A 45,821-nucleotide genomic window follows, 5' to 3' on the forward strand; every position below is an offset into this window, starting at 1 on the left:
GACGCTATCATTTTTCAGTAGAATTTATGGATGAAACATCTGGTCTAATTGGCGTAGCACGCGATGAGAAGCAGTATGTCTATGACGATGAGACCTTTCATCTGAGTGATCTGTTGGTCGGCAGCGATATTCAAGTGAAGAAAGCATTGCCAGAAACCCGTGACGACCTGATCATCACACCCAATCCTGTTCGCACATTTTCACAGTCTGAATCGGTCTTTATCTATCTGGAACTGTATGATCTCCAGCGCGATGACTATGGCAATACCCAGTATGAGATCTCCTACACTATCGGCAAACCAGAGGTAGATGCGCTATCGCCCACATTATTCGCGTCTCACAGTCTGATTTCTACGATGGGTAAAACAGAGATAAATCTGGAGAGTGGACAAACAGATTATATGGCTGCTCAAGGGTTGCAGACCGGACTATCAGAGGATAGTGAGGAGGGCAGTAGCGCATTTTCCGATAGCGATATATGGGGCGAGACGAAGGTTTATACGAGCGGAGGTCAAGTCCATCACATCGCTGCTGAGGACTTGAAAATCAAGCGATCAAAAGATGGGGATTTAACGCGCACAGTAACAGCGAATTACGAAGGCAATCGAGAAGATGATTTCACGTATTTGCAGATTGATGTGAACCAGGTGCCTGAAGGAATTTATCAATTGACGGTATTGGCGAGGGACAAACAGACTGATCAGACGGATAGGAAATACGTTTATTTTCGCATCATAGAATAAATGGTCTTTCAAATAAGTTTTGTGTCTAAATCCACTGGCCTCCAGCCTACGCCGGAGTGACGAATGGCGGTTGTCATTATTCTTACTGACGCGATTGCGTGAAAAACTCAAGCAACGCAAAGGAAACACATCATGATCGACACAGCTATACTGGACCCGATTGCCATATTTCTCCTCGATACGACTATCAAGACCACCCTATTTATGGGTCTTGTTCTACTTGCCGTGTGGCTCCTGGACACGCGACAGGCAGCAAAGCGCAGTCTGCTTTTGAACTGGTGTCTTATCGGCGTGCTGGTCATTCCCATCGCATCTTTGTGTATGCCTTCAATGCGTTTTCAATTTGATTCGCCAGCACCGTTTTCAGAACCGGTAATTCCATTCGTCCAACCTGTTGCTGCGTCCGAGACCACTCTGACAAAATCCACACCTGAATTGCAGCAACAACGTGTGTATTCTGTATCAGGTGTGGTATCCCTAAATGAAGATTCTGTAGAAGGACTGGAAATCAGGGCTTTTCCAGTTGAAAGATCAAATGATCTTACTTATCCAAAAACAGACCACACAGATGCCAATAGTGTATATCGTTTAGACGATCTGGAGCCGGGGGAATATCACATTCTCGTGAGTTTACTCAAAAAAAAGGAAATAGACGGACGCGCGAAGACAATCCATTACCCCGTTCAATCTCAGACGCTGATAATCGAAGACCGCGATATAACGCGGAACTTTGACATCTCGAACGATATGTATTCTGTTTCAGGCGTGGTATCCCTGAATGACGGTTCTGTTGAAGGGTTAAAAATCATGGCCTTTTCAGCTAAAAGATCAAGCGGTCATATTTTTCCGAAAACAGACCGTACAGATACTAATGGTGCATATCGTTTGGACTACCTGGACCCGGGGGAATATCGCATTCTCATGAGCGGGCCCGAGCCCGAAGAATTGGAAATAGATGGTCACACGATGGCAATACATCACTCTGGTCAATCTCGAACAGTGGTAATCGAAGACCGCGATGTGACGCTGAATTTTGAGCCCCTCGGCGATGCGCGAATTACAGGTGTTGCAACTCACAATGGACAGCCTGTTTCAGGTGTTTATGTAAGCATCCATATTTTATCAGAGGATCCTGAGAATTTTGTCTCACTAAGCGGTACTGAAACAGATAAAGAGGGACGGTTTGGATTGCGCGATCTGCCTTCTGCGCGGATTGCCATCAGGTTTCGCAAAACTGACCACCTCGGTTCAGGTAGAAAACACTAGAGCAAAGTCGATACGATTGATCTGACGGATAAAAAAGAATTGAATTATATGGCGGAATTGGAAATGGAGGAACGCACGACATTGAGCCTGGGAGATATGGCACCCGAATTTGAGGTCAAACGGGTGGATGGATCAACATTTCGGCTCGCAGATTATCGGGGTAAAAAAGCCGTGTTGATCGATTTTTGGGCAACGTGGTGTGGCCCGTGCATCGATGAAATTCCTACAATTAAAAGAATTGCTGAAACATATCGAGATCAGGGTCTGGAAGTCGTAGGCGTGAGTTTGGATCGCGATGAGCAAACACTACGAAATTTTGTCCAAAAAGAAAAGCTGAGCTATGTGCAGGTATTTGACAAAGAAAAGGCGCGAGCAATTTCAAAATCCTACGGCGTATGGGGCATCCCATCGGCATTTCTGGTAAACCAAAATGGCGTCATCAACGCGCCGAATCTGCGCGGAGACCGCGTTGAAACTGCCGTGAAGGCATTATTGACCAATGGGCCTATTCCAGCTAAAAACTGAACCGACGAAAACTATTCACAGTATTCGCAAAAAAAGAGGATGAGAATGCGATTCACAGTTCATATTGGAATGATTGCGTTGGCCTGCCTATTTGTTTCTGGCTTATCCAGAGGTGAAACAACGATAGACACGCTGTTTCAGAACGCAATAGAGCAAGTCGGTGTGGTGAGCCATAGAGAAAGCATAAAATCTCTTGAAGAGATTATTTCCAAAGACAAAAAGTATGCACCTGCATACAACGAATTGGCCAAACTACATCTATTGGACCATAGTGTAAATAGCCGACAACGCGCAATGCGGATGGTAAAGCAGGCAATCGCAAGTGATCCCGACAATATTGAGTATCAGCTAACGCGCGGAAAGATTTTGTGGCATCAAGGCTTTCGGTCACGCGCATTCCACCAATTCAAGGACGTGACCGAAAAGCATCCCAACAATACAGATGTCCTCAACGGGCTGGGGATGTTCTGGGTATATGAGTTTCTCAGAGTAAAAGATAATGCCCAAACCCGGGATTTCAGGGGATTCGCTCAGGAAGCCAAACAAGAAGCTATTCAGGTCCTGCGAAAAAGCATCCAATTGGATGAGACCAACCAGCAACCCTATTATTTGTTGGGCATACTCTACTTTGAAGATAAATACTGGGATGCCTTTCATGCCCTGATGCAAACCCTGCGTGCGCAATATCCAGATGACAAAAATGCGCTCTTGTTCTGTGGCCTTGCCGCCTATCAGATTGGCGAATTCGATGAATCGCATGAATACTATCAACGCGCCCTTGACTTGATGAGTGTTGAAGAGCGCGAGTTACTGGACTCTATCGACCTGCTCGTGTCCGAAGAAAATCATGCATCCCGCGCGACACAGACGATTGACGCGCTCTTGAAACGCGAGATGTTTTGGAAGCGCCAGGATCCGCTCTATTTGTCAGAATTTAACGAAAGAAAGATGGCGCACTTTGGTCGTATGGCGTATGCGAATTTGCGATTCAGGCGGTTTTCTGATGATGTCGAGGGCTGGCAGACGGATATGGGGAAGACTTATATCAAATTTGGAAGATATAGAAAAAGAAAAACCTTTTTCTTTTCTGTAGGAAATGACCCGTATAGGGCATTTCATAGAATGATGGAAACATGGTATTACGAAACATTTAAGATCGAATATTGCGGGAATGGCAGTGATCGCTGGAGCTTCTGTGGTGGTTTTGAGATAGGACAACGTGGTTCTCGTTATTACCCGGGCTACTTCGACGAAGCCTCGCATCATACCTTCCGAAAAACAGCCCAACGCTTTGTCGATCCTTACCTCAATCGCAAATACACCCTCCCCTATCAGATCGCCACCTTTGAAGAACAAAACAGGATGCGCGTCGAACTCAGCTATATGATTCCCAAAAACCAATTAACAAAAAACCCAGAAACGGGCAAAGTGAGTTTTTGGGATGGCGTCTTCTTCTTTGATGAGCAGTGGAGCGATATGTATAACTATCGCAAGTTCAAGACCCTTACTTTTCCGAAGCCGCAACCAGCACAAAGCGCCGCAGCACGGCATCGCAACGATCACCTGTTAATCTCCCGCACGGTACCTGTACGCCAGAGCAGCTATCATTTTTCAATAGAATTTATGGATCAAACATCCGGTCTCATTGGTGTGGCACGCGACGAGAAACCCTTCGTATATAACCAGGAGACCTTCCACCTGAGTGATCTGCTCGTCGGCAGCGATATTCAAGCTAAGAAAGCATTGCCAGAAAGCCGCGACGACCTGCTCATCACACCCAATCCAGTCCGCACATTTTCAAAGTCTGAATCAGTGTTTATCTATCTGGAATTGTATGATCTCCAGCGCGACGATTTTGGCAGTACGCAATATGAGATCTCCTACACCATCGGCAAGCCAGAGGTAGATACGCTGTCGCCCACATTATTCGCGTCTCACAGTCTGATTTCTACGATGGGCAAAACAGAGATTGATCTACGCAGTGGACAAATAGCAGAAGCTCAGGGGTTGCAGACCGGACGGACAGAGGATGGCGAGGAGGGCAGTAGCGCATTTTCCGATAGCGATATATGGGGCGAGACGAAGGTTTATACGAGTGGCGGGCAGATCCATTACATAGCCGCTGAGGACTTGAAGATCAAAAGATCAAAAGATGGCAATTTAACTCGAACCGTGACAGCCTCTTACGAGGGCAATAGAGAAAATGATTTCACGTATTTGCAGATTGATGTGAATCAGGTGCCCGAGGGTATTTATCAATTGACGGTATTGGCGAGGGATAAGCGGACAGAGCAGACGGATAGGAAATACGTTTATTTTCGCATTGTAGAGTAAAGAGCGGATACTACTCTCGAACTTATATACTGCTCTTTACCCCACCCGCTCTGCGCCATTGACCGCTGAACAAACGTAAATCTCAGGCGTCAAACCAGTTGTCCTGGGATACCGCTCATTTATCGCATCTGTCAGGGCTGGCACAGCATCCCGGTCAACAATATTTACAGTACACCCCCCAAACCCAGCGCCAGTCATCCGTGCGCCGAGCACTCCTGGCACATTCAGGGCAATTTCCACCAGCAGATCAAGTTCATCTCCACTCACCTCGTAATCATCTCGCAAACTCTCGTGGGATGCGACCATCAACTGTCCAAATCCCGACAAATCCCCTTTCTTGAGCAATGCAACCGCCCGCTGCGTGCGTTCATTTTCCGTTATCACATGGCGGCACCGTTTCAAGACCATCTCCGACAACACACCACCGTAAACATCCAGCATCTCCATCGACACATCACGCAATGCTTGTATATCCGTCCCCATCGCCCGTGCGAGAAGCGAAACCCCACTTTCACACGCAGATCGCCGATTATTATACGCCGAATCCGTCAGCCCGCGCGTCACGCCCGAGTTGCAAATCACAATCTGCACATCATCGCCAAAAAGAGGGACAAGTTCAAACGAGAGATCGCGGCAATCGAGAAACAGCGCGTGACCTGCCCGGCCATTTGCCGAGATAAACTGATCCATGATCCCGCAATTAACACCCACAAAATGATTCTCTGCACGCTGTCCCAAAAGAGCCAGATCAGATCCACTTATTTCAATGCGGTTTAACACAACCATCCCCTTCCCCACCGCCATCTCCACAGCAGCCGAACTGCTCAGTCCGGCTCCCATAGGCACGTTGCCCACAATCGCCGCATCAAAACCACACAGCGAATGCCCGAGCTTTTGAAACTCGCGCACCACTCCCTTTGGATAATCCGCCCAATTGCCCTGTGCCTCCAATACATCATCGACCCGGAACTCAGTCACCTCTTCGTGCATTGCCGAGTAAATCCGCACCCGCGAATCAATTCTCGACCGTGCAGCAACAACCACCCAACGGTCAATCGCGGCGGGAAACACAAAGCCCTCATTGTAATCCGTGTGTTCCCCAATCAAATTGACGCGCCCCGGTGCCTGCACGACGACATCCGCTTTTCCCTCAAAAACCGATACAAAAACGTCTCGCGCCTGTGTGATAATAGGATGCACCATTGAAATTACCCCTTCTCAACTTTTCGCATCGCCCACCGGATCTCCTCTGCCGTCATATCCGGATCTGAGGGATTGATGAGATTCCCAAAAATATCTGCCCCCACCACATGCTTCCGCAAACCAGGTCCCCGCAAAAGCGACGTAATGTGAATTTGCATGTGATAACCGCGATCCACGCCATCTGTCGGAGCTTGCATCAATGCCAGAGTGTAGTGATACGGCGCGGCAAACAAACCGTCTAACCCGCCGAGAACATCGCGCAATCCCGCAGCCAGGCTGCGCCGTTCTTCCCCATCCAAATCCAACAAACTCGCAGCGTGTGCCTTCGGCACAATGATCACATCGTAGGGGAATTGTGCGGCAAACGGAACATAAGCCAACACATGAGGACGATCAATGAGAATTCGCCGTCCATCTCCGACTTCGACTCGATTGGCATCGCACACAAAACAACGCCCCGTTTTCTCGCGATGGGATTCAAACATAGCCAATTGCGGTTTCACCATCAGATCGGGAACCTCGCAATACGCATAAACCTGTCCATGCGGATGCGGTTGAGAATTGCCCATCACCGTGCCCGAATTCTCAAAAATTAGCGGATACACAATCTCTGGCACCTTCCCCAACCGGTCGTAAATCTCTGCCCATGCGTCAACCACCTGAACGAACGCGTCCAAAGACAGCGTTGACAAACGCTGGGCGTGATTGGGCGTATAGACCACCACCTCGCACACGCCCCGAGAGGTGCGCGAGAGGTAGGGTCCCAATTGCGCCTGCGTTTGATAGGCATCCAATACCAGCGTGGGAAAATCGTTCTCAAATGTCCACACACCCTTGTAATCTGGATTCACATCACCCGACGTTCGCGTATTTCCGGGGCAGAGATAGCATTCGGGATCATAAACCATATCATCTGATCCCTCCATAGACTGCGTTTCTCCGCGCCAGGGCCTGTCTGCGCGATGGGCAGCGATATTGACCCACCGATTCCAAAAAGGATTGAATCGTTCTTCCTGCACAACTCGATAGCCGCATGGATGGAGCCTATGCCAGTGCCAGGCGGACTCCAGCAACTCGTGCAGCGTTTCTCTCGCAGCCCACCCCATATCGCGCTGAATGCGACTCACATCGGCAATAAGCGTTGCGGGATCGCCACTTCGCCGCGGTCCAATCGCTTCGGGAATCTCATGACCGGTTACTTCGCGTGCAGCCTCCAAAATCTCCCGCACACTCACGCCCTGCCCCCTGCCGAGATTGTACGTCGCAGAACGACCCCCTGCCAACAACATATCCAGGCTCTTAATATGTGCATCGGCCAATTCCACCACAGAAATATAATCTCGTACAGCCGTGCCATCGGGGGTTGCATAATCATCTCCAAATACAGTTATCTTCTCGCGCTGCCCCAAAGCCACTTGCAAAACAATGGGGATCAAATGCGTCTCGGGATCGTGATCTTCACCAATCAACCGCGAAGGATCGGCACCTGCGGCATTAAAATAGCGGAGAACAACATATCTTCCACCAGCCTCTCGCTCGGCATAGAGCAGCATGCGTTCATCCATCATTTTAGTAACGCCATAAACATTCGTGGGAATTTTTAGCAGAGCAATATCTTCTTCGGAGAGTTTGAAAGCGATGTGTTTTTTATACCACCCCAAAAGTGTCTCAAAATCCACCGCAGCGGGCATTAACTGGCTTTTCTCAAAGCCGCCATCAGTGATCCAGTTCTGCTGATAATTTTCCTTCAGCGGAATGTGTTCTGCGCGGGGTTCGCCATACGTCGCCGCCGTAGATGATTTCACAATGGGAACGCCCTTGCCCACATCCAACAAATTCTGAAAAGCAATCACATTATTCTCAAAATACCTGTACGGCTCATCCTGGGATTCTCCCACCAGCGTCCTGGCGGCAAAATCGATAATGCCACAAAAATTGTGTCTCTCAAAAACAGAGACCAGAGCACGACTATCGAGCAAATTGACATGCTCGAAACAAAATTGCTCTGGCCCATACACCCTTTCAAACAAGGTGACAACTTCCCGATGTCCTGTTGACAGGTCATCCAGCACCACAACCCGGCGATGATCTTCCAACAGACGCCGAACCGCGTGACTGCCAACATATCCCGCTCCCCCCGTCACCAAAACAGCATCCATCATGCCTGCTCCTCTACAGAATGGTGTACAACGGGCTGTTTTCCAAGCCCCTTCATCTGAGAAAACATCACTTTGTACAATTCAATATACACATTGAACAAGCAGAGATTGAACTATTTTCAAAACGCAATATATACCTCGCATTTGTTTTGAACTTGACATCTCGCCATAAAGGTCTTATTTTTTTACATATAGACAACATACAGCTTTTTAGCGTATTATGCCGTGTGTCAAAAAAGTCTATCTCGAAACCCGACAGTGGATTCCGAGATAGATTTTTCATTTCATGGGATATTATTATGAATCGCGTTTATCTGACCAAAAATGGGTATGAGAAAATTCGAACTGAGTTGATCCGTCTGCAAACCAAAGAGCGGCCAATTGTCATTGCAGCGATTAAAAAAGCGCGCGAGTTTGGCGACCTGAGCGAAAACGCCGAATACCATGCAGCCAAAGAGCGGCAGGCATTTCTCGAAAAGAAAATTGCCGAATTGCAAGAAAAACTCACGAACTCAGAAATTATCGACGAAAGCCAAATCCCCAAAGACAAAGCCTATCTGGGCGCAACGGTCAAATTGCAAGATAAAAAAAATGGCAGAGAAATGCAGTACACACTGGTCACCGTGGATGAAGCTGATTTTGACCAGAATAAAATATCGACAGCATCTCCCATTGGCAAAGCTCTGTTGGGCAAACGCGTTGGCGAGGTCGTCGATGTTCAAGTGCCCGTCGGCATACTCACTTATGAGATTCTCGATATCTCAAGAGACTGAATTTTTCATACAAACCAAAAGGTGACATTGTCAATGTCGCCTTTTTTATAAATAAAAAAGGGCAAATCGACATCTGTCGGTTTGCCCTTTAAACAATGCATAGACAAGGTCAAGCGTCTTTCTTTTCCTCTACAACTTCCTCTTCTTCAGCAGAAGCGTCAGACTCGGTTTCCTCAACATCGGATTCGGTTATTGCGTCATCGGACACCAGCTCAATCAAACACAATTCACTGCTATCACCTCGCCTGGGACCCAGCTTGAGAATACGCGTATATCCGCCACCTCGGTCGGCAAATGAGGGACCAATTTCTTCAAATAACTTTGTGAGCACCACCTTATTCTGAATACGCCGCAAAACTTGACGCCGCGCGTGCAAGTCGCCACGCTTGGCAAAAGAGATCAATCGTTCGGCGACACTGCGCAATTCTTTCGCCTTTGGCAGTGTAGTACGCACCTTGCCGTTGTCAAATAGAGACGTGGCCATATTGTTGAGCATGGCTTTTTTGTGGCTCGCCGTGCGACCCAGCTTTCTGCCCCTTTTCCCGTGCCTCATTGGTTTCCTCGTTAAAAATCGTCGTCCAAAATCGAGATGTGGTCAGATTTGGAAGCGACATCTTGATATTTGCTTACATCAATGCCAAATGCGATACCCAAATTTTCGAGAATAGCTGTCAATTCATTGAGCGATTTGCGGCCAAAATTGCGGAATTTGAGCATTTCGTTTTCCGTTTTTTGAACGAGATCTTCAAGTGTTATAATATTGGCAGCCTTTAAGCAATTTGCCGACCGCACCGACAATTCCAACTCATCTACAGGCATCTTGAGCAGTGTTGCAATGCGGCGCGTTTCCTCATCGACAACTTCTTCCAATTCTTCTTCTGGCTCTTCTTCAAAATTGATAAACAACTCGAGATGATTTTTCAATATTCTCGCAGCATGAGCCACCGCATCGTCGGGTCGCACAACGCTGTTTGTCCAAACAGCCAGTGAAAGTTTATCGTAATCGGTCTGCTGCCCTACGCGCGCATTATCGATTTCATAATGCACTTTTCGGATTGGGGAAAAAGCAGCATCCAACACAATGGTCCCCATGGGCTGGTCTGCCTGCTTGTTTGCTTCTGCCAGCACATAGCCTCGGCCTTTCCCAACGGTGACTTCCATGTCGAGCACACCGTCTTTGTCGAGTGTTGCAATATGTAAATCGGGATTCATGACTTCGACATCGGCATCGACTTGCAAATCGCCAGCCTTGAGTTCTCCCGGACCCTCTTTTTTTACATATAGCAATTTGTCTGCATCTGTATGCATGCGCAGGCAAATTTCCTTGAGATTTAGAACGACTTCCGTCACATCTTCCACGACGCCCTCAATCACGGTAAACTCGTGCTGAATTCCTTCAATTTTCACGGCCTTAACAGCAGCCCCCTCAATGGAAGAAAGCAAGACACGGCGCAGTGCATTCCCAATCGTAGCACCAAACCCGCGCTCAAGAGGCTGAACACTAAACAGGCCGTAATCATCACTCAGGCTTTCTTCATCGATCTGTACAAATCGAGGCATTTGAAAATTTTTCGCGTTCATAAACAAAAGCTCCCGGTGCGCGTCCATTACTTGGAGTAAAGCTCAACAATGAGCTGCTCTTCAACAGGCGTTGGTATATCATCTCGCTTTGGATATTCTACAAGCGTACCGCTCAAATTCACTTTATCTACCGAAAGCCAAGACGATTGACCAGCATCACCAGTGCGCGTGAGTGCATCGTGAATGAGTTGCATCTGGCGACTTTTTTCTCGTACCTGCACAGTATCTCCCGGCGAAACCTGAAATGAAGGAATATCTACGGTTCGTCCATTGACAGCGATGTGGCGATGTCTCACGAGTTGTCGCGCTGATTTTCGAGATGGTGCAAAACCCAAGCGATATATCATGTTGTCCAGACGACATTCGAGCATCTGCAAAAGCAACTCACCCGTCACACCCTTTCTACGAGCGGCTTTTGAATAATACGTGCGAAACTGATTTTCCAGTACGCCGTAGATACGCTTTGTTTTTTGTTTTTCACGAAGCTGAAGTGCGTATTCCGACGGCTTTCGACGCATATTTTGTCCATGCATGCCGGGCGCATAACTTCGTCGGTCAAATGAACATTTGTCCATGTGACATCGCGCACCTTTGAGAAACAACTTCATGCCTTCTCGGCGACACAATTTACAACTTGGGCCAGTGTATCTCGCCATTCAATATCTCCCTGTTTTCTGTGTTAAACGCGGCGGCGCTTAGGAGGACGGCACCCATTGTGTGGAATTGGGGTAACATCTTTGATCGCTGAAATTTCCAATCCAGCTCCCTGCAGCGACCGCACGGCGGCTTCTCGCCCAACGCCAGGTCCTTTGACCCAGACTTCCACCCGGCGCAAACCCATTGCCATGGCTTCTCGCGCCGCATCAGTGGCAGCCAACTGAGCAGCATAAGGCGTACTTTTTCTCGACCCTTTAAACCCGACTTTCCCCGTTGATGACCAGGAAATAACTCTACCTTCACGGTCACTTAGAGTGACAATAGTATTGTTAAAACTGGCATTGACATGTGCGACGCCATGGGCTTCAACGCGTCTATTCCGTCGTCTTCCTCTTCTGACCGCCAAACGACTCCTCCTTTGATTGTCCTGCGTCCATCTATACGGTTCGTCTGCGACTGCCAATACCGGGTTTCTTTCCCTTGCGCGTCCTGGCATTGGTGCGCGTCCGCTGCCCTCTCACCGGCAAACCGCGACGCCATCGCAAACCTCGATAGCATCCAATATCCATCAATCGCTTGATGTTCATTGCAACTTCGCTTCGCAGGTTTCCTTCAACCTTGTACTCGCCTTCGACAACTGAGCGCAATTTGGTGACTTCCTCGTCAGTCAAAGCATCTACGCGCGTATCAGGCGAAATCTGCGTCTGTGTCAAAATTTTTTGTGAAGTGCTCAAACCAATACCCAAAATATATGTCAACGCAACTTCCACGCGCTTTTCTCTTGGAATATCTACACCTGCAATTCGGGCCATGCGATTGCGTCTCCTATAAGGTTATCCTTGTCGCTGTTTGTGTCGCGGGTTGACTTTGCAAATCACGCGCACGACACCGCGGCGGCGAATGATCTTGCAGTGATTGCAACGACGGCGAACTGATGATTGAACTTTCATAAATAAATCTCCAGCATTCTGAGTAGATCAAGCTCGGCGTCCTCGAATGCGGCCTTTTTTCATAAACCCATCGTAGTGACGCATCAGCAAATGCGATTCAACCTGCTGTAAAGTGTCGAGTGCCACACCGACCATAATCAACAAACCCGTACCGCCAAACACTTGTTCGAGACCAGGATGAACCCCCATAGAATTGATAATAAAGTATGGGCCAACGGCTATTGCAGCTAAGAAAATCGCACCTGGCATGTTGATTCGCGTAAGCACCCGATCGATAAAGTCCGACGTGCGTTTGCCCGGTCTGACGCCGGGAATAAATCCGCCTTGCCGTTTCATATTATCCGCTAGATCAATCGGATTAAACACAATGGCGGTATAAAAATAAGCAAAGAAAATGACCAGCAAGGAGTAAATTGACCAGTAAGGCAATGACACCCAGGACATACTCGGCGTAAAAGCAGCCGCGAGATTTTGCATAAATACATTATTAGGGGCAAAGCCAGCCATTGTCGCAGGTAAAAACATAATGGCCTGAGCAAAAATAATAGGCATCACGCCAGAAGTATTGACTTTGAGCGGTATATGTGTGCTTTGCCCACCATATACCCGTCGTCCAACGACGCGTTTGGCGTATTGTACCGGAATTCTACGCGTGCCCTGTGTGATGAGCACAACCAGAGCAGTTAAGGCAACAACGATTACTAAAACAGCTATTTCGATCAAAATTGCTTTGTCATTGGTCACAAAATCGCGATATTCCTGCCGCACGACAAAGGGCAATGCCGCAATAATGCCAATAAAAATGAGTAGCGACATTCCGTTGCCAATACCGTGTGCGTCAATTTGTTCCCCCAACCACATAATCAACACGGTTCCGGCAGTAATTGTCAATACAGTCAACAGTCGGAAGCCCCACCCGGGATAGAGGACGACCGAAAGTCCAGTCGCTGGCGACTGAAGGCTCTCCAGGAAAAAACTCACCCCCAAGGATTGCGCCGCAGCCAGTGCAACTGTGCCATACCGCGTATATTGTATAATCTTTTTTCGCCCCGCTTCCCCTTCTTTTTGCAACTTTTGAAGAGATGGCACGACAGCACCCATCAATTGAAAAATAATGGACGCGCTGATATAAGGCATAATACCCAGTGCAAATACCGTCGCACGGGTAAATGCCCCACCTACAAACATGTCGTAGAGACCAAAGATCGTTTGGCTGGTGCCTGCAAAAAATTCTCCCAGGGCAACCCGATCTATTCCGGGTATGGGAATCTGCCCTCCCAGGCGATAAATCGCCAGAATACCCAGCGTAAATAACACCTTATATCGCAGTTCCGGAATTTTAAAAACGCTCTTGACGCTCTCGAGCAACACCGCCTCCTCTCAGCCGAGCTCAGTCGGTTTTGGCCTCAACATCTCCGCCAGCTGCAAGAACTTTTTTTTCTGCCGCAGCTGATATTGCCTGAACCCGAATCTGCAATGGTACAGAAATTTCGCCTCGCCCCAAAATTTTCACAGGGCGTTTTGTAGAGGCAATCAAACCCGCATCTTTGAGCACTTCGGGGGTAATCTCACCCGAAAACTCCCTACTTGCCAAATCGTCGAGGTTTACGACCTGATAGGTCACCCGAAAAGGATTGTTAAACCCAACTTTCGGCAAGCGCCGGTGCAGGGGTGTTTGTCCCCCTTCAAACCCAACTTTGCGTTTGGATCCCGAACGCGCCCGCTGCCCTTTGTGCCCTTTACCCGCAGTCTTGCCTGTTCCAGAGCCAGGGCCAATGCCCAAACGTTTCTTTTTAGAAGTTGCCCCCTGAGGCGGAGAGAGATTCCCAAGTTTCATTATCGCATCCCGTGTTTCAAGTTTCTTCAACTTTGACCAGATGTGCAACAGTCGCCAGCATGCCGCGCAATTGGGGAGAATCAGCGTGTTCTACAGTATGCCGAATGCGGCGAATTCCCAACGCATCCAGCGTCTGTTGTTGTTTTTTTTGCCGCTTAATTGCACTGCGAATTTGTGTAACCCGCAGTGTTTTTTGATCGCCCATCACTACCCCCGTACAGAAACCAATTCGGATTCTTCTACGCCTCGCAATAGTGCAAACATTCTCGCATCTTTCAACCGCGTTAATCCTTCCATCGCGGCTTTAACAGCATTCTGAGGATTTTGAGATCCCAATGACTTCGTCAGCACATTTTGAACGCCAGCCAGTTCCAAAACCGCACGCACACCGCCTCCTGCAATAATACCCGTACCGGGCGCAGCGGGTTTGAGCAAAACGCGAGAAGCACCAAACCGTCCAATAATCTCGTGGGGCAATGTTCCATCAACGACTGGCACGCGCACCAGATTTTTATTTGCATCGTCGGCAGCTTTGCGAATGGCTTCAGAGACTTCGCCCGCTTTCCCCATTCCAATCCCAACAATACCTTTTTTGTCACCAATTACACAAAGCGCATTAAAAGCAAAACGTCGTCCACCTTTGCGAACGTGAGATACCCGTTTGATGCTATTGTTGATAACGATTTCCGTCAGATCTAAACCCGTGGCTTCAATTTTGCTCAAAATCGGCTCCTTAACATTAAAAATTCAACCCGCCTTCGCGTGCTCCTTCAGCCAATGCTTTGACACGACCGTGATAGAGATAACCTGCGCGATCAAAAACGACCTGTGAGATACCAGCTTCCTGCGCTCGCACGGCCAATGCTTTCCCCACTTCACGGCTTTTATGGCATTTGCCTTCAATAGTTCGCAACTGATCTTTGAGCTGCGGAGCATTTGAGGATATACCCATTAGAGAGCGTCCATTCACATCATCAATCAATTGCGCCTGAATGTGTTTTAGACTCCTGAAAATCGTCAGACGCGGGCGATCAGCCGTTCCCAAAAGCCTCTTTCTAATGCGCATTTGACGACGCCTGCGCATCCTGGTCTTTTTAATTTGCTTGTCTGCCATTGAACAACCTCAAAATTTAAGCTACTGCTGCCTTGCCGGCCTTGCGCCGTACGTATTCGCCGCTATATCGGATACCTTTCCCCTTATAGGGTTCGGGAGGCCGAATATTTCGGATGTTCGCCGCTGTGCGTCCCACGAGTTCTTTATCGGCTCCACTAATCTTAACCAGCGCCTGGGAATTCTCGATCTCAGAGGGAGGCGCATCGACACTAAATTCAATTCCCTGAGGGGCTTCAACCGTTACCGGGTGACTGAACCCCACGTTGATATCCAAATTTTTTCCTTTCATATCTGCGCGATATCCCACTCCAACAACGACCAGGTACTTCTCAAAACCAGCCGTTACGCCCTGAACAGCATTTGCCAATAAAGCACGCGTGAGGCCCCAAATAGATTTGTGATGCCGGTCTTCGGGATCTTCCACGGTGACAGAAAGGGATTCACCCTCTTGCACGACCTGTGTGAGCGGATGTAAAGGTACCTGTAAAGTCCCTTTAGGGCCTTTTATTTCCGCCTGTGTGGCCCCAATTTGCACATTGACGCCCCCTGGAACGTCAATCGGCTGTTGACCTATTCTCGACACAATATACTCCTTCCAGACCTCTACCAGACGCTACAAACAACTTCGCCGCCAACACCTTCTCGACGCGCAGTCCGATCTGTCAAAATACCTTTTGATGTCGATAAAATAGCGACACCCAATCCATTGAGTATTCGAGGAATTTCGTCTTTACCCACATATTTTCTCAGACCGGGGCGACTTTCGCGCTTCAACCCTTGAATCGCGCTTTCCTCGTCGGGACTGTATTTAAGATAAAGGCGCAAATACCCCTGTCGGTTGTCATCGATATACGCATAATTGTGAACAAAGCCGCTTTCTTTTAAGATGCGGGCAATCTCGCGCTTCATCTTGGAACTCGGAATATCCACCTTGCGATGTCCGGCGCGACATGCATTTCGCACGCGCGTCAACATATCGGCAATCGGATCCGTCATCATGTGGGCTTCTCCCTCAATTACCAACTGGCCTTTGTCACGCCGGGAATCTCACCAGCGAGGGCCAACTCGCGAAAACATATACGGCAAATACCAAATTTGCGCAAATAACCGCGTGGCCTACCGCATCTGTGACACCGATTATAACGGCGGACTGCAAATTTCTGTTTGCGCTTTGCTTTGGCAATCATAGATTTTTTAGCCATATTGGACCTGACCTCGTGTTAATTCTTTTATTTAATCTTGATTTTGAAACGGCATGCCCATTTCGTTGAGCAGTTCAAAAGCCTCTTCATCCGTAGAGGCCGTAGTGACCAGGGTTACATCGAGGCCGCGAATTTTGTCGATTTGATCATAGTCAATCTCAGGAAAAATAATTTGTTCCTGAATACCGATCGTATAGTTGCCCCGACCATCAAATGAGCGCATTGAAAGGCCGCGAAAGTCGCGAATACGCGGCACAGAAAAATTGAAAAAACGATCGAGAAATTCGTACATACGAGACCTGCGAAGCGTGACAGCACAGCCAATGGGTACACCCTGTCGCAGCTTAAAATTTGAAACGGCTTTTCGCGCCCTGCGAATTGAGGGCCGCTGTCCAGCAATGCGGGTCAAGTCTTCAACAGCATTTTCAATGACTTTGGCATTGAGAACAGCTTCACCAACACCCATATTTAAGACAACCTTTTCCAATTTGGGCACCTGCATGCGATTTTTATACCCAAATTTTTGGATGAGCACCGATACAACTTCGTTCTCATAGTATTCTTGTAATCGCGTTACCATGTCGTCCTCGTTATTCAACTTCGGGAATTTGCTCACCACTTTTTTGAGCAATCCGCACACGCGACCCATCTTCGAGGCGCTGAATGCGAATCCTTGTCCGCTCATCGGTTTGCGAATCGACGATCATGAGATTGGACACATGCAAGGGCGCTTCCTTTTCCACGATGCCGCCTTGCTGATTATTGGGATTGGGTCGCGTGTGGCGCTTGACGTTATTGATCCCTTCCACCAGCACGCGTTTTTTCCTGGGCCACACATGCAAAACGCGCCCACGTTGACCCGTATAAACCCCGCTTATCACCTCAACTTGATCACCCTTGCGAATCCTCATCTCAACACACTTACCTTTCTTTATATCACTTCGGGCGCCAAAGATACAATGCGCATAAATCGCCTCTCGCGCAACTCGCGGGCGACGGGTCCAAATATGCGCGTCCCTCGAGGTTCGCCTTCCGCGCTGATCAAAACAGCGGCATTGTCATCAAATCGAATATAGGACCCATCTGCCCTTCGCGTCTCTTTCTTTGTACGGACGATCACGGCACGCGCAACCTCACCGCGCTTTACACCACTGTTGGGCTGTGCATCTTTAACTGAAACCACAACAGTATCACCGAGTTTGGCATACTTGCGCTTCGTGCCTCCTAAAATGCGAAAACACATCACCTTTCGGGCACCTGTGTTATCCGCACAATTTAATACCGAATATTCCTGGACCATGTTCTCTCCGCCTAATGCGCCTTTTTTATAATTTCTACCAACCGCCAGCGCTTGGTCTTGCTCAAAGGCCGCGTTTCCACAACCATCACCTCATCGCCGGCTCTGGCTTCATTATTCTCATCGTGCGCTGCCAATTTTGAACGTCTTTGCATAACTTTTCCATAAAGGGGGTGTGGCACCTGTCGCCGTACCTCAACGACTATTGTTTTATTAGACTTGTCGCTGACCACCAGCCCTACACGTGTTTTGCGGTGCCTGCGAGTTTCCACCATACACCGATTCTCCTTAAAAATTACGCATTGGGTAGTTCTCGAATGCCTAACTCGTGTTCGCGCAACACGGTTTTAAGCCGAGCGAGATCCTTGCAGGCATCTCGAAATGCAATTGGATTATCGAGCTGGCGCGTAGCCAACTGAATGCGGAGATTCACGAGTTCATCCTCTTGTTCAGCAATTCTTTCCCTTACATCGTTTGCTGTTAGATCTCGAATTTCACTCGGTTTCATTCGTCGTGTCCCCCGCGTTCAACAAAACGGACTTTAATGGGCAATTTCCGACTGGCCAATCTGATTGCGCGTTGCGCGCTTTCGCGTGGCACGCCCTCAATTTCAAACAGGATCCGCCCGGGTTTGATGACTGCCACCCAGTATTCGGGATTGCCTTTGCCTTTGCCCATACGGGTTTCTGCTGGCTTAACCGTAAGGGGTTTATCTGGAAAAACGCGAATCCAAACTTTCCCACCGCGCCCCAAAGACTTATTAATCGCCACGCGGGCAGCTTCAATCTGTCTGTTGGTAATCCATCCCGGTTCAATGGCCTGCAAACCGTATTCGCCAAAAGAAATATTGGCTCCTCGATAGGCCATACCTTTGCGACGCCCCCTCTGCTGCTTTCTCCATTTAACCCGTTTTGGCATTAACATAATAGCCACTCCTATCCCGACTTACGTCGGCAGATGGACGTCCTGACCCATTTTTTCTCCGTGACAGATCCAGACTTTTACCCCTACAGTACCCGAGGTCGTATAAGCAGTAGATCTGGCATAGTCTATATCAGCGCGAAGCGTGTGGAGTGGAACGCGTCCTGCAGGCTCTGATTTTTCAACGCGAGACATTTCCGCCCCACCAAGGCGCCCTCCACACACGACTTTAATCCCTTCAGCCCCCATGCGCACCGCTGATGCAACGGCTTTTTTCATTGCACGGCGAAATGAGACGCGCTGCTCGAGTTGTCGGGAGATATTATCGGCGACGAGTTGGGCGTTGAGTTCTGGTCGCTTAATTTCATTGATGTTAATATAAATTTCTTTGCCTGTCAGGTGCTTTAATTCATCCCGCAATTTATCGACCTCTGCGCCTTTGCGTCCAATTACAATGCCAGGACGAGCGGTGTGAATCGAAATTGTCACCCGCTTAGGGGCACGTTCAATGTCTATTTGTGCAACGCTTGCCCGCTGCAGACGGCTGGTAATATATCGCCTGAGCATGAGATCTTCTTGAAGCAGGCTGGCAAAATCGCGATTGGCAAACCAGCGGGAACGCCAGTCTTTGACAATTCCCAACCTCACTCCGATTGGATGCGTTTTCTGGCCCAAAGTGACTCTCCTATTCCTCGTCTGAAATAACCAGCGTGATGTGGCTATATCGCTTGCGAATCATGCCGGCAGCACCACGCGGCTGAGGACGCAACCGCTTTAATGCGATGCCGCCATCGACAAACGCCTCTTTCACAAAGAGCGCGTCTTCGACTGCGGATTCTTCTTCGCGGTTGACCGCATTTGCAACCGCGGATTGCAAAGTGCGCGCTACAATACGCGCGGCCTTTTTAGGTGTAAATTGCAGAATGTGGAAAGCTTCCTCCACATCTTTACCCCGCACCAGATCAACCACCTGTCGCACCTTGCGCGGTGAAATTCTTGAATAGCGCAATACCGCCCGAGCTTCCATTTAAAATTCCCGTCTCAAAATATCACTGTAAAGAAGTGGCGCGTTCAGTAGATCGCCCCGCGCGCGCTCCCCGGTGCGTACGCGTGGGAGCAAATTCACCGAGTTTGTGTCCAACCATGTTTTCTGTAATATAAACGGGGATAAATTTATTCCCATTGTGTACAGCAAGCGTATGCCCCACAAACTCTGGCGCGATTGTCGATCGTCGCGCCCACGTCTGAATAACCCGCTTATTACCAGCCTTATTCATTTGTTCAATCTTTTTTATGAGACTCGGCTCAATAAAAGGCCCTTTTTTAATTGACCGTGCCATAAAATAATACTCCTGATTACTTGCGTCTCTGAATGATCATTTGGTCAGTTTTATTTTTCTTTTTGCGCGTTTTATATCCTTTTGTGGGTTGTCCCCAGGGCGTCACCGGATGCCTGCCGCCTGTTGCTCGACCTTCTCCACCACCGTGAGGATGATCAACAGGGTTCATAGCAACACCACGCACTTTTGGACGTTTGCCCAACCAGCGAGTCCGTCCTGCTTTTCCGACAACGACATTTTCATGCTCTAAATTGCCAACCTGCCCAATAGTCGCATAACACGATACCAGGACCAACCGACGCTCGCCTGAAGGCAGGCGGAGAGTTGCAAAATTGCCTTCTTTGGCCATCACCTGAATCTCAGCACCTGCCGAGCGACCAATCTGTCCGCCTTTTCCGGGCTTGAGTTCAACATTGTGTACATTGCTCCCCAAAGGGATATTTGCCAGAGGGAGCGCATTACCTGGTCTGATCTCTGCATCTGCACCTGAGGCAACCTCATCTCCAACTCTTAAACCAATCGGTGCCAGAATATAGCGTTTTTCGCCATCGACATAATGCAGGAGTGCAATGCGCGCCGATCGATTTGGATCGTACTCAATGCTATGCACAATTGCAGGCACACCTACTTTATCGCGCTTGAAATCAATTCGGCGATACTGACGCCGATGTCCGCCACCGCGACGACGGCTCGTGATACGCCCTCGATTATTGCGTCCCCCAGATTTTTTATTGGGTTCAACAAGGGATTTTTCTGGCTTATCTTTTGTAATCTCTTCAAAAGAAGAGACTGTCTTAAATCGCAACGAAGGCGTTATTGGGCGAAACTTCTTAACAGGCATGAGTTATCCTTCAAAAAAGTCGATAATATGTCCATCGGCAAGAGTGACAACAGCCTTTTTCCAGTTGGAACGGCGGCCTTGAAACCGGCCAAGTCGCTTGATCTTGCCGTGCATAGTGCTCGTATTGACCTTTACGACTTCGACATCGAACATGGCTTCAACCGCACGCTGAATATCGACTTTGTTTGCACCACTGAGAACTTCAAATACATATTTATTGTGATTTTCCTGCAAATTAGAAGCCCGCTCGGTAATAACGGGACGCCGGATAATCTGCTTAGAATTCTTCACGAGGCCCCCCACAGATCACGAATGCGAGAAACTGCACTGCGTGTGAGAACCAGGACATCTGCATTGATCACGTCATAAGTGGAAACTTGCGAAACGGGTAATACGGAAAGCCTGGGGATATTCCGACAGGATTTGACGGTATTTTCAGCGATACCATCCGTCAAAAGCAATATTTTTTGTCCCCTGATTTCAAGCATTTGTGTCATTTGTGCCATTCTCTTTGTTTTGGGCACCTCAAGCTCAAAATCTTCCAGGACAGATATGGATTCGCCGAGTGCTTTTTGCGAAAATGCCGAGCGTATGGCCAGTTTTTTGACCTTCTTGGGCACCCGTTCCCGAAAATGTCTCGGTCTGGGGCCATGAGCCACCCCACCACCGATCAATATAGGCGACCCAGCTGTTCCCTTACGGGCACGACCCGTACCTTTTTGTCGGTACATCTTCCGTTTTGACCGGTTGACTTCTGAGCGGGTTTTCGTCGAGGCATTGCCTTGCCGCTGATTGGCCAAATACGCTTTAACGACATAATAGATCGCGTCAGCCGATGGTTCAATTCCAAAAACTGTTTCGGGTAGCTCCATCGATCCGATTTCTTCACCATCAAGATTGCAAACCTCAACAGATGCCATAATCGCCTTACCTCAAATCAGTTGCGTTTCTCAATAACAACCGTAGCCCCTTTACCTCCAGGCACGGCACCTTTTAAGAGGAGCAAATTTTGCTCGGTATCTACACCCACGACCTTTAATCCCCGAACAGTTACCTGCTGATTCCCCATATGACCTGCCATACGCATTCCCTTAAACACCCGCGAAGGATTCGAACTTTGGCCTATAGAACCAGGCGCGCGATGTCTATCGGATTGTCCATGGGTTTTGGGGCCACCTCTGAATCCGTGGCGCTTGACACCACCCTGGAATCCACGACCTTTTGATCGAGCCGCAACATCGACAACCTCGCCTACCTCAAACATGCTGACATTGAGTGTCTCGCCTATAGCATATTCGGAGACATCATCAACTCGAAATTCCACAAGACCTCGATGGGGATTAACACCTGCCTTCTTGAAAATTCCTTGATCCGCGCGGTTCAGCCGATTGGGCCGAATCTCATCGTGCCCAACCCTCAATGCCATATACCCATCCGAATCCCAATTTTTGATCTGCACAATGGGACACGGAACAACTTCGAGAACCGTGACAGGCGTCAACATTTCTGCGTCATCAAATGCCTGTGTCATACCGATTTTTTTTCCAATCAATCCCAACACGACTACACCTTGATTTCAATATCTATACCCGCAGGCAGGTCCAGCTTCATCAGAGCATCTACCGTTTGGGGCGTTGAGTTGTGAATGTCGATCAACCTTTTGTGTACGCGCATCTCAAATTGCTCGCGCGATTTTTTATCGACATGTGGAGATCGCAATACCGTATAGAGCGAGCGCCTCGTCGGCAGAGGAATGGGGCCAGAAATAAGCGCCCCAGTCCGTTTTGCTGTCCGAACGATTTCTTCAGCAGAACGATCCAGCGCATTGTGGTTGTATGCTTTTAGTCTAATTCTAATTTTTTGTGCAGGCACGAGCCACCCCTTCGCGGTTCTTATTCAACAATTTCAGTAATCACACCCGAGCCAATAGTTCGACCACCTTCCCGCACGGCAAATCGCAGTTCGGTCTCCATAGCGATTGGCGTAAGCAGTTCTACAGACATGGTCACATTATCGCCGGGCATCACCATTTCTACGCCCTCGGGCAACTCGACTTTACCAGTCACATCCGTTGTGCGAAAATAAAACTGAGGTTGATAGCCAGTAAAGAAGGGTTTGCTGCGACCACCTTCTTTATCTGTCAGCACATAAACTTCGCCTTTAAACTTTTTATGGGGGGTCACTGAACCCGGTTTGGCAACCACCATGCCGCGTTCAATTTCATCTTTGTCAACACCGCGAAGCAACAAACCGACATTGTCACCAGCCCTGCCCTCATCCAGCAGTTTGCGGAACATTTCCACGCCCGTAACCGTTGTATTGCGACTCTCGCGAATGCCCACAATCTCAACTTCCTCACCGACATTGACCACGCCGCGTTCAATGCGCCCAGTACCTACTGTACCGCGCCCCGTAATCGTAAATACGTCCTCAACCGGCATCAAAAAATCTTTGTCAATCTCGCGCACAGGCTCCGGAATATTTTCATCTACGGCTTCCATTAACTCCCAGATACAGGCACAATCTTCGGAATCGGGATCGTCAGACTCCAAAGCTTTGAGGGCAGAACCCTGGATCACTGGTACATCATCGCCGGGGAAATCATATTGGTCCAACAACTCGCGGACTTCCAGATCAACAAGTTCGAGCAATTCTTCATCATCGACCATATCGACCTTATTCATAAATACCACGATAGAAGGCACATTGACCTGGCGTGAAAGCAGAATATGCTCGCGGGTCTGAATCATGGGACCATCTGCGGCACTAACGACCAGAATCGCACCATCCATCTGCGCGGCACCCGTGATCATGTTTTTCACATAGTCAGCATGTCCGGGACAATCTACGTGGGCATAGTGCCGATTTTCCGTCTGATACTCCACGTGAGCCGTATTAATGGTGATTCCACGCTCTTTTTCTTCGGGTGCTTTGTCAATGTCGTCAAAGGGCATAAAATCGGCAAGCCCCTTGGCTGCCAGCGTCTTGGTAATAGCAGCAGTCAGCGTGGTTTTGCCGTGATCGACATGCCCGATTGTGCCGATGTTGACATGGGGTTTGTCCCGTTCAAATTTTTCCTTCGCCATATTTTCCTCCTAAAAAGATCGAACAAAAATAAAAAACGCGTTCGCTTAAGTTGCAAATACATTGACTGAAGAGAGAATGTCTTCAGCGATGCTCTGCGGCATTTCCTCAAATTTGGAAAATTCCATTGAATAAATCGCGCGGCCCTGTGTTATAGACCGCAGCTTTGTTGCATAACCAAACATTTCACTCAGCGGCACAGTGGCCGAGATGACCTGTGCATCGGGGCGATTGACAATACCTACAATATGCCCTCGACGCGCATTCAAATCACCTATAACATCGCCCATATAGTCTTCGGGCACAACGACTTCCACATCAAAAACAGGTTCCATAAGATAAGTTTTAGCCCTTTTGGCTGCCTCTTGAAAAGCTATTGAACCAGCAATCTTGAAGGCTATTTCAGAAGAATCAACATCGTGATAGGAACCGTCAAACAGTTCGACTTTGACATCATCTATTGGATACCCCGCCAGAACGCCACCCGTCATTGCCTCCTGAATTCCCGCACGCACGGCAGGGATATATTCAGACGGAATTGCACCACCTGTAATTTTATTCTCGAAAACAAGTCCTGTACCGGGTTTACCAGGTTCCAGATTGATAACCACATGACCGTATTGACCCCGACCGCCACTTTGGCGGACAAAGCGCCCGTGAATATTTTGAACAGCATTGCGGAGGGCCTCTTTATAAGTGACCTGTGGTTTGCCAACATTGGCCTCAACCCTGAATTCGCGTTTGAGGCGATCCACAATAATCTCCAGGTGCAATTCACCCATCCCCGAAATAATGGTCTGTCCGGTATCTGGATCAATTGCTACGTGAAAAGTCGGATCTTCTTCAGTCAGCTTGTTCAGCGCGATACCAAGTTGATCCTGATCAGCTTTGGTTCTCGGTTCAATTGCCACAGAAATCACGGGCTTGGCAAAATCCATTGATTCCAATATCACAGGCTCTTTTTCATCGCAAAGTGTCTCTCCTGTCGCCGTGTCTTTCAGCCCAACAACAGCAGCAATATCACCTGCGGACACCGCATTGATCTCTTCCCGCTTATTCGCGTGCATTTGCAACACACGGCCGATGCGCTCGCGTTTGCCCTTGTTGGCGTTGAGAACATAAGAACCCGTATTTAACTGACCTGAATATACGCGAAAATAAGTCAACCGCCCGACATAAGGGTCAGTCATCACCTTAAAAGCCAAAGCAGCAAAAGGCACTTCGTCGGAAACTGGACGAGAAACGCCAATGTCGAAATTTTTGAGATCGTGTCCCACAATTTCAGGCACATCGCGGGGCGAGGGCAAATATGCGACAATGGCGTCTAACAAGCGCTGCACGCCTTTGTTCTTAAATGCCGACCCACAAAGCACAGGCACAGCAGCGCTGTTGATTACAGCCTGGCGCAAAGCAACTCTAATCTCATCTTCGCTGATATCTTCGCCTTCGAGAAATTTTTCCATCAAGGTGTCGTCAAAATCGGAGACTGCTTCCAGCAATTGCTCGCGGCCTTCATAGGCGCGTTCTTCCAGATCATTTGGAATACTATCTTCCGTAAACATGGTGCCTAAAGAATCGTCTTCGTAGGTTACGAGTTTCATCTTGATCAAGTCAATCAACCCCGTAAACATCTCACCGGACCCAACCGGCAACTGAACGGGAACAAAATTGGACGCCAACCTTTCACGCATCATCTCTACTACGCGGTCGAAATCGGCACCCGTGCGATCCATTTTGTTGACAAATGCAATCCGGGGCACTGAATATTTGTCTGCCTGACGCCAGACAGTTTCAGTTTGGGGTTCAACACCACCAACTGCACAAAATAGCCCTACAGCACCGTCTAAAACGCGCAACGACCGCTCGACTTCGGCGGTAAAATCAACGTGTCCTGGCGTATCGATAATATTGATGCGATGGTCATCCCAAAAACACGTTGTAGCTGCCGACGTAATGGTAATGCCACGCTCGCGCTCTTGAGCCATCCAATCCATCGTGGCTGCACCATCGTGCACCTCACCCATCCTGCGCAAAATACCCGTATAATAGAGAATGCGCTCGGTCGTCGTGGTCTTACCTGCGTCAATATGCGCCATAATCCCGATATTTCGGGTGCGCTCTAAGTCGTATTTTCTCGGCATCTTAGTCACTTACCAGCGATAATGCGCAAATGCGCGATTGGCCTCTGCCATGCGGTGCGTTTCTTCACGTCGCTGCATGGCACGTCCTTGCCCATTTGCTGCATCCATAAATTCACCAGCCAAACGCTGAGCCATTGTCTTTTCGCCTCGTTCCCTGGCAAATAAAATCAACCAGCGAATAGACAGCGCAAGACGTTCATCGGGACGGACTTCTTCGGGCACCTGGTAAGTCGCACCACCGACGCGACGCGATCTCACCTTGACAACTGGTTTGACATTATCAAGTGCTTTTTCAAAAATCTCTAAGCCGGTATTCCCACTGCGCTCTTCAACCAGATCAAGCGCCTCATAAAAAATTCGTTCACCCACACTCTTTTTGCCCTTGCGAAACAAGCAGTTGACAAAACGCGTCACCAACAGGCTACTGTATTTGGGATCTGGAGCCAGGTATCGTTTTTCCGCTCGCCGCTTTCGCATATCGAGATCTACCTCTTTTTAAAATAAGGGGGATACGCCACCAAGGTGGTATCCCCCATGTTTTATCGAATAATAGGCACTTGAGATTAACCCGCTTTTTTAGTGCCGTATTTGGAACGACCTTGTTTGCGGTCTTCCACGCCAGTTGTGTCGAGTACGCCCCGAAGAATGTGATACCGAACAGAAGGTAGATCCTTGACGCGACCACCCCGGATGAGTACCACAGAGTGCTCCATGAGATTGTGCCCTTCACCCGGAATATACGCTGTTACTTCAAGGCCATTGGTCAACCTGACACGCGCTACCTTGCGCAGAGCTGAATTGGGCTTTTTGGGCGTTGTAGTATAAACGCGTGTACAAACACCGCGTTTTTGAGGACATGCTCTCAGAGCAGGTGCAGAAGAACGCTTGCGCTTGGCTTTTCGCCCTTTCCGAACCAGTTGATTAATTGTGGGCAAACTCAACCTCCTTAATTATGGGAGACTTGCAATATACCTGGTGTAATGATGGCTGTCAAGCATTAATTGGAGGTAAACCAATGCTTTCCGTGCTCTCTTCTGCGAGAGCTTCAAAAACCTGCGATTCTTCCACCACATCTGTATCCAAATCGCGGTACTTCAAAGCACCTGTACCGGCGGGAATGAGGTGTCCGATGATCACATTTTCCTTTAGTCCCAATAGCGTGTCAACCTTGCCCTGTACTGCTGCTTCGGTAAGCACTCGGGTAGTTTCCTGGAAAGACGCTGCTGAAATGAAACTCTCGGTCAAAAGAGAGGCTCGGGTAATCCCCAACAAGACGGGATTGTGAGTTGCGGGATCGCCTCCTTCAACAAGAACCTTATCATTTTCATCGAGGAAACGGAATCGGTCAACGAGTTCGTCTTCGAGAAAATTGGTATCTCCAGGATCTGTCACCTGTACTTTCTGCAACATCTGCCGGACGATGGTTTCAATATGCTTGTCATTGATTTTCACACCCTGGAGCCGATAAACCTGCTGAATTTCATCGACGAGATACTCCTGAACTTTTCGATCTCCCAAAATAGCCAGAATGTCGTGTGGATTTACCGACCCCTCAGACAGGCGGTCACCCGCGGTTACGCGATCACCTTCTTGTACGCGCAGATGCCGTCCGTAGGGAATGGTATATTTTTTTTCTTCACCCTCATCAGCCGTAACCAGGACAACTCGAGAGCCTCTCACCATGCGACCAAAGCTCACCGAGCCGTTGATTTCGGTAACCACTGAAGCCTCTTTGGGGCGACGCGCCTCAAAAAGCTCAGCTACACGCGGCAAACCACCTGTAATATCTCGTGTTTTGCTGCGCTCACGCGAAATTTTAGCCAGCGTATCACCATCTGCTACTTGGTCGCCATCGCGCACCACCAGTCGCGCTCCCAGAGGAATGATATAATGGCCCAGTTCTTCGCCATCTGCATCGATAACCTTAATGTGGGGCGATAAGGTGCGGTCTCGGTGCTCAATCACGACCAGTCCGGCAATGCTGGTGGTTTCATCAATTTCTTCGCGATATGTCACTCCTTCTACGAGGTCCCCAAACTGAACTTTACCAGCTTTGGGCGATACGATCACATTATTATACGGGTCCCATTCGTAGAGTGCCTGGTCCTCTTCCACATCTTGTCCTTCCTCCACTCGCAACACAGCTCCATGCGGCACGTGGTAGTGCCCTCCCCTTACACGACCCTGATCATCTTGCACTTCGATCTCGCCATTCCGACCGACCACAACCCATGAATCTTCATCGCGCTGCACAAACTCGAGATGTTTAAAGATGACTTTTCCCGCACGTTTTGCACCAATCTCGGCCTGCTCGGCAATGCGACTGGAAGTGCCTCCAATATGAAAGGTGCGCAATGTCAACTGTGTTCCGGGTTCGCCCACACTCTGCGCAGCAATAACACCCACGGCCTCTCCAATATCAACGGGTAGTCCGGTGGCGGGGTTGCGGCCATAACAGGCCATACAGACCCCTCGTCGAGTTTCACACGTCAACACGGACCGCACCCAGACGCCTTCAATACCCGCATCGGCAATTTTGTCGGCCAATTCTTCATTTAATAAAACGCCTGCGGCAACAATGCGTTCACCCGTAATGGGATCTTCGACATCTTCCAGTACTGTGCGTCCTACAATGCGATCAGATAGCGATTCAACAACTTCTTCGCCTTCCTTCAGGGCTTCCATTTCAATGCCCAATATCGTTCCGCAATCGGCTTCAGAAATAACCACATCTTGCGATACATCCACCATGCGACGCGTCAAGTAGCCCGCTTCAGCGGTCTTCAAGGCCGTATCGGCCAGCCCCTTGCGACTGCCGTGCGTCGAAATAAAATACTCAAGCACGGTCAGACCTTCTTTAAGTGACGAAATAATAGGTGTTTCAATAATTTCGCCAATCGCTCCCGTCAATTTCTTTTGCGGTTTATTCATCAGCCCGCGCATACCACCGAGTTGCTTGATCTGATCGTCGTTTCCTCGTGCGCCCGAATCCTTCATAATCCAGATTGAATTGAAGCCTTCTTCGGCTTTTTCAAATGCACCAATCATGGCCTGGGCAATGTGATTGGTCGTATGCTGCCATACATCAATCACTTTGTTGTAGCGTTCGCCCTCGGTAATAGCCCCGATCGCGTGTTGTTCAATAATTTTTTCGACTTCGCCCATAGCATCGGTAATCAATTCTTCCTTTTCGGGGGGTACGACCACATCGCTCACCGCAATCGAAATACCCGACTGCGTCGCATAATCGTATCCCAACTGCTTCAATCCATCGAGAAAATCTGTCGTAATGCGGTTGCCATTCCGACTGTGGACTTCAGAAGAAACTTTGCGGATACCTTTGTCATCGATCAATTCATTGATAAAGGGCATTGTTTCGGGCATAATTTCGTTAAAAATGACGCGCCCAACCGTAGTCGTCAAAAGCTTACCATCTATGCGAACGCGCACGGCTTCATGCAGGTCAATGCGTTCAAAATCATACGCCATGCGAGCTTCATTGGTACTGCTAAAGGTTTTGAGATTCTCTTCCTTGCCGTGAACAATTTTTGTCAGATAATAAAGGCCTAAAGCTATTTCCTGGGGTTTATCGACCACAACAGGCGATCCATCGGCGGGTTTGAGCAAATTGTTTGACGACAGCATCAACACCCGCGCTTCAATCTGGGCCTCAAAAGAAAGCGGCAGGTGTACGGCCATCTGATCACCGTCGAAATCGGCATTAAATGCCGCACAGACCAGCGGATGAATGCGAATGGCTTTGCCTTCTACGAGCACGGGTAAAAACGCCTGAATGCCCAGGCGATGCAATGTTGGGGCGCGATTGAGCAAAACGCAGTGATCCTGGATAATTTCTTCGAGAATATCCCATACTTCAACGCGCTCGCGTTCGACTAATTTCTTCGCACTTTTAACGGTTTGGACGAGGCCCTTTTCTTCGAGCCGTCGAATAATAAATGGCTTGAATAATTCCAGAGCCATATGTTTGGGTAGCCCGCATTGATAAAGCCTCAAATGAGGATCTACCACAATCACAGAACGACCCGAATAATCGACGCGTTTACCCAAAAGATTCTGGCGGAATCGCCCCTGTTTACCCTTGAGTAGATCGGAAAGCGACTTGAGGGATCGGTTGCCATCACCGCGAACAGCACGAGACCGACGGCCATTGTCAAACAGAGCGTCTACAGCCTCTTGGAGCATGCGTTTTTCATTGCGTAAAATGACTTCGGGTGCTTTGATTTCAATCAGTTTTTTGAGCCGATTATTTCTATTGATCACGCGGCGATACAAATCATTGAGATCCGAAGTTGCAAACCGCCCGCCCTCTAAGGGTACAAGAGGACGCAAGTCGGGCGGGATGACGGGAATTACATCGAGAATCATCCAATCGGGCTGATTATCCGATTGGCGGAACGCCTCGACGACCTTGAGGCGTTTGAGTGCCTCCTGTTTGCGCTGCACCGAAGTCTCGAAACGAGCTTGCGTTCGCAGTTCAGCAGACAAGTCCTCAATATCGATTGCAGACAGCAGTTTTTTGATAGCGCCAGCCCCCATATCGACATCAAATGAATACCCCTCGTCTTCGAGATCAATCACCTCATCTTCAGTGAGCAAATCCTTGAATTTGAGATCGGGAGCATCACCGGGATCTAACACCACATACGATTCGTAGTAAATGATCCGCTCGAGATTGCGAACGGAAAGATTGAGCAAATACCCCATGCGAGATGGGAGCGACTTAAAAAACCAGATATGTGTCACTGGAACCGCCAATTCGATGTGTCCCAGCCGCTCTCGTCTGACCTTTGATTGGGTCACTTCTACCCCACACCGGTCACACACTACACCCCGATATCGAATGCGCTTGTATTTACCGCAATGGCACTCCCAGTCTTTGACAGGCCCAAAAATGCATTCGCAAAATAATCCGTCGCGCTCGGGCTTAAAAGACCGATAATTGATAGTTTCGGGTTTGGTAACCTCGCCGCGCGACCACCCTCGGATGGTATCTGGCGAAGCCAGTTGAATACGAATAGAATTAAAATCTAAGGGTTGATTGGCAAAATTGGTATCGGCCACGAGAGAACCCCCTTTTCAAGTCTTATGTCGTCAGTCAATCTGCGCGTTTTCAAGTACCACGTCCAAACACAGGCTTTGCAATTCTTTGACCAGAACATTAAATGATTCTGGCACACCGGGTTCGGGTGGATTTTCTCCCTTCACAATGGTCTCGTAAATTTTGGATCTGCCTGCCACATCGTCGGATTTGACAGTAAGCATTTCCTGTAACATGTGTGCAGCACCATAAGCTTCGAGTGCCCAAACTTCCATTTCTCCAAAGCGCTGTCCGCCAAACTGGGCTTTGCCGCCCAAAGGTTGCTGCGTGACCAGTGAATAGGGTCCGATTGAACGCGCGTGAATCTTATCGCTAACCAGATGCGATAGTTTCAACATATAAATGATACCGACCATCACTTCTTTATCAAACGGTTCCCCTGTTTTGCCATCGTAAAGGAGCGTTTTTCCGTTTTCGGGCAAATCAGCTTTTCGCAACATACCCTGGACATCGTCCATGCTCGCGCCATCAAACACAGGAGTCGCAAAGTGGAGATCCAGTTTGTGGGCTGCCCAACCCAAATGGGTTTCGAGGATTTGGCCAAGATTCATGCGAGAGGGTACACCGAGCGGATTCAAAACCAGATCAATGGGCGTGCCATCGGGCAAATAGGGCATATCTTCTTCGGGCACAATAATCGAAATTACACCCTTATTGCCGTGCCTACCGGCCATTTTATCCCCTACCATCAGCTTTCTTTTGCGAGCGACATACACCTTGACCAGTTGCACAATGCCCGGCGGAAGTTCATCTCCGCGCGCGATTTTTTCAAGCTCTCGCTCGAGTTCTTCTTCCGCCTGCTGCATCAAGTGGTCGGCCAGTTCAATCAGTCGATCCACCTTTTGGCTTGTCGCTGGACTATCACACCAATCTCCATCGGGTTTCACTGTGCCCAGGTCAAATTTTTCCAGCGATCTTTCATTCAACGCCGTGCCAGCTTTTACAACTACCGTACTATCTTCATCGCGCAAGGTATTGACTCTGCGGTTTTTGAGAAGAGCTAAAACCTGCTGATCCCGGCTCTGTTTTAATGACTCAATCTTAGAGGCAATGCGTTTTTGGGCAACTCCGGTCTTTTCTTTATCTTCATTTCGCGTCTTTTCATCGCGCTCTTTGCGAGAAAAAACTTTGCGATCCATGACTACGCCATCCATTCCTGGAGGAGCTTTAAGCGATGCGTCGCGCACATCGCCAGCCTTCTCGCCAAAAATCGCGCGTAACAAACGCTCTTCAGGTGACAATTCAGTTTCGCCCTTCGGGGTCACCTTCCCAACGAGAATATCGCCCTGATTGACCTCTGCTCCCACGCGAATGATGCCGTGCTCATCCAGATTGCGAACAGCTTGCTCACTAACGTTGGGAATTTCACGCGTGATTTCTTCTGTGCCGCGTTTGGTATCGCGAACCTGAAGCTCAAATTCTTCAATGCTAATTGAAGTAAAAATATCCTTTTTAATGAGCCGCTCAGAAACAATGATGGCATCTTCGAAGTTATACCCATGCCACGACATAAACGCCACGAGCACATTGGCACCGAGCGCGAGATCTCCCCTGTCTGTGGCACAACCATCGGCCAATAACTGACCGTTTTCAACTTTATCACCAACTTGTACGGCCGGACGCTGGTTAATACAAAAATCTTGATTGGATCGCTTGAATTTGGTCAGATCGTAAATGTCCTCATCAGACAGCGAAATGGTTTCAATACTGCGACCCTTTCGGCGCTTAACGACAATTTTGTCGGCACTGACATACGTCACAACACCGGCATTTTTCGCAATAATGACAGCTTTTGAATCAACGGCAACTTTGCGTTCGAGACCCGTTCCAACACGCGGGGCATCCGTAATTAAGAGAGGCACACCTTGCCGCTGCATATTGGACCCCATCAACGCGCGGTTGGCCTCATCGTGCTCGAGAAAAGGAATAAGTCCGGCGGCAGCACTCACAAGCTGGAAGGGTGAAACATCCATATAGTCAATCGCATCGGGATCGACCACAGGAAAATCGCCTCGCCGCCTCGCCTGCACGACATTATTTTCAAATTCGCCCTTGTCATCAAGCGCTAGATTGGCCTGTGCAATGGTATGGCGATCTTCTTCATCGGCGGGCAAATATGCAATATCCTGTGAAACTTTGCCACTTTTGACCTTCCGATAGGGCGTCTCGAGAAAGCCGAAGGGATTGACCTTGGCATAAGTTGCCACAGACACAATCAGGCCGATATTAGGGCCTTCGGGCGTTTCGATGGGACAAATGCGGCCGTAGTGCGTGTGATGCACATCGCGCACCTCAAACCCCGCCCGGTCGCGCGTTAATCCCCCCGGTCCCAATGCCGATAAACGGCGTTTGTGGGTCAATTCGTCAAGCGGATTGATTTGCTGTAAAAACTGCGACAATTGGCTACTGCCAAAAAAGGCCTGAACCACAGTAGATACAGTCCGTGCGTTGACCAGATCGTGGGGAGTCAGTTGCTCGGAATCGCGCAAACTCATGCGCTCTCTAATCGTGCGCGCCATGCGCGCCAAACCAATACTAAATTGCTTGGAGAGCAACTCGCCTACAGAGCGCACCCGCCGATTGCCCAAATGATCGATATCATCGGTAAATCCCTCCCCCATAGCCAAGATAAGTAGATAGTCAATGACTTTAATAAAGTCATCAATACACAGCATGGTGAAGTCGAGCGGAATATTATCGACCATATCCAGACGCTGGTTAATGCGATAGCGCCCGACAGTACCCAGATTATAACGCCTGGGACTGAAAAAATTTCGCTCGAGCAATCCGCGCGCAGTTTCAATATTGGGAGGATCGCCGGGACGCAGCAGGCTATAAATCCGCGAGAGTGCTTCTTCCTCATTGTCACACGGATCCTTGTCCAGCGTATTAGTAATAATCCCACCGTCGTTTTCGGGATCGATATCCAACACTGTGATTTTGACGACCCCATTTTCCTTAAGGGCTAAGAGATGCTCCTCCATCAACGTGGTATATGCTTCGACAATTACTTCTCCCGTCTTTTTATTTACCACATCTTCGGTAACAATGTGATCGACGAGTTCTTCAGAAACTTTGACGGTGGTATCACCGTGAAAAATGCCCAGAATTTCCTCGGACTTGTCAAATCCCAAAGCTCTCAACAAAGTCGTGACCGGCAGTTTGCGTTTGCGGTCGATATGAACGTACATAATATCGTTGATATCGAGACTAAATTCGAGCCAAGCTCCGTTATCGGGAATGATTCTGGCGGAAAATAAACGCTTGCCATTTGGATGAATAGCATCGTCAAAAAATACGCCAGGAGATCTGTGTAATTGGCTCACGATCACGCGTTCTGAACCGTTGATGACAAATGTACCTTCATCAGTCATCAACGGCAATTCGCCTAAGAACACCGTCTGCTCAACGATATCTTTAACGCGAAATTCGCCATTTCCCTGCTTTTCACGAGAAATCAGACGAAGCGTTGAACGCAAAGGCACGGCATAAGTCGTACCGCGTTCGAGACATTCTTGCACATCGTATTTGGGAGTTCCAACGGAATAATCGACAAACTCTAAAGAATAGAGATTGTGGGCGTCTGTGATCGGGAAGATACCGTGGAAGACCGCCTGGAGGCCTTGTTTCTCGCGTACTCCAGGCGGTACATCCTTCTGTAAAAACCAGTCATAAGAATCGAGCTGGATATCCAGCAGATTCGGCATTTCGATTGCAGACGTGAGAGTTCCGTACGATTTCCGGTCAATAAATCCTCTATCTGCCAAGGGCTCACGCTCCTGTGCTGGAAGGCTAACGGTCAGTTACGGATTAGTATTGCTGCACAAACTTACAACAACCCTACTTGAGTTCCACCACCGCGCCGGCTTCTTCCAGTTCTGCCTTGATCTGTTCGGCTTCTTCTTTTTCCACGCCTTCTTTAACGGTATTGGGGGCCCCATCAACCAGAGCTTTGGCTTCTCTAAGCCCCAACGAGGTAAGGCTGCGAACAACCTTGATCACCTGGATTTTCTTGTCTCCAGAAGACGACAAAATCACATCAAATTCTGTCTGCTCTTCAACAGCGGGAGCAGCATCACCGCCACCGCCGCCGGGTGCTGCAACAACAGCTGCCTGTGCAGTCACACCAAACTTTTCCTCAAGTGCTTTGACCAATTCGGCCAACTCGAGCACCGAGAGTTTTTCAATTTCGCTAATAATAGATTCAACAGCCATGAATATGCCTCCGTCCAACAATGAATTGGGTGTGTAATAAGCGGCCTATTCGCCGCCTTCTTCCTTTCTTTTTTCTGCAACAGCTTGAAGTGTACCAACGAGTTTTTGCAAAATGCCATTCAGCGTAAAGGCAAGGCCACTTATCGGGCTTTGTATTGCAGATACCATCTGGCCCAGCAGTACATCGCGCGAAGGTATTTCGGCCAATCGCTCAATCTGGTCTGCAATAAAGACCTCGCCATCGATATACCCGGCTTTAATCGCGGGCTTGCCATCGGTCTCTTCGGCAAATTTGGTCAATACACGAGCTGGTGCTACGGGATCTCCATCGGCGCAAACAAGCCCTGTGGGACCGCGGAACACATCGTCGAGTCCCTCAACTCCGGCTTGTTTAACCGCCAGTTTAGCCAACCGATTTTTTATTACGAGATAAGAAACAGACTCTTCGCGGAGTTGCTTGCGCAACAGGGTAAATGAAGGAACATCTAACCCCGTAAAATCAGTTAAATACAACCCTTTGGCTCGTTTTAAGATATCTGTCAACTCTGCGACAGTAGCCTCTTTTTCAGCAGTTGGCATTTCTGTACCTTCCTTGTTCAATTGGCCGCCAGTGCCGTGCGGTCCAGGCGTATCCCCGGTCCCATTGTGGTAGATAATGTGACCGAACGCATGTATTGTCCTTTTGTAGAAGATGGACGCGCTCTGACAATTGCATCGATCAATGCCTGGGCATTCTCCCGAAGACGCGGTGCATCAAAAGACGCTTTGCCCACAGGCGTATGCACATTGGCCGTTCTATCGACCCGATATTCTACACGCCCCGCTTTGGCCTCCTGCACAGCACGAGCTGCATCGGGTGTCACTGTGCCACTCTTGGGATTGGGCATCAGACCTCGAGGGCCGAGAATGCGTCCCAATCGCCCGACCTGTCCCATCATGTCGGGCGTGGCAATAGCCACATCAAAATCTGTCCAGCCGTCATTGATCTTCTCCACCAGATCTTCGGCACCTACAAAATCTGCACCCGCCGCTTCGGCAGCAGCGGCAGGCTCACCTCTGGCAAAAACTGCAACGCGTACGGATTTGCCCAGCCCGTGTGGCAAGGCGACTGTACCGCGAACGAGTTGGTCGGATTGCCGCGGATCAACGCCCAGCCGAAACGTGAGTTCAACTGTTTCGTCAAATTTCCGAGTGGGCATTTTTTTTAATATATCAACGGCTTCTGCCAGACCGTAATGCGTTTGGCGGTCAAAAAGCGCGGCCGCTTGTTTATAGCGTTTGGATTGCCCTCGTGCCATACATACCTCCGGTCAATTGTTGACGGTCAGGCCCATACTGCGAGCCGTTCCCGCAATCATGCGCTTGGCAGCCTCAATGCTACCCGCGTTGAGGTCTTGAACTTTCATTTCTGCAATTTCCTGGAGTTGCGCATCGGTCACGGAACCCACTTTTTCCCGGTTGGATTCCGGCGACCCTTTGGCAATCCCCGCAGCCCTCTTGAGCAACACGGCTGCAGGCGGACTCTTCAACTCAAAAGAAAAACTCCTATCTGCATAAACCGTAATAATCGCGGGGATTATCAAACCCTGTTTATCTTGAGTTTGTGCATTAAAGGCTTTGCAAAACTCCATAATATTGACACCGTGCTGTCCCAAAGCTGGACCAACCGGTGGTGTCGGCGTCGCCTGTCCAGCGGGAATTTGTAACTTGATTGTTGTGAGAATTTTTCTGGCCATTAGTGCCTTTCGTTATCGCGATTCGACTGCTTCTTCAACCTGTAAAACATCTAACTCCACGGGTGTGTTGCGCCCAAAGATGCTAACCATCACTTTGATCTTGCTCTTCTCCGGATTGATGTCGTCAACCAGACCAATAAAATCACTGAAAGGACCATCAATCACCTTGACCCGGTCGCCCACTTGATAGGGCACATCAGAAGTTTCCTCAACGGGGCGACGCTCAATTTGCCCCAAAATGCGGTTTACTTCTTCTTCGCGCAAAGGTTGCGGTCTTCGGCCTGGACCGACAAAGCTCGTCACACCCGGCACACTGGTAACAAAATATAGGGACTCTTTGTCCATATCCAGTTCAACCAAAAGATAACTGGGTAAAAATTTCTTGAGGGATGTCGTTTTCCGTCCATCCTTCATCTCGACGACTTCCTCAGTAGGCACGATCACCCGACCAATTTTGTCGCCAACATCGATGTTTTCTTTGGCGGCCTCAATATAGCTCTTGACCTTATTCTCGTGCCCAGAATAAGTGTGGACAACATACCATTTCATCGGCCAAAGACTCCCTGACAAAAAATCCCGTTAAATCAGGATAAACTCCATAATACTCGCCAAAAAAGTATCCACAATATAAATGAATCCGGCCAGTGCAAGTGACAATATAAGCACAATTGTAGTCGATGACTTGAGTTCGTCACGAGTAGGCCAGGTGACCTTTCCCATTTCAACGCGCACTTCGCCGAGAAATTGACTGATTTTGCTAAACATAATAAAATAAAAAAATGGCAGGCCAGGCAGGACTTGAACCCGCAACCGTCGGTTTTGGAGACCGATGCTCTACCAGTTGAGCTACTGACCTACCCAAAAACAATGGAGCCCACGACCGGACTTGAACCGGTGACCTCTTCCTTACCAAGGAAGTGCTCTACCGTCTGAGCTACATGGGCGTTGGGCAATCCCCACTTGAGGTTCTGGAGCGGGAAACGGGACTCGAACCCGCGACCCTCAGCTTGGAAGGCTGACGCTCTGGCCAACTGAGCTATTCCCGCCCGGCTATGTATAAAAAACAACCCTTTTCTACAAAAGGGATCGGTATTGCCAAAAAATAATTTTCCGAGAATTAACAAGATATGAAAAAGGTAGTCTCAGGTCAAGAGAATTTTGTAGAAACTCAAACCTGTGATAGATTTAAAAAAACGGGAAGTCGGTGTTTTGCAATGTGGGCCTGACTCGCCCGCTGTGTCTTGGGGGAGGAAACTGTTGGAGTTTTTGGTGGGGGGTGGCGGATTCGAACCACCGAAGGCATAAGCCAGCAGATTTACAGTCTGCCCCAGTTGGCCGCTTTGGTAACCCCCCAGTCTATACAGCCTGAAAAAAATACCAGAAGATATTTTGATAGTCAAGACCAAAATCGCTCAATGCCAATTGCAGATTGACAAATCTGCCTACCTTTGCTATTTTCCGAGTTCAATTTTCCGCATTTAACTTTCTATCAGATGCCTGGCGTGAAAGGAGCAAAATGACTGACCCCATTCAAAACTATGCGCGTATTGGTATTGTTCACTTTATGGCCTATAAAGCTTGTCTTGGCGGCGAAGGTCCCATTTTGGAAACCCTGGAAAAAATCGCCCTTGATCCCTATTTCCAGGTCGTTGAAGTCACCCACATGAAAGACCCACAAGTGCGAACAGAAGCACGCGACTTGCTCACCGCTGCCCACATGGATGTGGCTTTTGGCGCGCAACCCATTCTGCTGGGTAACCAACTCAATATCAATGCCCCTGATGTCGCCCACCGTCAAAGTGCTGTTGACGCTGTCAAAGCGGGAATTGACCAAGCCGAAGAACTCGGTGCTCCTGGCTGTGCCCTGCTTTCAGGTGTAGATCCGGGCCCCGAAGCCCGCGAAGAAGGTCTCGATCTGCTGGTAGATTCTTTGAGCCAACTCTGCGACTATGCCGGCGAAAAGAATATGGATATTGTACTTGAAACCTTTGACCGCGTACCTTACGGCAAAAACTGTATTGTGGGGCCTAATGCCCTCGCTGTTGAAATCTCAAACCGCCTCAGACGCCAGTATCCCCATTTTGGCCTGATGCTCGATTTGAGCCATTTTCCACTTCAGGGTGAAAGCACGGTTTACGCCATCAACATCGCTCGGGATCACATCGTCCACATGCACGTTGGCAATTGCGTAATGTCCAACCCCAACCACCCGGCCTATGGCGATAACCATCCCCGCTTTGGCTGCGAAGATGGCGAAAACGATGTACCCGAAGTTGTGGAATTTCTCCGCGAACTGCTCAACATCGGTTATCTCGACCCCGATAAGCGCCCCATCTTGAGCTTTGAGGTCGGCCCAATGGAAGGGGAATCCTCGGAAATCATTATCGCCAATGCCAAGCGCGTGCTCGACGAGGCCTGGGCGCAAGTCTAAACGCACACAAATTACAATAACCGGGCTTTCCCAAAAGAGAAGGTCCGGCTATTTTTTTATTTCGATATGCTCAATTCCAATATTCACTTCGCGCAGGCGGTCCGGGCTTTAACGCCCTGCGAATCAACAGACCCAAAACCCGGGTGAAAACCACCATTAAAAAAAAATTAAACATAGCAGTCAGCACCACCCCAATCAGGGATAGCTGTCCCAATATCAAACTGCCGAGCAGAGATATCCCAAATAGACCAAAACACGCTTGAATATAATCGACCCTCACAATCTGGCGCAAATCCCGCCAAACAGGCCCCGGTTCAAATGCCATCCACACCCGCCCTTCGGCAGCAAATCGCGTAAATACAATGGGAAAAAATCCGTAAAAAAAGATAACCGTGAATATCAGCAATAGCGACAAAGCCCCGGCCTCTTCTACAGAACTCGGTATCAAACCCAATACCGAAACCACCATTACAAAACCCGCAACGCCAATGACAGTGTATCCCAGGACAATGAGGAATAACCAGAAGCCCGCCACCCCGTAAGCCCACCAATTGCTCCATGGGGGTAAGTTCAGTGATTCAGTACCGTTGAGCGCATCGACAAAAATCCGGTATAAGTAGCCCCAGGCAATGCACAAAAGCCCTATGGTCACAATCAGCAACACGCCCCCCATCCCAGGCCCAATTTGCCCGGTGAAAATCAGCACCAGCACCAGTGCAGGCGGCAAATTTAATACGCCGCCCGGGATAATTTTCCCCCACCAGCGCGGCGTATTAAACAGGGAGCGAAGTGTATTAAACAAAATAATGCCAAACATAGCTTTCCACATGTCAGACTGCGTCAAGTGCCTGTCCGACATCGACAATAATATCCTCGGTGTCTTCAATGCCTACGGCATAGCGCACCAACTCATCGGCAATGCCAATTGCCAATCGGTCTTCGCGCGCCAATTCGTAATACGAAATAGATGCGGGATGCGAAACGAGACTCTCCACCCCTCCCAGACTGGCCCCGATACACGGAATTTTCAAGCGGTCAATAAAATCCAGCGTACCTGCCTCATTCGCATCTAAATCAAAACTTACCAGCCCACCAAATCCACGCATCTGCGCTTTGGCAACATCGTGGTGTGGGTGGCTTTCCAAACCTGGATAATACACGCGCTTTACCCGATCGTGATTTTCCAAAAACCGCGCCAACATCAGCGCTGTTTCATTTTGCTTACCCATTCGCAGTGGAAAAGTCTTGATCCCACGGATCAACAAATAAGCGCAATGAGGATCGATCACCCCTCCCAAAATACCTCGATAGTCTCGAATCGCACCAACAAGGGGCGCATTGCCCAGCACAGCACCAGCCATCAAATCGTTGTGCCCCCCCAAATATTTGGTCGCCGAATGAATGACCAGATCGACGCCAAATTCGAGCGGACGCTGGTTTAAGGGCGTGGCAAATGTGCTGTCAATAATCGTCTTGACCCGATGCCTTCTTCCAATATCAACCAGTTTTTCCAGATCGATCACATTGAGATGTGGATTGGTCGGAGATTCGGAAATAATTACCCGCGTGTTATCCCTGACTGCACCTTCTAATTCGGCGTAATCACCCGCGTGAACAAATGTGGTTTCAATGCCAAATTTTCGCAACACCATCTGGCAAAATTGTGCGGTCTTGCGATAGCAGTCATCCATAATCACTGCATGGTTTCCGGTTGATAGCATGCCCAGTAGCGTAGTCGTCACAGCACTCATACCCGAAGAAAATAAAATAGCGGCCTCCGCGCCTTCCAATTCTGCGAGCTTGGATTCTGCGGCATGCTGTGTTGGATTGCCGTAGCGCCCATAGTCAATCTGTGGGTTTTGACCATCTACAAACGCTTTAACCGCATGCGTATCTTCAAATACATAAGTCGATGTCTGCGCAATGGGGACCGTCAGAGATTTTCCCCAGTGTCCCCTTTCTTCACCTGCATGAACAGCCCGTGTCCCCGAACAGGGCGCGTGCGTCTCGCACTTTTCAGACATGCGCCATCTCCCAAAAAAAAAGCGGAGCCACAAAAGCCCCGCGCAGTACGCAAAAAACCGGACTAAAAAGCCCGGTTTTGGAAATAACTTTTTAGCGACTTGTTTAAAGTGGCTGCAATATGCCGCAAATCACCACTCACTATAGCTGTGTTTTGGGAATGTAAACAAAACCTCCAACCATGTCAACTATCGGTTGGCTTCAATCCGATCGAAAATCGCCTTTTTTACCGCATCGACTTCAGGAGGCAACACAACGGGTTCATTTTGGTAATGCGGGCCGACACCCCAGTCCTGTAACTGATCCCGATGATACCCGAGCTTAAATTCGCTAAACTTCAACCCGTGAGCCGTTGAAATCACGATCACCCGATCGCTTTTCTGAATCACACCCCTTTCAACCAACTTGAACAATGCTGCGAAAGCCACCCCGGTATGCGGGCAGGCAAACAAACCCGTGCGGTCGGCACGCGCAGCCGCATCGGCCAATTCCTCCTCGCTGGCTTGCTCCACGACACCACCAAATATTTTGAGCGTTTGAATCGCCTTTTCCCGACTCACTGGATTGCCGATCTGGATCGCACTCGCCAATGTCGGCTGTGCCTGAATCGGTTCAAAACTATCAAAATTCTTTTCAAAACTCTGGTAGAGCGGGTTTGCCCTATCGGCCTGGGCAACCGCAATGCGCGGCAACCGGTCAATGAGACCGAGGGCTTCCATTTCGAGAAACCCCTTACCAAGCGCACTCACATTGCCCAGATTTCCGCCGGGAATCACAACCCAATCGGGCACGTCCCAATCAAATTGTTGCACCAATTCAATGCTGATCGTTTTTTGTCCCTCTACCCGCAGTGAATTCATCGAATTGGCCAAATAAATATTCTCCTCGCGGCAAATCTCCTGCACGAGCCTCATACATCCATCAAAGTCCGTCTCCAAACTCAGCACCAGCGCACCATTGGCCAGGGGTTGCAAAAGTTGTGCGGTCGAGATTTTGTCCCTCGGCAAAAAGACCACCGATTGTATGCCCGCCGCCGCACAATACGCAGCCAATGCCGCCGAGGTGTCCCCAGTAGATGCACACGCAACCGCCGGAATACGCGCCCCCTCAAACAGCATCTGTTTCACCATGGATACCAGCACCGTCATGCCCAAATCTTTGAACGACCCCGTATGGCTGTTACCACATTGCTTAACCCACAAATCCTCAACGCCAATTTCGCGCCCTAAACGCTCGGCCCAAAACAGATTGCTTCCCCCTTCGTACATCGACACCACATTGTCTTCGTGAACTACGGGGCAGACCAGTTCTTTTTTCCCCCACACCGAACTGCCATAAGGCCATTCTGTCGTCATATAGCGCTTATCAAACAACCCGCGCCAATAACTGCCCGACTTGCGTTTGAGCACCTCCATATCGTGCGCCACTTCAAGCAATCCCCCGCACGTTGGGCATGCGTAAATCACATCCGTCAACGCATATCGCCCCTCGCACCCTCGAAAACACCGAAACCACGCATTATAAGTTGTATCGTCCATAATCACCGCCATTATAGATGATTCCTCAAATTCTCTCCAACACCTGCGCCTCAATCCAGCCGCCGAGGCCCGAGCGCAGGCGCACCAACAACCATCCACCTTCAACGCGTTCAATCTCGACCTTCGTGCCCTCGTGAAGTGCGAACACCTGTAAAAAGTCGGGCCCTGGCCCGCTGCGGCCAATGGCCTCATCTACCAGAATGATAGCTTTGGGAATGCTGTGTTGATGCGCCTTAAACGCCAGCATAGCCGCACTGCCCAAAAGTCCGCCCACAAAAACCACCAGCAACCCACCCCATAGCAAACGACGGACCGGCACAAAAATCCAACATACCGCCACACCGCCTATTAAAAAAACAAACACACAAACCATAACTGCCAGCGCATTGAGGGTAAAAAAAGCAAAAATCGCTTGCAAAATCCGCGTCAAAATATTGACTTCATCTTCGTTTTCTCGATCTATCTTCTGGGCATTGGCAAATTGCAAATTCGCCAGAACATCCCGATCGCCCGGCATCAAATTCAAAGCGCGTTCATAAGATAAAATCGCACGCCCGAGTTGCGCATTTTTAAAATACGCATTGCCCAGATTATAATACACCTCACCATTATTCAGCCCCTGGGCAATAACGCGCTCATAAGCCGAAATCGCCGCATCAAAATCCCCGGCGCGATAGTGTTCATTACCCCGATTGTACAGCGCGACAAGAGCTTCTGAGGCGAATACCGCATCTACGCCAAGTATCGCAACTGCGACAACGGGGTATAACAACCGTACTATCACCGTCCTCATGACTAAATACACCGCTCCAGCGCACCGATCAAATCTTCGGTCTGCGCGAACAAAGCCAGCATCTGCTCTGCCGAAATCTGCCCCGGCGCAAACCGCGCCTGATCGCATTGACCAAATACGTCCTGGACGCCTGCAATCACCTGTGCATCTACACCGCGTTCCACCAGCATAGCACCAATCTGATCCGCTGTCAAACCAGCTGCTACACGATTGGTTCGATCTGCGACAAACTGCGACAAAGACCTGTGAACTTCACCGTGAAAACCCGCGCTATCGCCCGCCTCCATTAACCCTCTCGCCTTGCCCAAACGCCGCTGTGCTTCCGAGCGCGAACGCCTTCTGCGCGCATAAGCCACATCGCCTTCTAAACGCACGCGATGACGTCGATAAGCGTAAGCACCAGCCACTCCCAAAACGGGAATTAGCTGCAAAAACCAAAACCCACTGCGCTGATAGAGCAACAAGCCCTGATCGGCCAAATGCATCCGGTCGGGTTTGATATACCGGATATCTCTCCCCAGCGCACGCACTTCTTCACCCGGCAACCCATCAACCGGCTGGGGCATCTGTTCACCCGGCGTCACCTGCAACGCGATGGGCTTGGTTTGCACAGTTTTATACAGCTTCTGCACAGGATCAAAATAGGCCAGTGTAAAAGGCGGCAATATCACCTGCCCTGTTTTATACGGAATCGCCACATACTCAAAAGTTTTTTGTCCGCTTATGCGCGTGCCACGCTTTCGCGTTTCCAAATTCGTCTTGGGATCATAAAACTTAAAACCCGACCGCTCCGGACGAATAGGCTCGTTAATCGCGTGCAAATTTCCCGCCCCCTGCACCACCACCTTCACCGCAACGGGATCGCCGGCTTTCACCGTACCTGGAATCGCCTCTGCACGCATCTCAAATTTCCCAACGGTGCCGCCAAACCCCTTCGGCGCACCAGCAGGCAACGGTATCACCTCAATTTCTATATCGCCCGACCGCACCGCTACCTGCTGCGTGTCAAACGCACCAAATGGATCAAAATCGAACAGACCGCGTGACCGCCGACCCTCAACAACTTCGCAATTCACCTCAAGTTGCTCCAGGGTGTGCTTACCTGCCGTTGTCGGAAACAGCGCCAAACGCTTGAGCAATGCCGTATTAAACGCACGCCCATCGACAACCTCCCGCTGCATATTCAAACGCTGGGCATCAAACACAGTCTCTGCCCAAAATCCCGTAAATGTCGGCACATGGCCGTATTGCACATTTCGCAAATCATAGCGCGTAAACAATTTATAAGTCACCCCCACCTGTTCCCCCACATAAACCATCCGCTTTTCGGGAATCGCCTGCAAAAACAAATTTTGTTCAATCTCCTGAATCTCTGACTGTCCCATTGACCGTCCCGTTGATGGCGCGGGGCGCGTCTGCGGGCGACCACTCCTTTTCACCACCTCTATGCGTACCTGATCGGACCGAAGCGTCTTACCTTCATGGGCCAACTGTGCCGGACCAAGCACATGGGTGCCTACTCTCTGTGCGCGAAAAGAGAAAACATACGTCGTCGTGCGCTTTGTTGTCATCTCGCCATTGACAATATTGACAGACATTGACGTAGAGGACGTACTACCCGTTAATTGCAACCCATCAGGCGTGGGAACCTGAGGTGCAGACACACTACCCATCTGCGCGGCCTCAACCTCCACCCTGAACTGAATCAAATCGCCGACTTCGACCCGAGTCCGATCCACTGAAGCCCTTATCATCACATCCTGTGCATCAATCCCCTGTGCCCACAATAGAGCAAAAAAAACACCGCACAAAAATATCCATCTTTTCCTACCATGCATTGCCATCATATCGCCTGCCCCGCAACTTCAATTTGCGTCGCTTCTGAGACTCTTCTTCTCGCGCCTTCATCGCATTGAGAATTCGAGCCGCCTCCTCGGGTGTCATCTCTCTGGGATCGGGCTGTTGGCCCTGCTGTTGTTTCTGCTGATCCTGCCCACCC

The 45,821-nt window shown here is 49.3% G+C and carries 53 protein-coding genes, 4 tRNA genes and 1 riboswitch; of the genes, 6 read left to right on the top strand and 51 right to left on the bottom strand.

The annotated features are described in order from the left end of the window. The first annotated feature begins 26 nt into the window (after nt 1-26). From F4Y39_23015 to F4Y39_23030, 4 genes are all read left to right on the top strand, one after another. Entirely contained in the window at nt 27-743 is a 717-nt protein-coding gene (locus F4Y39_23015) for a hypothetical protein (GenBank protein MYC16612.1), read from the top strand. 132 nt (nt 744-875) lie between these two features. Beyond that, the gene (locus tag F4Y39_23020; protein MYC16613.1) at nt 876-2,009 is read left to right on the top strand and encodes a hypothetical protein; all 1,134 of its coding nucleotides are present in this window, start codon (nt 876-878) and stop codon (nt 2,007-2,009) included. A gap of 48 nt (nt 2,010-2,057) precedes the next feature. After that, nucleotides 2,058-2,534 (top strand): TlpA family protein disulfide reductase, encoded by a 477-nt coding sequence (locus tag F4Y39_23025; protein MYC16614.1) that lies wholly within the window; start codon nt 2,058-2,060, stop codon nt 2,532-2,534. Nucleotides 2,535-2,573: 39 nt separating this feature from the next. Then, nucleotides 2,574-4,868: a GWxTD domain-containing protein gene (locus F4Y39_23030; GenBank protein ID MYC16615.1), complete on the top strand. Its 2,295-nt coding sequence runs from the start codon at nt 2,574-2,576 to the stop codon at nt 4,866-4,868. A 36-nt stretch (nt 4,869-4,904) separates the two neighbouring features. On the opposite strand, the gene F4Y39_23035 is transcribed toward F4Y39_23030, so the two are convergent. Together F4Y39_23035 and galT are read right to left on the bottom strand one after the other, a co-directional pair. After that, on the bottom strand, nt 4,905-6,071 hold the full coding sequence (locus F4Y39_23035; GenBank protein MYC16616.1) for a galactokinase: 1,167 nt from the start codon (nt 6,069-6,071) through the stop codon (nt 4,905-4,907). A gap of 5 nt (nt 6,072-6,076) precedes the next feature. Beyond that, on the bottom strand, nt 6,077-8,233 hold the full coding sequence (galT, locus tag F4Y39_23040) for a galactose-1-phosphate uridylyltransferase (protein ID MYC16617.1): 2,157 nt from the start codon (nt 8,231-8,233) through the stop codon (nt 6,077-6,079). A gap of 296 nt (nt 8,234-8,529) precedes the next feature. On the opposite strand from galT, the gene greA reads away from it, so the two are divergent. Further along, nucleotides 8,530-9,003 (top strand): transcription elongation factor GreA, encoded by a 474-nt coding sequence (gene greA, locus F4Y39_23045; protein ID MYC16618.1) that lies wholly within the window; start codon nt 8,530-8,532, stop codon nt 9,001-9,003. Between the two features lie 109 nt (nt 9,004-9,112). Here the strand turns inward: greA and F4Y39_23050 are convergent, their stop codons facing one another. The 44 genes from F4Y39_23050 to F4Y39_23265 form a co-directional block, all read right to left on the bottom strand. Then, nucleotides 9,113-9,556 carry a 50S ribosomal protein L17 gene (locus F4Y39_23050; GenBank protein MYC16619.1) on the bottom strand — a complete coding sequence of 148 codons (444 nt, stop codon included), beginning with the start codon at nt 9,554-9,556 and terminating at the stop codon, nt 9,113-9,115. An 11-nt stretch (nt 9,557-9,567) separates the two neighbouring features. Then, nucleotides 9,568-10,584 carry a DNA-directed RNA polymerase subunit alpha gene (locus F4Y39_23055; GenBank protein ID MYC16620.1) on the bottom strand — a complete coding sequence of 339 codons (1,017 nt, stop codon included), beginning with the start codon at nt 10,582-10,584 and terminating at the stop codon, nt 9,568-9,570. Between the two features lie 26 nt (nt 10,585-10,610). Continuing rightward, entirely contained in the window at nt 10,611-11,240 is a 630-nt protein-coding gene (gene rpsD, locus F4Y39_23060) for a 30S ribosomal protein S4 (GenBank protein MYC16621.1), read from the bottom strand. Between the two features lie 23 nt (nt 11,241-11,263). Then, nucleotides 11,264-11,737, bottom strand: coding sequence for a 30S ribosomal protein S11 (rpsK, locus tag F4Y39_23065; GenBank protein ID MYC16622.1), 474 nt, complete (start codon nt 11,735-11,737; stop codon nt 11,264-11,266). Next, complete coding sequence (rpsM, locus tag F4Y39_23070; GenBank protein ID MYC16623.1) at nt 11,679-12,053, bottom strand: 30S ribosomal protein S13; 375 nt, start codon at nt 12,051-12,053, stop codon at nt 11,679-11,681. Before rpsM ends, rpsK begins: the two co-directional genes overlap by 59 nt. A 21-nt stretch (nt 12,054-12,074) precedes the next feature. Beyond that, complete coding sequence (gene rpmJ, locus F4Y39_23075) at nt 12,075-12,191, bottom strand: 50S ribosomal protein L36 (protein MYC16624.1); 117 nt, start codon at nt 12,189-12,191, stop codon at nt 12,075-12,077. A gap of 27 nt (nt 12,192-12,218) precedes the next feature. Continuing rightward, nucleotides 12,219-13,559, bottom strand: a complete 1,341-nt coding sequence (secY, locus tag F4Y39_23080; protein ID MYC16625.1) for a preprotein translocase subunit SecY — start codon at nt 13,557-13,559, stop codon at nt 12,219-12,221. 22 nt (nt 13,560-13,581) lie between these two features. After that, nucleotides 13,582-14,028: a 50S ribosomal protein L15 gene (locus tag F4Y39_23085; protein ID MYC16626.1), complete on the bottom strand. Its 447-nt coding sequence runs from the start codon at nt 14,026-14,028 to the stop codon at nt 13,582-13,584. 16 nt (nt 14,029-14,044) lie between these two features. Further along, nucleotides 14,045-14,233 (bottom strand): 50S ribosomal protein L30, encoded by a 189-nt coding sequence (gene rpmD / locus F4Y39_23090; protein ID MYC16627.1) that lies wholly within the window; start codon nt 14,231-14,233, stop codon nt 14,045-14,047. A 2-nt stretch (nt 14,234-14,235) separates the two neighbouring features. Continuing rightward, on the bottom strand, nt 14,236-14,751 hold the full coding sequence (locus F4Y39_23095; GenBank protein ID MYC16628.1) for a 30S ribosomal protein S5: 516 nt from the start codon (nt 14,749-14,751) through the stop codon (nt 14,236-14,238). 16 nt (nt 14,752-14,767) lie between these two features. Next, nucleotides 14,768-15,142 (bottom strand): 50S ribosomal protein L18, encoded by a 375-nt coding sequence (locus F4Y39_23100; GenBank protein MYC16629.1) that lies wholly within the window; start codon nt 15,140-15,142, stop codon nt 14,768-14,770. 16 nt (nt 15,143-15,158) lie between these two features. Then, nucleotides 15,159-15,725, bottom strand: a complete 567-nt coding sequence (locus tag F4Y39_23105) for a 50S ribosomal protein L6 (protein MYC16630.1) — start codon at nt 15,723-15,725, stop codon at nt 15,159-15,161. A gap of 20 nt (nt 15,726-15,745) precedes the next feature. Then, on the bottom strand, nt 15,746-16,138 hold the full coding sequence (gene rpsH, locus F4Y39_23110) for a 30S ribosomal protein S8 (GenBank protein ID MYC16631.1): 393 nt from the start codon (nt 16,136-16,138) through the stop codon (nt 15,746-15,748). A gap of 20 nt (nt 16,139-16,158) precedes the next feature. Next, on the bottom strand, nt 16,159-16,344 hold the full coding sequence (locus F4Y39_23115) for a type Z 30S ribosomal protein S14 (GenBank protein MYC16632.1): 186 nt from the start codon (nt 16,342-16,344) through the stop codon (nt 16,159-16,161). A 31-nt stretch (nt 16,345-16,375) separates the two neighbouring features. Continuing rightward, nucleotides 16,376-16,924, bottom strand: a complete 549-nt coding sequence (gene rplE / locus F4Y39_23120; protein MYC16633.1) for a 50S ribosomal protein L5 — start codon at nt 16,922-16,924, stop codon at nt 16,376-16,378. A 10-nt stretch (nt 16,925-16,934) separates the two neighbouring features. Further along, nucleotides 16,935-17,255, bottom strand: coding sequence for a 50S ribosomal protein L24 (locus F4Y39_23125; GenBank protein MYC16634.1), 321 nt, complete (start codon nt 17,253-17,255; stop codon nt 16,935-16,937). Nucleotides 17,256-17,275: 20 nt separating this feature from the next. Beyond that, entirely contained in the window at nt 17,276-17,644 is a 369-nt protein-coding gene (rplN, locus tag F4Y39_23130; GenBank protein MYC16635.1) for a 50S ribosomal protein L14, read from the bottom strand. Between the two features lie 11 nt (nt 17,645-17,655). Next, nucleotides 17,656-17,916, bottom strand: coding sequence for a 30S ribosomal protein S17 (gene rpsQ, locus F4Y39_23135; GenBank protein MYC16636.1), 261 nt, complete (start codon nt 17,914-17,916; stop codon nt 17,656-17,658). 20 nt (nt 17,917-17,936) lie between these two features. Next, the gene (locus tag F4Y39_23140; GenBank protein MYC16637.1) at nt 17,937-18,149 is read right to left on the bottom strand and encodes a 50S ribosomal protein L29; all 213 of its coding nucleotides are present in this window, start codon (nt 18,147-18,149) and stop codon (nt 17,937-17,939) included. Then, nucleotides 18,146-18,565 carry a 50S ribosomal protein L16 gene (gene rplP, locus F4Y39_23145; protein MYC16638.1) on the bottom strand — a complete coding sequence of 140 codons (420 nt, stop codon included), beginning with the start codon at nt 18,563-18,565 and terminating at the stop codon, nt 18,146-18,148. The genes F4Y39_23140 and rplP overlap by 4 nt, the downstream gene beginning before the upstream one ends. A gap of 21 nt (nt 18,566-18,586) precedes the next feature. Then, nucleotides 18,587-19,237: a 30S ribosomal protein S3 gene (gene rpsC / locus F4Y39_23150; protein ID MYC16639.1), complete on the bottom strand. Its 651-nt coding sequence runs from the start codon at nt 19,235-19,237 to the stop codon at nt 18,587-18,589. A gap of 10 nt (nt 19,238-19,247) precedes the next feature. Further along, complete coding sequence (locus F4Y39_23155; GenBank protein MYC16640.1) at nt 19,248-19,589, bottom strand: 50S ribosomal protein L22; 342 nt, start codon at nt 19,587-19,589, stop codon at nt 19,248-19,250. A 22-nt stretch (nt 19,590-19,611) separates the two neighbouring features. Beyond that, entirely contained in the window at nt 19,612-19,902 is a 291-nt protein-coding gene (gene rpsS / locus F4Y39_23160; protein MYC16641.1) for a 30S ribosomal protein S19, read from the bottom strand. A 16-nt stretch (nt 19,903-19,918) separates the two neighbouring features. Continuing rightward, nucleotides 19,919-20,743, bottom strand: a complete 825-nt coding sequence (rplB, locus tag F4Y39_23165) for a 50S ribosomal protein L2 (protein MYC16642.1) — start codon at nt 20,741-20,743, stop codon at nt 19,919-19,921. 3 nt (nt 20,744-20,746) lie between these two features. Further along, nucleotides 20,747-21,034 (bottom strand): 50S ribosomal protein L23, encoded by a 288-nt coding sequence (locus F4Y39_23170; protein ID MYC16643.1) that lies wholly within the window; start codon nt 21,032-21,034, stop codon nt 20,747-20,749. Then, on the bottom strand, nt 21,031-21,663 hold the full coding sequence (gene rplD, locus F4Y39_23175; protein MYC16644.1) for a 50S ribosomal protein L4: 633 nt from the start codon (nt 21,661-21,663) through the stop codon (nt 21,031-21,033). The genes F4Y39_23170 and rplD overlap by 4 nt, the downstream gene beginning before the upstream one ends. 17 nt (nt 21,664-21,680) lie before the next feature. Next, entirely contained in the window at nt 21,681-22,274 is a 594-nt protein-coding gene (rplC, locus tag F4Y39_23180) for a 50S ribosomal protein L3 (protein MYC16645.1), read from the bottom strand. Between the two features lie 32 nt (nt 22,275-22,306). Then, nucleotides 22,307-22,615, bottom strand: a complete 309-nt coding sequence (gene rpsJ, locus F4Y39_23185) for a 30S ribosomal protein S10 (protein MYC16646.1) — start codon at nt 22,613-22,615, stop codon at nt 22,307-22,309. Nucleotides 22,616-22,635: 20 nt separating this feature from the next. Then, a complete protein-coding gene (tuf, locus tag F4Y39_23190; protein MYC16647.1) occupies nt 22,636-23,829 on the bottom strand; it encodes an elongation factor Tu in 1,194 nt (397 codons plus the stop codon). A gap of 45 nt (nt 23,830-23,874) precedes the next feature. Continuing rightward, on the bottom strand, nt 23,875-25,968 hold the full coding sequence (gene fusA, locus F4Y39_23195; GenBank protein ID MYC16648.1) for an elongation factor G: 2,094 nt from the start codon (nt 25,966-25,968) through the stop codon (nt 23,875-23,877). 9 nt (nt 25,969-25,977) lie between these two features. Further along, nucleotides 25,978-26,445: a 30S ribosomal protein S7 gene (gene rpsG / locus F4Y39_23200; protein MYC16649.1), complete on the bottom strand. Its 468-nt coding sequence runs from the start codon at nt 26,443-26,445 to the stop codon at nt 25,978-25,980. An 86-nt stretch (nt 26,446-26,531) separates the two neighbouring features. Continuing rightward, nucleotides 26,532-26,903: a 30S ribosomal protein S12 gene (locus F4Y39_23205; GenBank protein MYC16650.1), complete on the bottom strand. Its 372-nt coding sequence runs from the start codon at nt 26,901-26,903 to the stop codon at nt 26,532-26,534. A 55-nt stretch (nt 26,904-26,958) separates the two neighbouring features. After that, on the bottom strand, nt 26,959-31,050 hold the full coding sequence (gene rpoC, locus F4Y39_23210) for a DNA-directed RNA polymerase subunit beta' (protein MYC16651.1): 4,092 nt from the start codon (nt 31,048-31,050) through the stop codon (nt 26,959-26,961). A 30-nt stretch (nt 31,051-31,080) separates the two neighbouring features. Then, complete coding sequence (rpoB, locus tag F4Y39_23215) at nt 31,081-34,836, bottom strand: DNA-directed RNA polymerase subunit beta (GenBank protein ID MYC16652.1); 3,756 nt, start codon at nt 34,834-34,836, stop codon at nt 31,081-31,083. A 91-nt stretch (nt 34,837-34,927) separates the two neighbouring features. Beyond that, nucleotides 34,928-35,302 carry a 50S ribosomal protein L7/L12 gene (locus tag F4Y39_23220; protein MYC16653.1) on the bottom strand — a complete coding sequence of 125 codons (375 nt, stop codon included), beginning with the start codon at nt 35,300-35,302 and terminating at the stop codon, nt 34,928-34,930. A gap of 45 nt (nt 35,303-35,347) precedes the next feature. Further along, nucleotides 35,348-35,881 carry a 50S ribosomal protein L10 gene (locus tag F4Y39_23225; GenBank protein ID MYC16654.1) on the bottom strand — a complete coding sequence of 178 codons (534 nt, stop codon included), beginning with the start codon at nt 35,879-35,881 and terminating at the stop codon, nt 35,348-35,350. A gap of 17 nt (nt 35,882-35,898) precedes the next feature. Then, nucleotides 35,899-36,600, bottom strand: a complete 702-nt coding sequence (locus F4Y39_23230) for a 50S ribosomal protein L1 (protein MYC16655.1) — start codon at nt 36,598-36,600, stop codon at nt 35,899-35,901. 12 nt (nt 36,601-36,612) lie between these two features. After that, entirely contained in the window at nt 36,613-37,038 is a 426-nt protein-coding gene (rplK, locus tag F4Y39_23235) for a 50S ribosomal protein L11 (protein ID MYC16656.1), read from the bottom strand. 12 nt (nt 37,039-37,050) lie between these two features. Further along, nucleotides 37,051-37,587 (bottom strand): transcription termination/antitermination factor NusG, encoded by a 537-nt coding sequence (nusG, locus tag F4Y39_23240; GenBank protein MYC16657.1) that lies wholly within the window; start codon nt 37,585-37,587, stop codon nt 37,051-37,053. Between the two features lie 30 nt (nt 37,588-37,617). After that, nucleotides 37,618-37,803, bottom strand: coding sequence for a preprotein translocase subunit SecE (gene secE / locus F4Y39_23245; GenBank protein ID MYC16658.1), 186 nt, complete (start codon nt 37,801-37,803; stop codon nt 37,618-37,620). A gap of 15 nt (nt 37,804-37,818) precedes the next feature. After that, nucleotides 37,819-37,894 (bottom strand) — tRNA-Trp (locus F4Y39_23250). A gap of 12 nt (nt 37,895-37,906) precedes the next feature. Then, nucleotides 37,907-37,982 (bottom strand) — tRNA-Thr (locus F4Y39_23255). 25 nt (nt 37,983-38,007) lie between these two features. Continuing rightward, a tRNA-Gly gene (locus F4Y39_23260) sits at nt 38,008-38,084 on the bottom strand. A 221-nt stretch (nt 38,085-38,305) separates the two neighbouring features. Beyond that, a tRNA-Tyr gene (locus F4Y39_23265) sits at nt 38,306-38,391 on the bottom strand. A 163-nt stretch (nt 38,392-38,554) separates the two neighbouring features. Between F4Y39_23265 and F4Y39_23270 the strand changes: the two genes are divergently transcribed. After that, nucleotides 38,555-39,469: a sugar phosphate isomerase/epimerase gene (locus tag F4Y39_23270; GenBank protein ID MYC16659.1), complete on the top strand. Its 915-nt coding sequence runs from the start codon at nt 38,555-38,557 to the stop codon at nt 39,467-39,469. A 70-nt stretch (nt 39,470-39,539) separates the two neighbouring features. Here F4Y39_23270 and F4Y39_23275 read toward each other — a convergent pair whose 3' ends face one another. The 5 genes from F4Y39_23275 to F4Y39_23295 form a co-directional block, all read right to left on the bottom strand. Continuing rightward, nucleotides 39,540-40,328: a DUF4013 domain-containing protein gene (locus F4Y39_23275; GenBank protein MYC16660.1), complete on the bottom strand. Its 789-nt coding sequence runs from the start codon at nt 40,326-40,328 to the stop codon at nt 39,540-39,542. Beyond that, on the bottom strand, nt 40,300-41,493 hold the full coding sequence (locus tag F4Y39_23280; GenBank protein MYC16661.1) for an aminotransferase class I/II-fold pyridoxal phosphate-dependent enzyme: 1,194 nt from the start codon (nt 41,491-41,493) through the stop codon (nt 40,300-40,302). The genes F4Y39_23275 and F4Y39_23280 overlap by 29 nt, the downstream gene beginning before the upstream one ends. A 70-nt stretch (nt 41,494-41,563) precedes the next feature. Further along, a riboswitch (SAM riboswitch) is annotated at nt 41,564-41,639 on the bottom strand. 40 nt (nt 41,640-41,679) lie between these two features. Beyond that, entirely contained in the window at nt 41,680-43,029 is a 1,350-nt protein-coding gene (gene thrC / locus F4Y39_23285) for a threonine synthase (GenBank protein MYC16662.1), read from the bottom strand. Between the two features lie 25 nt (nt 43,030-43,054). Then, nucleotides 43,055-43,930, bottom strand: a complete 876-nt coding sequence (locus tag F4Y39_23290) for a tetratricopeptide repeat protein (GenBank protein ID MYC16663.1) — start codon at nt 43,928-43,930, stop codon at nt 43,055-43,057. After that, nucleotides 43,825-45,669 (bottom strand): protein BatD, encoded by a 1,845-nt coding sequence (locus F4Y39_23295; protein MYC16664.1) that lies wholly within the window; start codon nt 45,667-45,669, stop codon nt 43,825-43,827. The genes F4Y39_23290 and F4Y39_23295 overlap by 106 nt, the downstream gene beginning before the upstream one ends. Nucleotides 45,670-45,821: the final 152 nt, after the last annotated feature.

Source organism: Gemmatimonadota bacterium, from assembly GCA_009838845.1.
Classification (GTDB): Bacteria; Latescibacterota; UBA2968; order UBA2968; family UBA2968; genus VXRD01.

What these genes read in the sequence shown, in the direction of transcription:
- rpsH (MYC16631.1), bottom strand. Translation starts at nt 16,138, where the DNA reads ATGACGGATCCGATTGCCGATATGTTGACGCGCGTGCGAAATGCATGT.
- rpmD (MYC16627.1), bottom strand. Translation starts at nt 14,233, where the DNA reads ATGGGCGATCAAAAAACACTGCGGGTTACACAAATTCGCAGTGCAATT.
- rpsK (MYC16622.1), bottom strand. Translation starts at nt 11,737, where the DNA reads ATGCCAGGACGCGCAAGGGAAAGAAACCCGGTATTGGCAGTCGCAGAC.
- F4Y39_23225 (MYC16654.1), bottom strand. Translation starts at nt 35,881, where the DNA reads ATGCCAACTGCTGAAAAAGAGGCTACTGTCGCAGAGTTGACAGATATC.
- greA (MYC16618.1), top strand. Translation starts at nt 8,530, where the DNA reads ATGAATCGCGTTTATCTGACCAAAAATGGGTATGAGAAAATTCGAACT.
- rpsD (MYC16621.1), bottom strand. Translation starts at nt 11,240, where the DNA reads ATGGCGAGATACACTGGCCCAAGTTGTAAATTGTGTCGCCGAGAAGGC.
- F4Y39_23290 (MYC16663.1), bottom strand. Translation starts at nt 43,930, where the DNA reads ATGCGATCAGGCGCGGTTTGCGCCGGGGCAGATTTCGGCAGAGCAGAT.
- rpsQ (MYC16636.1), bottom strand. Translation starts at nt 17,916, where the DNA reads ATGGTGGAAACTCGCAGGCACCGCAAAACACGTGTAGGGCTGGTGGTC.
- rpsG (MYC16649.1), bottom strand. Translation starts at nt 26,445, where the DNA reads ATGCGAAAGCGGCGAGCGGAAAAACGATACCTGGCTCCAGATCCCAAA.
- F4Y39_23140 (MYC16637.1), bottom strand. Translation starts at nt 18,149, where the DNA reads ATGAAACCGAGTGAAATTCGAGATCTAACAGCAAACGATGTAAGGGAA.
- thrC (MYC16662.1), bottom strand. Translation starts at nt 43,029, where the DNA reads ATGGACGATACAACTTATAATGCGTGGTTTCGGTGTTTTCGAGGGTGC.
- rpsS (MYC16641.1), bottom strand. Translation starts at nt 19,902, where the DNA reads ATGGCACGGTCAATTAAAAAAGGGCCTTTTATTGAGCCGAGTCTCATA.
- galT (MYC16617.1), bottom strand. Translation starts at nt 8,233, where the DNA reads ATGATGGATGCTGTTTTGGTGACGGGGGGAGCGGGATATGTTGGCAGT.
- nusG (MYC16657.1), bottom strand. Translation starts at nt 37,587, where the DNA reads ATGAAATGGTATGTTGTCCACACTTATTCTGGGCACGAGAATAAGGTC.
- F4Y39_23085 (MYC16626.1), bottom strand. Translation starts at nt 14,028, where the DNA reads ATGAAACTTGGGAATCTCTCTCCGCCTCAGGGGGCAACTTCTAAAAAG.
- F4Y39_23115 (MYC16632.1), bottom strand. Translation starts at nt 16,344, where the DNA reads ATGGCTAAAAAATCTATGATTGCCAAAGCAAAGCGCAAACAGAAATTT.
- rplN (MYC16635.1), bottom strand. Translation starts at nt 17,644, where the DNA reads ATGGTCCAGGAATATTCGGTATTAAATTGTGCGGATAACACAGGTGCC.
- rplD (MYC16644.1), bottom strand. Translation starts at nt 21,663, where the DNA reads ATGGCATCTGTTGAGGTTTGCAATCTTGATGGTGAAGAAATCGGATCG.
- F4Y39_23025 (MYC16614.1), top strand. Translation starts at nt 2,058, where the DNA reads ATGGCGGAATTGGAAATGGAGGAACGCACGACATTGAGCCTGGGAGAT.
- F4Y39_23035 (MYC16616.1), bottom strand. Translation starts at nt 6,071, where the DNA reads ATGGTGCATCCTATTATCACACAGGCGCGAGACGTTTTTGTATCGGTT.
- F4Y39_23230 (MYC16655.1), bottom strand. Translation starts at nt 36,600, where the DNA reads ATGGCACGAGGGCAATCCAAACGCTATAAACAAGCGGCCGCGCTTTTT.
- rplB (MYC16642.1), bottom strand. Translation starts at nt 20,743, where the DNA reads ATGCCTGTTAAGAAGTTTCGCCCAATAACGCCTTCGTTGCGATTTAAG.
- F4Y39_23015 (MYC16612.1), top strand. Translation starts at nt 27, where the DNA reads ATGGATGAAACATCTGGTCTAATTGGCGTAGCACGCGATGAGAAGCAG.
- tuf (MYC16647.1), bottom strand. Translation starts at nt 23,829, where the DNA reads ATGGCGAAGGAAAAATTTGAACGGGACAAACCCCATGTCAACATCGGC.
- F4Y39_23270 (MYC16659.1), top strand. Translation starts at nt 38,555, where the DNA reads ATGACTGACCCCATTCAAAACTATGCGCGTATTGGTATTGTTCACTTT.
- F4Y39_23275 (MYC16660.1), bottom strand. Translation starts at nt 40,328, where the DNA reads ATGTCGGACAGGCACTTGACGCAGTCTGACATGTGGAAAGCTATGTTT.
- F4Y39_23050 (MYC16619.1), bottom strand. Translation starts at nt 9,556, where the DNA reads ATGAGGCACGGGAAAAGGGGCAGAAAGCTGGGTCGCACGGCGAGCCAC.
- rpsM (MYC16623.1), bottom strand. Translation starts at nt 12,053, where the DNA reads ATGGCCCGAATTGCAGGTGTAGATATTCCAAGAGAAAAGCGCGTGGAA.
- F4Y39_23055 (MYC16620.1), bottom strand. Translation starts at nt 10,584, where the DNA reads ATGAACGCGAAAAATTTTCAAATGCCTCGATTTGTACAGATCGATGAA.
- secE (MYC16658.1), bottom strand. Translation starts at nt 37,803, where the DNA reads ATGTTTAGCAAAATCAGTCAATTTCTCGGCGAAGTGCGCGTTGAAATG.
- F4Y39_23295 (MYC16664.1), bottom strand. Translation starts at nt 45,669, where the DNA reads ATGATGGCAATGCATGGTAGGAAAAGATGGATATTTTTGTGCGGTGTT.
- rplE (MYC16633.1), bottom strand. Translation starts at nt 16,924, where the DNA reads ATGGTAACGCGATTACAAGAATACTATGAGAACGAAGTTGTATCGGTG.
- F4Y39_23280 (MYC16661.1), bottom strand. Translation starts at nt 41,493, where the DNA reads ATGTCTGAAAAGTGCGAGACGCACGCGCCCTGTTCGGGGACACGGGCT.
- F4Y39_23100 (MYC16629.1), bottom strand. Translation starts at nt 15,142, where the DNA reads ATGGCAGACAAGCAAATTAAAAAGACCAGGATGCGCAGGCGTCGTCAA.
- rplC (MYC16645.1), bottom strand. Translation starts at nt 22,274, where the DNA reads ATGACACAGGCATTTGATGACGCAGAAATGTTGACGCCTGTCACGGTT.
- F4Y39_23020 (MYC16613.1), top strand. Translation starts at nt 876, where the DNA reads ATGATCGACACAGCTATACTGGACCCGATTGCCATATTTCTCCTCGAT.
- F4Y39_23155 (MYC16640.1), bottom strand. Translation starts at nt 19,589, where the DNA reads ATGGAAGCTCGGGCGGTATTGCGCTATTCAAGAATTTCACCGCGCAAG.
- F4Y39_23220 (MYC16653.1), bottom strand. Translation starts at nt 35,302, where the DNA reads ATGGCTGTTGAATCTATTATTAGCGAAATTGAAAAACTCTCGGTGCTC.
- rpmJ (MYC16624.1), bottom strand. Translation starts at nt 12,191, where the DNA reads ATGAAAGTTCAATCATCAGTTCGCCGTCGTTGCAATCACTGCAAGATC.
- F4Y39_23030 (MYC16615.1), top strand. Translation starts at nt 2,574, where the DNA reads ATGAGAATGCGATTCACAGTTCATATTGGAATGATTGCGTTGGCCTGC.
- fusA (MYC16648.1), bottom strand. Translation starts at nt 25,968, where the DNA reads ATGCCGAGAAAATACGACTTAGAGCGCACCCGAAATATCGGGATTATG.
- rplK (MYC16656.1), bottom strand. Translation starts at nt 37,038, where the DNA reads ATGGCCAGAAAAATTCTCACAACAATCAAGTTACAAATTCCCGCTGGA.
- rplP (MYC16638.1), bottom strand. Translation starts at nt 18,565, where the DNA reads ATGTTAATGCCAAAACGGGTTAAATGGAGAAAGCAGCAGAGGGGGCGT.
- F4Y39_23125 (MYC16634.1), bottom strand. Translation starts at nt 17,255, where the DNA reads ATGAGGATTCGCAAGGGTGATCAAGTTGAGGTGATAAGCGGGGTTTAT.